Genomic DNA, 57671 nt, shown 5'->3' on the forward strand with positions numbered 1-57671 from the left:
CGCAACCGGTACCTCTTCGTCGCACAGGCACAGGGGAAAGACTTCTGGATCGAGCGGTTGAGCGAAACATGCCCGACCGAGCAGCAGGGCGAAACGCTCGCATTCGGCTACCTCTCGCTTCATTTTGCGTTCGAGGCGGTGTACGACCTCCATACGACCGTGCTGCAGTTCCACCTGCTCGAGAGACAGATATGGGCCCCCATCTTCGAGGAAAGCGATGACCTCCCTTCGGCGGAGGACCGCGAGCAAGCGTCCGACCGAGCAGACGACATCCGGGCGCAGTACACCACATTGTATATCGCGTACCACGGGAATCGTCGCTTCGCCGAGGACTGGCTCGGTATCGAGTTCGAGACGTGGCTGGCCACCCACAAGCACGGGTCGATGGTGATCGAACTCGCGGAGGACACGCTCGACGATCCAACCCAACAGCAACTTGCCGAGGAGTGGGCGCTCGAGAAGCCGGAGCTGTTCACCGATGAACCGATAGACGACCCGCTCGGGGTGCTCGTCGACAGATGCTACGAGTCTCGGATAGCGGAGTTCGAGTATCTCTCAGGAAGGAGCTACAGCGGATAATCGCGGCGCAGTGGTCGGTTGACGATCGGAGGACGGTGCTGGGCACGGGTCGTTTGCTCGGTCGACTTGGGTCGGCGCGGTTGGAACTCAGCTCGTTGCCGTGGCTGAATTTTCCGCGACGTGTGCCACAGCTCCGTTCTCATCAGTGACGGTCTGCGGTCGCGCTCTCGCCCCGCCGAATCCGGAGCTCGAGGACGGCGGTCCAGGCAATGATGGCCGGCCGGTTTTGACGAGCGGCTCGCGTCCCGGCGATTCGAGCGTTGCCCGGCGATCGACGGACGGGAGGGGCTGGGCGGGCCGTCCTGGCGCATCGGCACCCAGTGTTGGGTGACGTGGGGGCCACGCGTGGCCGGCCCACGATACGGCGCTGGTGGGGACGCCGCCCGCGGACTGACGCGAGAAGCGATGCTAAGATGGGGCTGCGATCGAAATCGATTCTCGATCCGTCTTCAGCTGTTTCAATGATCTGCCTGAGTGTCAGCACTTGAAACTGACACGAGATTTTATTCAACACCTCATCTACTGGACACACATAGTGTTGAGTGAGTGTTAGATCATCTAGCCCCGTTTACCGAGATCATCTTTCCCGCGGTGTACGTGCTGTTTTTCCTCGGGACGCTGTGCTGTCTCGCGTTCGCCCACCGACACGTTGCACGGCAGGTCTGGCTCGCGGGGTTCTTTACGACGCTGCTGGCGGTTACACTGGTCGGGATGCCGCTGATGCCGGTCGTCGACATGCACAAGTTCGCCGAACCGAACGACGAGGAACGGACCTATTACGAGATCCGCATCGTCGATGCGGCGGGCAACGAACTCGAGTACGACGATCGCGCGACCCCGCCGACCAGCGGGTCGCGAACGTCGACGATCGCCGGCGACATGACCGCCGAGTACGACGACGCTGAACGGCTGGCGATGGGCGAGTTCTTTGTCTCGAACGCCATCGACCATCGGGCGGAGATCGAGTCGGGCGGGCCACCCGCCTACGAACGGTTACAGCCCCCGCGATACGTCGACGACGAGCCCTGGACCGCCGACGAGCTCGCGGCCTACGAGGCGTTCGAGGCGGTCCGCGTCTACGAACGAACGATAACGTTCACCGACGATACGACGGCGGTCGAATCGAACGAGGAACAGCGCCTGCTTACGGTCGACGTAGCCGAGCAAACCATCACCGAACACGACAACCCATGAGTGCGTTCGTCAATTACTTCGCCGACGACAGCCGTTCGTCTCCGTTCAACCTCGCCGTCGTTCGCGTTCTCCTCGGAACCTGGGTCCTCTGGCGGGTCGTCTCGCTCGACTGGGGGTTCTACGGGGAGTGGCCCGACCACCACGTCAACGACCCGATCGCGTTCCTCCATCAGGACCTCTTTTTCGCCCTGTTGCCCTACCAGCAGTGGGTGGTCGCCGCGTTGCTGGTCTCGTTCATCGTCGGCTACAAGATCCGCTGGAGCGGCGGTCTCGCCAGTCTCCTGGTGATGCATATGCTGGCGGTCAAGTCGACGATCTACCTGGCCGGCACCGTCGAATCGCTGTTCGTCTGTGCGTATTTCATCCTGCTGTTCGCGTTCTTTCACGAAGACGATCTGCTGTCGGTCGACGCGCTCCTTCGAACCCGAAACCGGTCGCTCGAGCAGCTGAACGCGTTCCTGAAGGAGGGGCCGAACCAGGAGTACCGGCTGCGTGCACTCAGATGGGGACTGCTCGTCGTCGGATTGATGTATCTCGGGGCCGCGTGGGGCAAGATCATGAGCGGGCCGCTCGAGATCTGGCTCTCCGGTGCCGAACTTCGACAGGACATCCTCGAGGCCCAGGTACTGATCGGCGTCGACCGACCGCTGGCGGCGCCGATCCTCGAGGTCGAGCTGCTGGGCTGGCTCGGCTTCGTCGGCACCGCGCTGGTCCAGCTGTCGCTGATCGTCGCGGTCCTGCTGGGGCTGCCGATCACGCTGTCCGCCCTCGGACTGCTGGGCTTTCACACGTCCGTGATCGCTACGCTCGGCCTCTACTTCATCGATATGTTCCTCGTTCTCGTGTTGTTCGTCGCCTGGGACGTCGGCTATCGAAAGCTTGCGGCCAACTCGAACGACGCCACGCTGGTGTACGACGAACGCTGTGCGTTCTGTGCCCGGTGTCTCTACCCGTTCAAGCACCTCGATATCAACCGTTCGGTGCAGTTTCACTCCCAGTCGGACGTACCCCCGGAGCTAGCCACTCGGGACGACGTCAACCTCGACGCGGAGATGTACCTGTTCCGGGACGGCGAGGCCTATGGCGGCTACGAGGCGTTCCGACAACTGTTCAAGCAGTTTCGGATTTTCGCACCGATTACGCTGGTGATGGCACTTCCGCCGGTCAGGACTGTCGGCAACCGAGCCTACGAGTATCTCGCCCGTAACCGAAGTCGTCGCTTCGTCTGTAATCTCGAGACGAGCCAGTCCTGAGTGGGCCGCGGGCCGTTCGGTACAAACGCCAGTGGTAGCAATAAGTTCTCTCGAAACACTTGACGGATGGAACGAGGGGCTACAAGCGGAGTAGGCCGAGTGCCTCGGGCTTGGCCTCGAGGGAGTTCACTATTTGCACAGTACAAATCACAGTCCGAAATCATTCACTCACATGTATCGGCACGAAACTCATTTGTCGGGCAGGCTCACGGCACCGTCGTAATACCGATCGACGGTACACCGACAGCGGCTACTGGTCAGTCGAACCACTCGACGTACTCCTCGCAGGCCGTACAGGCCGCCCGCGTCGCCCACCCCTCCCCACGATCGTGGTCGGTCGGCGAAACTTTCGCCACGTGGATCTCCACGGCACCACAGTCGGGACACTGGGAGGGAATCGGTTTCGCCATCTGACTCAATCTTGGTCGTGAGCGTTATAACTGTACCTCCTGTCGTGTTTGAGACCTGAGCTGTCGCAGCGACTGGCAAGCGGACAGCTGCGACGCCGACCGTACAGTTTGGCCGTTAGTCTCGAACTCGAGCGAATCGGGCTTTGAGGACCCCGCTTCGACGAAACGGCACCCGACGCGAGCCGCTTTGCCGACAAGGCCCCACTCGACCCACGCTCAGACTTCGCCGAGATTCACGCCCGCGAGACCCAGGAGCGCGAGCTAGCGCGGCTGCTCAACGGCAGCCACGACGGCCCGCCGGAGACCGGGAAACCGCTGCCGACGCGACGCGTCTGTCAGGCGTTCGCCGCCCGCCACGACCGGATCGCCGTCGGGGGTGTGACTCCGAAGGAGTGTCACCACCCTCGTTCGCGCCGCCACCAGGACCGCGCCGAGCTGACCGGTGAACCGAAGGGGCTTACGGGTCCGGGAGGCCGAAGAGCCCGCGAGAGCCGGCCGACGATGACGTCTTCCGAGTCGGTGTGCGAGCCGAAGGTGCCCTCGAACGCGTCTCACGAAGTGGTTTCAGACCAGGCGTCGGTGACTCAGCCGACATGGCGGTCTGGGAACCTAACGCCGTCCCTTCTATCAACTAATAGAGGTGGGGGAGAGCGCGGCGATGAATACAGCGCACGAATGCACCACGAGCGTCGACTGGATCGGCGACAGCGGTGCTCGTTCACTACAGCCGGAGCAGTTACCAGGGCGGTTATCATTTTCGGTGGCTGTTGACAAAAGCTGCGTGAGAACCCCTGTCCTGAGGCTGGAGGGGCTACTCCCTCCGGTTGGGAGTAATACCTAGCTCGGAGAAGGATGGAGTCGGTTCAACCGACTCACCACATTTTGGGCAGACGTTCATGTCGTTCATGATGTATGTTTCCCGACAATCGGAACACGTGTAAAGATCGACCGAGCGCTTCTTATCGGAGTCTGACACCTGAGCTTTGGGCTCCGGCTCTGGCTTAGTAACAGCACCCATGATCTGTTCGATAATCTGTGACATCATCTTTGGTTGATTCGGTAAACAACAAGACAGGTGATAAATATGCTGTGCAGTCACACTCGATCAAACGCAACGACACTGTCTGGTGTAGCACCTCCGCAACTGACGTCTTTCCATCGAGCGATCGATGCGGTCTCTGGCGGTTATATGCGGTGCAGGCGCACTCCCACGGCCTACCGACCGTGGATACGCACCGGGCCAACAGCGTACCACTCCGCAAGCTTATCTCCCCGAAACTCGGCGAGGAGTGAGTTGCGCCCGGCGTCTCGCTGATCATGTGGACCGCCAGCGCTACTGCTGGCGATCCAGTGTGTTTCGGCCCGCTGGTCCACAGCGTCGAGGACCGCCGAGTACACGTCCAACGGGTGGCGTGAGCGGAGCGACAGCTCCTCACCCTCTGCTCAGGAACGGGAGCTAGCGACCATCCACAACGGCGTCCACGACCGCTCCCTGCCGCCGACAGTCTCGGTGTCCGGCCTGCCGAAGACCGAGAAGACGCTCACCACACGAGATCTATCGGGAGTTCCCCACGCGCCACGATCGGGCCGACGTCGAGGACGTCACCACACCGAGTGCCGGACGCGGTCTAGCGCGCCACCGAGATCTATTACAAGCTCTCGGGCGAGAACCGGAAGGCCGACGAGGGGCTCGACGGCGTCTGCGAGGGGATCTGGGCGGCGCCCGAGGCCTGCCCGAGTGGGCAACACACCGACGGTACAGGACTGCAGTGACCCAGTCTACAGCACCGACCGTGGAGCGACAGTCCGCACAGCGGGCGATCTCGACGACCGCTATCCATTCCCTCCACTAAACTTCATTTTCCAGCCTCTGAAACTGATACTCTAATCACATATGCAATCACAATGGGAAATATTCCCAAAACTAATGGATAATCTTATATGATCTATATTCGTTCACTATAATGTATTATGAGACGACGCAGTGCACTCAAGTTACTCGGCAGCGCCGCGGGGGCAGGAATGTTCGCAACGACAGTCAGCGCGGACGATTCGTTGCCTCGCGAGGAGACACGTCGGTTCTACACCCACCAGGAGGTCCAAGAGTTGCTCGGGGACTTCGAGCAGCGGGCACGCCGCCCGTTCGAACTCGAGAAGATCGGCGAGAGCCTCGAAGGCCGCGACCTGACCGTCGCCCGCGTCGGCAGCGGCGAGACGGACGTGTTCTTCGTCTCCGAACAGCACGGCGACGAGCCCACCGGCACCAACGCCCTCCTCGCGGAGCTGCGGGAGCTCGCGACCTCGGGGAGCCCGTTCGCGAGAACGGTCACCGAGGCGCTGACCGTCCACGTCCTGCCGATGCAGAACCCGGACGGGGCGATGCGCAACCAGCGCGCGAACGCCCGGCCCGAGGACTACACGTGGGAGGACCCGTTCGAGGGCACACAGAGCGGTCCCGCCGACCCGAACCGCCAGCACTACTACGAACTCCCCGAGGCGGAGTTGCCCGGCCCAAAACCCGACGAGAACCCCTCGCCCGAGACGCAGGCGATGCTCGAGTACGCTCTCGACCTGGAACCTCTGTGGGTCTCGGACCTCCACACCCAGAGCGGGATGTACTACGACGAGGACGAGAACCCCGGCGACATGTTCCACTCGTCGAACTTCTGGCCGATCGCGGACGCCGTCGGCACCGACGAGATCGAGCTCTCCCAGCGCCTCAACGTCGCGATGTACGATCACGCCGAGGGGAAGGCCAACGCCCAGCTCTCGGTCTATCCGGGCGGCGACACGGTCAACATCGCCCGCAACGCCTACGGCGCCTACGGCTTCGGCAGCATCCTCAACGAGATGACCGGCCAGACCGGCGACCGCGGCGAGCGCATGGAGGGCCAGATGGTCCGCATCATGCGCAACGAGAACCGCGCCATCCTCGAGGAGACCGCTGACGGGACGCTCTTCGAGCGCGACCCCGACCGCGCCGAGGAGATCCCGGATCGCCCGGGTTTCGGTGAGGACGGCGACTGGCCCTGGGAAGCGACCACGGAGTAAGCAGCCCGGCTGTCCAGCAGGTCGATCGTTTTTATTGTGTCAGCCGCCGTGTCACACCGTCGCCGTGTCGACGGCCGCGATCGCAGAGCGTTCTTTCGACACCGACTCGATCACGCCCGCTCTGGCTGTCACCTGTCCCTCGCTCGCAGCCACCTCCCGTTCGAAGCCGACACCGACCCACGACGGAGAGAGTTCGGTGCCCGTCGAGTAGGAGTGGTGACCGAGTTACACCACAGCAGGTACACCGTGGAGGCGGGCTGGGCGATACGTTCCTCGCTGTCACGCCACTCCCACCGGCAATCGCGATCGTCCGCCCAAGTACGACGACCTCGTCGACGAGACAGCGCCGGGCGAGAGCCTCTTTACCGACAAGGGCGCGCTCGACCCGCTGGTCGATCCCACCGAGGTGGTCCCTCGAGCCGACCAGGCACCTGTCATCGCGAAGGGCTTCGTTCGGGCCACCGATCTTGGGTTTGGTGTCCTCGGCCGGACGACTCGTTCGCGTCGTTCGGCAAACGATGGCCGGCGGTATTCAGTACCGAAAACTCGAGCGGTCACGACGCTCGTGGCAACTGGTCGAAGAGATTATCGGATGACGAACTTCGATCGCAGATCGGTGACCGGCCCGTCCTTCTCAGGGGAGTACACCAAACCCTGAACTCACTCATCGATCTCGGCGAGGCTCTCGATCTTCATCCCCTCGATCCGCTCAACAATGCCGTCGAGTTCGCCATCAAGCCCGGTGGCGAACTCCTCGGTACGATCAGTCGTGACGGCGCCCTGGCTCGACGGCTCGATCAGGTTCTCTTCTTCGAGGACACGCAACGAGTAGCGGATTTTGTGATGGGGATACCCCGACTCGGTGGACATCGTCTCGATTCCGATCGGCTCGTCCTCGAGGACCATTTGCAGCACCTGTACGTGGCGCTCCAGCAGTTCTACGTCCCTCTCGAGTCGATCGAGCAGGGTGGGTGGTACCATTCCGGTAGTACTGGTAACTCTTGCTTTCGTTCTCAGCCCAGCTCAACGAGTCCTCACTCCTGGAGTGGCCATCGGTCGACACCGAGTCCACAACTCCCAGGAGCGGAAGGGCGTCTCGTCGGGACTCGGAGCCCAGCCCGTGCGTGTATCCTCTCCCCCGAGGCTCGAGACGACGTGGGCCAGTTCACGACGACCCGTCGGTCTCGAGGTCGAGGATTTAGTACCCGCTTCCCGTACCAGCGGCTATGGCCGATCCGATCCAGACCGGCGTGACACCCACCTGCCCCGCCTGCGAGGCGCCACTCACGTCCCGGGCCGACGCGCTTCACTGTCCGGCCTGTAGTGAAACGGTGCCGGTCGTCGACGGGATCCCCCGCTTTCCGGTCGCCGTCGAGCAGTCGGCCGGCCCACCGGTGTTCGACGCGCTGGCGTCGATCTATGAGACGCCGCTGTGGTTTCCCGTGGTGTACCGCGTGCTCGGCGGCCCACGCGCCCCCATCGATGACCGGTCGACGATCGTCGAGGCGTTGGACGTCGCCGGGGGCGACGTCCTCGACGTGGCCTGTGGCACCGGGCGAGTGACGCGCGTGCTCGCCGCCGACGCGGCCGCCGTCTGGGGGATCGACCTCTCGCTGGAGATGTTACGACGCGCCCGGCGGGACGCCATGCGAGACGGGCATGACAACGTGGTCGTTGCGCGAATGAACGCCGAGGATCTTTGCTTCGAGGACGAGGCGTTCGAGGGCGTCGCCTGTGGCTGGGCGCTGCACCTGTTCGCCGATATTCCGACGACCGTCGCGGAGATCCAGCGCGTGCTGGCCCCCGGCGGGCGGTTCGCCGGCACGACGCTCAGCGCGGAGTCGCCGCTGGCCCTGCCCGCTGCGCAGTACGGACTCGCACAGACGATCGGCGCACACGTCTTCGACCACGAGGAGCTTCGCGACCTCCTGCTGGAGACGGGGTTTCGGACGGTCCAGCTCGAGCGCTACGGCGCGGCACTGTTTTTCAGCGCGCGGAAGTGAGCGCAGGAAGTGGTAGACGGCTTCGGATCGCTTGGAACGGCTCGCTCCGATCACCGACTGTGAAACGTCGCTCGGAGATCGGTCGCTGGGCCGTCGGCGGGCGAGTACAACAACAGCTACCGAGACACACTCCCGCATGATCGAGATGGGGGTGCCCTGTCGAAACACAGTGACTCGACGCTTGGCAAGGGGGCCAAACGACGATAGAGGAGTGCCCTCGATGTCGGTCCCCAATAGGTCTCCCGGCTCGTGAGCGCGACGCGCAGGGACCTGAGACTCCGGCTCCCGTCCGGTGCTCGAGCGCCTACCTGACAGGCGATCACTTTGACGTGGGACGCAGCGTCCCGGCGTTCAGTCGAACCACTCGACGTACTCCTCGCAGGCCTCACAGGCCGCCCGCGTCACCCACCCCTCGCCCCGGTCGTGGTCGGTCGGCGAGACGTTCGCCACGTGGATATCCATGGCACCACAGTCGGGACACTGGGAGGGAATCGGTTGCGCCATCTGACTTAATCTTGGTCGCAAGCGTCATAACTGTACCTCCTGTCGGTTTTGGATCGAAGCTGTCGTCTCGACTGGCAAGTGGATGGCTATGATACCAGTCGGTACAGCTCGACCGTCGGTCTCGAACTCGAGCGAATCGGGCCTAACGACCCCGTCGTCGCGACGGGCGTTGCTCAGGCTACCAACCCTGGAGGGGGTGCCCTCGGTCGGGCGACGTGTCCGCGTCAGTCCGAGTACTGTGGCCGGCGGTGCTTAGTGGTGAACGCTCGAGCGGTCACGACGCTCGTGGCAACTGGCTCAAAAAAGAGATTATCGGATGACGAACTTCGATCGCAGATCGGTGACCGGGCCGTCCCTCTCGGGGGAGTACAACAGCAGGCCGAGACACAGCCCGAGCATGATCGAGGAGGGGCTGAGCCCGCCCAAAAAGAGCGACTCGAAGCCCATATACAGGAAGATCGCCACGGCGAGCCCGACGACGAACCCGGTCCACGGCGTCCACCGGGTACGGATCCCCTGGCCCAGCGCGTAGACGAGCGCGCCCAGATAGAGACTGCCGGCGATGATGCCTGTGTTGAGTAGCGGGTAGATGTAGGAGTTGTGGGGCCCTCTGGAGCCGTCGATCTCCTCGGCGGTGTTCGCAAAGCCGATCCCGAGCATCGGGTCCTCGGCGAGGCGCTCGATCGAGGCGACCCACCGGTCGACGCGGGTCAGGAGTGTACTTTCCATCACGTCGCCGACGTGGCCGAGCCGGATCGCCACGTAAACCCCGAGGGCGGCGACTCCGATACCGAGAAAGCCGACTCGACGGTCGAACCCCGAGAGGACGAGCACCGAGCCGGCGGTGAAGCCGACGAGCGCGGCGTCGCCCTCGCTCAAGAGGAAGCCCAGCAGACAGACCAAAAGCGCCCCGAGCCACACCGCCCCGCGGCGGGCCAAGAACGTGTACAGTGCCGCGAGGCTGCCGACCATCATGACGAAACCGTAGCCGTTGGGATTGTGGAAGATCGAGGCCGTCCGGATGCCGTCGATCCCGAACACCGAGCCGCCGACGGACTCGTAGAGGGTCTCGCTCGTCTGGAACTCCTGCCAGACCATCCCGATGCCGACCAGCGCGAGCAGCGTGGCCACGAGTGTCAGCCCCATCGTGAACGTCTGGCGGCGGCCGTCGATCAACGCCGGTAATACGACCACGGCCGCAACCACCGCCAGCGGCGTGGCCGCAATGTACTGCAGGAGTTCGGTGTGGGGCGCATAGTAGTAGTGGACGAGCAGCCCCAGCCAGTAGCCACCAATAAGCACGAGAAACGCGGCGTCGAACTGCAGCCGAATGTCGGGCATCAGAATTCCATACGCTGCGATCGAAACCAACAGCGTGCCCGTCATGATGTAGCCGGCTCGCTGTGACACCAGCCAGCTCGTCACCGCGAGACTGCTGATGATCGGCAACAGCGCGAGGATCGGATCGTAGACCGGCACCGTCGGCTCCTCCGTCGACGTGCCCAAAACATAGTGACGTATATTCATCCTGAACTCCCGTGGTAGCTGAACATCCATCGTATCGAGAGATAAATACCGGGGAACTACTGGCACATCGATCGATCGAGAGGAACGGGAATCTCGACCTCGCGCTCGAGCAACTGTGGCGTGGGTCCCGAACGAGTACGACTTCCACACAGACACACGTAGTTCCGCCGAGTATGAGCACGCCCGACGACCGCGTCGCCGAAACCGCGCCTGACGCGAACCTCGTTGCTGAGAAGGGTGTGACACCCGCCGAGATCGTCGCCCGCCATGACGCAGTCGTCGTCGGGTACGTGCCCCTCACGGGGTGTCGCACGCTGCGTAGCACCGCCACTGAGATTCACGACGCACTCGCGGCACGGAGAAAGGTGTCCGAAGCGGTCGATGAACGTGACCAGCGTCCCGTGCACCGTGATCGATCAGGCCAGTTGGGCGCGGCTGGCGTCACCGGCTCTCGATCCCTATGCGCTGGCTGAGGTCCCGTCGAGATCCCGGTCACTCACGAGCGGGTAGTCGATCTGCATCTCGATGCGATCGAACGACACAACAGGCTGGATTGCACCACCGGGACCGCCCGCCTCGAGGTCGAGCATCCCGAGCACTTCCAGCTGTTTGAGATCCGAATGGACATCGGAGACGTCACGATCGACGAGCCGGGCAGCCTCCCGCATGCTCTGGGGTTCGTGTTCGGCGATCGCTTCAAGGAGCGTCAGGCGCAGCGGCGTAAGGTTGGCAACGAGATCGTCATACGTTCCGAACTGCAGGATCGCCTGCTCGTCGTCCGTCTCGAGTGAGTCGGTCTCACCAGCCTGGACGAACTGGAGGGCGTCCGTGCGAAGCTGTTCTCGGTCGCCGACAGTGATATGGAGTGTTGTCATGGTTGTGATGGGGTCGATTCGGGTGTGATCAGTAGGGTCGCGGCGGAGCGCCATCGACGGCCTCCCAGTACTCGTCGGCACTCGCCCAGAACTCGACGAGTACCTCCTCCATCCCCGGGAAGTCGGCGTCGACGTCGCCAGCGGCAGTGTGGTGTTCGTGGCCTTTCGTGTCCTCGTGGGCGTTATCGTACCGGACAAGCGTCAGATCCTCGAGGGTGCCCAGATGAAGCGTGTACTTCCAGCCCGACGGGTACGTCTCCGTATCGGTCGTTCGCCGAATCACGACGTTCTCGACGAGGCCGGCTTCGACGTGGGTGTACCGGAAGGTTAGCTCCTGGCCCATTCCGTGTGTCTACAGACACCGCACAGCGGGATAAGGGTGTTGGGAAGATGACCAACAGCTGACCGGGTCGAAAGAGTCGAACGCCACGGATCTCGAGCGTGTGTTCGGATACCGCTACGCGGAGTTCCACGCGTGCACCCTCTCGAGCGCCCTCACCACGCCACGGGGCTTCAGGTATTCCCCACACGCTACACCCGGGTCGCCGTCGAGTACGTCAACTTAGAGGAGTGTCGCACGCTGTGTAGCGTCACAACCGAAATCTGCGACGAGTTCACCGATGCAAAGACGGACTTTCGCTCTGGAGACCGATGATTCCGTTCCCCTGGCATACGATCCGAACAGCACAGCATAGCGAACGTTGAACTCGTCGAGCAACGATCGGAGGCCCTCGAGATCCAGGACAGCAGCGAGAGTCCGGCCCGAGTTTGTGGGACTCTCCTGTATGCTTCCCCATACGGAGAGATCCGTCTTATACCCCACGGCGCCGCCGGATCGGCAGCGTGGCTCGCCGTGAGGACAGCCCGCCGGTACCCGATAACTCGGTCCCACCGGGAGCGACCGCGTCGGGTCCGGTCCCCGAACCGTTACATTCCGTGGGCGGCTACCACACGGACATACGTAGTTCCGCCGCACATGAGCAAGTACGACGACCTCTTCGACGAGACGGCGCCCGACGCGAGCCTGTTTGCCGACAAGGGTGCCCTCGACCCGCTCGCTACACCCGCCGAGATCCACGCCCGTGACGCCCAGGAACGCGAGCTGGCGACGATTCTCAACGGCGTTCACGACGGCTATCTCCCGCCGACGGTGTCGCTCTACGGCCCGCCGGGCACCGGCAAGACGCTGACGACGCGACGCGTCTGTCGGGAGTTCGCCGCCCGCCACGACCGGGTCGCCGTCGAGTACGTCAACTTAAAGGAGTGTCGCACGCTGTTCAGCGCGGCCAACGAGATCCTGGTCGAGCTCACCGGCACGAAGCGGAAGGCCTACGAGGGATTGGACGGCGTGTTCGAGGCGATCTGGGCCGCCCTCGAGGGCTACCCCGAGTGGACCGTGCTCGTCTTGGACGAGATCGACCACGTCCGCCAGGACACCAACTACGACCCAAGCGAGTTTTTCTACCGACTGCTGCGCGGCGAGGGCAAACTCGCTCGCGAGATTTCGCTGTCGGTCTGGCTCGTCAGTAACGAACTGCTCGAGGTCGATCTGCGACTGGACAGCCGCGTCGAGAGCGCGATGAGCGACGAGGCCGTCTTCTTTCCGCCGTATGGCGAAGCGGAGTTGGAAGCGATCCTCGAGCCCCGCCTCGAGCGCGCGTTCCGTGCGGGAGCGGTACCCGATGACGTGTTCGAACACGGCGTGCGTAAGGCCGCCCAACGCTGGGGCGACGCCCGGAAGGCGCTCACGCTGTTTCGCCAGGCCGGCGAACGCGCGGGCGAGCAGGACCTCGAGCAACTGACGACCGACTGTCTCGACGCGACCCTCGAGACGACCGACAAGGCGGCGTTTCTCGCGAAGGCCCGCCGGCTGCCCGACTCCCATATCGGCGTGCTCGTCGCGATCACCGCCCGGCGCAATCGCCACACCGGCGCCGTCGACCAGCCGGTGACCACCGCCCGAATCGCCGAGGTCCTCGATGACGACGCGATCGACGAACGCTACCGGCTCGGCCGCCGGGCGATCCGCGAGGTGGTGCGCAACCTCGAGACGATGGGCCTCGTCGAGACCTGGATCGACGCGACGGGCGGGGCCAGCCGGGTCACCCAGATCGAGACGACGTTCGAGCCGACCTGGATGGACGACGTTCAGACCGATGGTTGACTCTCTGCGATCCTGTGGTCGCTTTCCAGCGTATCGTCGGACGAATTCGAACGGCCGTGTTGAGCAGGGCGGTTATCGAGCGATACTCCCCGAATGGCATCCCATCTCCGGTCGAACACGCGTTAAGCAGTCTCCTTGCAGGGTTAGTGATCTTAGCTGACCTTCTCGACGAGCAGAGTAACCGAACGTCATGCCTCACCCACCTCCAGAAGAAATCCAAAGAGCGGCTTCTGGGCACATATGCGCTCAGATCGATAAATTACTGAAAGAGACAATTTCGTGTTGTGCTTCGAATCCTGACACTTATGGCAATCCGCCCTAAAGAGTTAGGTGAAAGTCGCCCGGAGACACTCTCCACCGACTACGAGTCGTCGACTGCGCTGACGGAGTCGGATGGTGTATCGGTGGCGGCTTCGCCCTCCACACATGTCGAGACGAAATTCAACCCCGCGTACAGACCGCGAGGCCGTCCTCGAGCGCCTCGCCGACACGATAGAACTGACCCACGACCGCGTCGAGAGTCTCGAGATCGACTCCCACGAGGACCAGGAGCTGCAGATCAAGTGGATCCGCGCGCTGGGCTACCTCAGTGGCCAGTACCGCAAACTCCTCAAAGACGAGGACCTCGACGAGATGGCCGAGGAGCTCGAACTCCTGCAAGCCGAGGACGGTGATCGCCGATGACGGATCCGACCAAACGCGAGATTGAACGCGAGCTCGAGGCGCTCAAGCGCCTCTTCGGTGAATCCGACACCGACTCTGACGCCGACACCGACGCCGAAGTCACCGTCGAGTGGCGAGTTCCCGCCAGTCCGGATCCCGCCGACGAGGGGATGACGTACGAGCCCGAAACCGAGACGATCACCTACGCCCTGTGGCGCAAACAGCAGGCGTGTCTCGACGCCCTCGAGAGCGGCGACTACGACATCGTTGCCTTCCTCGGCGGCTACGGCACCGGCAAAACCGTCTTCGGTGCCCGCTGGCTGCTCGCAAAGGCGCTCGCCCACCCCGAGAGCTGTTTTCTGGCGCTGGGCAAGACGTTCGAGGAGGCGCGTGAATCGACCTTCAAGAAGCTGTTCGCCCAACTTCCCGGCGACAACACGGTGGTCGATCCCGAACGGAGTCCGGTGGTTACCGAGTACACCAAATCCGAACGCCGGCTCACACTGACGAACGGAACGGTGATCGTCCTCGGTTCGGCCGACAAGCCCGATCGGTACGACGGGGCGGAGTTCGGCGGGATCTGGCTGGACGAGCCCAGCTACTACAACGCGGATCTCCACGATCTGCTGGCGACGTTGGATGGGCGGCTGCGCGGCGTCGATGGGCCGAAAGTTATGTGTTGGACCCTGACCGGCAACGGCTTCAACGATGCCTGGAAGATCCTCGAACAGCGCCAGAAGGCAAACGATGAGCCCCTCAAGCACAGCATCAGGGTGATTCGGGCCTCAACGCTCGAGAACCCGTATCTCGAGCCCGAGGTTCGAGCCAGCCAAAAGCGCAAGTACGGCGACACCGACCGGGCCGCACAGGCGTTACACGGTGGGTTCGCCGCCGCTACGGGATTGGTCTATTCGGCGTTCAACCGCGAGACCCACGTCATCCCCCACGCCGAGGCCGCCGAACGTGTCGTCGACGACTGGCGGGTCTACGGCTACGACTCCGGCTGGAACGATCCGAGGGTCGTCCTCGAGCTCGGCAAGACCTCGTTCGACCAGCTCGTCGTCGTGGACGCGTTCCACGAGACCGGCGTTCACACCGAGGACGCCATCGACTGGCTCGCGGACCGACCCTTCGGGGTGATCTACTCCGAGCACAAACCCGCCCACATCGACAAGTTCGAGCGCGCGGGCTTCGATGCTACGACCGCCGTCAAGGACATCGACGAGGGGATCGCCGAGGTGCGCAAACGACTCGAGGCCGACGGCAACCTAGAGATCTCGACCGAGCTGCGACCCAAAAAGCGAACGGTCCGGGTGCCGATCATGGGGCTCCCTGACTCCCCTCGGTCGCGCTCGAGGCGGTTCCGGTCGGACTCGACAGAGACCGACACCGAGGAGTCCGACTCCGACTCGTCCGAGACCGATACCGGCGAGCCTGCCGTTGGACTGTTAGTCTCGGAGCGATGCCAGGAACTCATCCGGGAGTTCTACAGCTACAAGGCGGACCACGTCGGCGCGCCGAACGCTGCCGACCACTGCCTCGACGCGCTGCGCTACGCCGTGATGGGGGTGGCCACGCCCGAGCAGTAGGTCGAACAGAGGTAGCTAACCCCCGCTCCCTATTCCACCATTATCTGGGCTGCTCTAATCGTTCTGTCCTAGAATTAATTGCTATCGTTGTCACGTGGGTCGCTAACAAGTTCGTACAGTCCGGTATCATATAGATTTCGTACGTGATCGTGCTCCTCGAGACGTTGAAGGCGCTGTCCGAGATACGTGCTCGTCACGTCTCTACGTTCCTCGTCGTTCATCCGCTCACGCGCATAGACGGGCGTTACACGTCCCTCGAGTAGATACTCCAGGAGCTCCCGATCAACGTCGCGGAGATCGTTATCAGAGAGTGCCATGCTGTTTGATTCGCATACTTGCATTACATACTTAGTGCTATCCCATCCCTGGCAGGTCCTCTCCAGTACCACTTGCCAGCTTCTAACTCGAGTTTGAGAAGCAAACTATATAGTGGTGGACGCGGTAGTAGAGACTGGAGAAGCGCAGGGTTCCTGAGTAGAATCAGGCGGTGGTGATGACACCGCCTGCGCTTCTCGAGGTCCGAGAAGCATGTTAGCTACGAATTCCGCCGTTGAAAAACGTGACGAGGTTGAATCGTGCGATCACGACTGGTGTCCGGGACCCAACGGAGACGGGCTCCCCTGCTTTGCGTGTTTCCAGGTCGCGCACAGAACGGAGGGGAAGTCGGATGCCCGTTGATGAAACTTCGGGGTGCCTGACCGAGCGGCCGGCGTCGCTCGAAGACGGATCGGCTGTCGTCGCAACCCCGACGCAAATTCTGGCGGGTCATCCAGTTGGTCGGCAACCCCACGCCGCCGTCTGTATCGGGTGCGGCGCGACACTCCGCGAGACCGATATCGTGTTCGCGTACGCCTATCGCTGTGCCGACGCCGTGCAGTGGGCGGTTCCGCGGCTGTTCTGTCACGGCTGTGCGCCCGACACGATTCGTTCGCCGACGCTCGGCACGACCGAAATACTGGTCGGCGGTCGTCTCGGCTCGATCGCGCTGCCGACGTCGCGTCGCACTCGGCTGTGTCTGGCAGAGCTCTCCCTTCGGGCGTTCAGCGGGCCGACGGAGGGCTGTTCACCATGACCGCCGTCGACACGCACTCACTCGAACCCCCGATCAGGAGGGCCGACCGACGATTGCGAGGGCGGAACCGTCCAAGTGATAGGCTTCGCTTCGAAGGCGAGGGTCCGAGCCGGGTCGCCGATACAACGAGCGATGGGATGTGAGATGAGCGTCGACTGTCCCCACTGTGATCGGACGTTCGACTCGCACAGAGCAAAGTCGGTTCATGCGTCGCAGATTCATTTCGCTCGAGTGCCGGCAATCCACTGTAACCCGTACGGTCACAGAGGGATCGATACGAAGCACAACGGCGCTCGTCACCGCGTCCAGGTTCACCGACTTCACGCGACGCTGCTCGTCGACGATATCGGCGAACTCGCCGAGAAGGAGGTCCACCATGTGAACGGCTGTCCGTTCGATAACAGGCTGGACAACTACGAACTACTCGATGCGTCGAGTCACCGAGCAAAGTCACAGGAGACGTATCGCAACCTCTCCGGGTACAAGATTCTCTGTCGAGCGTGTGGCACTCCGAATCAGTTAACCAAACGTGAGAACACCAACTTCTGCCCGACGTGCGGTTCAGGAGTCGAAGGCGAAGAGATCGTCCGGTCGGAACCGATCGACTGGCGGATTCCACACTGAACGATGAGAGTACACACGAGCGTTCGAGGAGCGAAGTCACTAGTGACGGGGGCAGCTCGATGAGTCATAAGGAGGACTCCGTTGGGCCGAACGTCGACGGCCCGGCGTTCGACGTTCCCAAAGCGCGTGGAAGCGACTGGACGAAACGTGCGACGGAGGTTCGAACGCGGGACAACAACGTCTGTCAGCGCTGCGGGGACCACAACGGGAACTACGAGTACTATCCGCTGTCGATGGCGGTCCACCACATCGTTCCGGGAAAGTACCTCCCGAAGGCCGACGCGCGTCTCGACCTGAATCTCGTTACGGGCTATGGGACCTGTCACACTCGCCTGGAGGGCGCACACGTCGAGCGACAGTTCGCCGAAACCGATCGCCACGAGGCGCTTCGCGTGCTTCGGGTGTTGAAAGAGCGCGGGCAGACGGTGTACGCCCTCGAGCGCGAGCTTGAGATCCCCGAGGAACGGCTTCGGTCGCTGGTGTCACAGCTCGAGCGTATGAACTGTTTGCAGACTCGCGAGAACGTTTGGTATCGGGCCGTCTGTCCCGGTGCAGCGTGGTCGGCTCTCGAGAAGCTGCAGAGTGAGCTGGAGCGGGAGCGAGCTCGGCGTCGGTGGGTGGAGGATGTGCTCGAGGAGGTGAATTTGGAATCGATGAACGCCGAGAGGTGAACTCGCGTTAGCGAATATCGAATTTCGATCGAATGTCGGTGACGGGGCCGTCCGCCTCCGGCGAATAGAGGAGGAGTGCGAGTGCGAGTCCGAGCATAATCGAGGAGACACTGAGACCACCGAGGAAGAGCGACTCGAAGCCCATATATAGGAAGATTGCGGTCGCGAGACCGACGGCGTAGGCGTTCCAGGGCGTCCACCGTTTTCTGATACCCTGCCCGAGGGCGTAGACGAGTGCGCCGATGTAGAGGCTACCTGCGATGACGCCCGTATTTAGCAGTGGATAGATGTAGGAGTTGTGGGGTCCTCTGACTTCGTCGATCTCTTCGGCAGTATCCGCAAAGCCGATCCCGAGCATGAGGTCCTGGGCGAGTCGCTCGAGGGAGGCGACCCGCCAGTCGACGCGACTACAGGGAAAACCCGGTAATGTGGTCTATATTGTTAGTTCTCTCGCGGATCACGCACAAATCGATAGAGTCCACGGTTTACTTTTTCCACCCAACCTGCGTCAACGAGTCCGCGGAGGGCTCGATTGATATATTGGCGTCGTGTATCAAGTGCTTCTTCAAGCCGTTTGGGATTCGCGTATCCCCATGGTTTGCCCTCTTTCCGGCCTTCCTTTAGCACCTCAAGGATCGCATCTTGCCGGTCATTAGGCTCGAAATCCTCGTTCACCATCTTACTATTGGCTACATCGATATTACACTAAACATTTCGGTGCTAGTTCTATTTTGAATTGCAAGTGTTGTTACGAAATATGTTACAATGTAACTATTAAGTGGACGGAGATGCTATATGCAGATGAGGAGGCGGGTATCCAGTAAAACTGGACGGTGCTAGGACACCGCCCGCACTTCTCGGGAGGCGAGAAGCAATGCCAACTACAACCGCGACCATTCAAAAACGCACCGGCAGAAAGATATGTGACCACGACTGGTGTGCCGGCCCAGCCGGCGATCAGTTACCCTGCTTTGCGTGTTTCAGCGCCCGCAACACGGCGGAGGAAGATGACTGCTGACGACTGCCGTCGGCCCCGTGCCGGACATCGCGAGGAGCCGACCGTCACCGCGACGCCGGCACAGGTCCTCCACGGTCATCCAGTCGGCCCGAAACCCGACGCGGCCGTCTGCATCGGCTGTGGATCGCCGCTCCGGGAGACCGACATCGTGTTCGCGTACGCGTACCGTTGTGCCGACGCCGCGCAGTGGGACATCCCACGACTGTTCTGTCACGGCTGTGCACCCGGCCGGATTCGGTCGCCGACGCTCGGGGCGACCGAACTGCTGGTCGGCGGTCGCCTCGGCTCGATCGCACTGCCTACGCCGCGCAGTCCGCGGCTATGCCTGACCGAACTCGCGCTGCGGGCGTTCAGCCCACCGACGGAAGGGTGTGCGCCATGACCCGTGAGCCACCGCTCGAGGCGTTGACGGACGTCTACGTTCGCCTCGAGTGCGACCTCTTGGTCGTTCGAGACTCGATCCTCACCGATCGCCACCATGCCTCGAACACGAACTACGAGGCCGACGACCCACAGAATCAGATCGGCGGCATCATCCCCGCATTTTCGCTGTCGGGGTGGCTCCGCCACGGGATGGAACGCGTCGTCCAGGATCGGGGTGGAACCGCCTGCCATCCAGGCGAGGCGAACGCGAACTTTCGGAAGGACGATGTCTATGATCGCGATCTCGACAATGGGTATCATCCGAAGGGAAGCTGTCTCGAAGAGACCGACAACGGCTGTGTGATCTTCGATCTCTTCGGTGGCTTCGAAGGTGTTCCAGGGAAGCTGATGCGCCGGCCGATCCAGTTCAGCCCGGTTCGAGCGAGCGTCGACTACACGCGCGGCCAGGCCGAGGGCCACTACCGACGACTGAACCGAAACGTCGTTTCGCGGAACGCCGACGATAACCGCGAACCCCTACGCAACGTCGAACTGGATGCGGTCGCCAACCTGGACGGCTGCTGGCATCTCTCCTTCCGGGAGGTGAAACCGGCGTTTCTCGGGTTGCTGTGTGAAGCCGTCGAATTCCTCGATGATAATCGGACGGAGTTCATGCACCAGCTCGGCGGGGCCCGGAACTTCGGAGCCGGGATCGTCGACTGCGGGCTTCTCAATCCACTCTATGACGAAACAGAACTGAATCGCATCTTCGACCGCTCAAAGGGCAAAACAGAGGAAATAGGCCGGAAGGACGACCGATGGGCCGACGACTACCAGCCGACCGTCGTTGATGCGTTTCACGAGCGGGTCGACGCTCGATCGAGTAAAGAAATATGATAATACAAGCATATCGCCACGATGCGCATAAGCTGACTGGACAGTCCCATGCACATGCCGACGAGACGTTTGCGGGGGTGCCGGTCAATCAGTCGGTCCCGCACGGTGCAGACGCTGATGCGGCGCGGATGAGTCGGCCGTCCGGGGCGCCGGAGCTGACCGTTCCTAACCATCCGTCGCCAGAACGACTGTCGCTGCTCACTGGCGAGTCGGCGAGCGATCTCTCGGAGCGGGATCTCGGCCGGGCCGTGCGGGAACTCTTGACTGAGACGGACCCGGAGGCGATGCACGCCGCCTGGCTGACGAGCGACGTCGCGGCGCTGTTCAACGAGTCGCTGTACTACCCCTACACCTCGCTAAAGTACCACACGCTGCTAGTGGCCGCGCTCGCGGACAATTACGCCAGCGGGCACGAGTTCGATGAGCTGCGGCTCGTCGTCGATCCACCCGATGAGATCGTTCCGCATCGGACGATCTACGCTGGTGATCGCTTCGCGCTCCGAATCGATCGAGAAGCCAAGCAGTGTCCGTCGGCCCGGCTGGGAGACCGTCCGTGGCGGTCGTGGGCGGCGGTCTGGTCGCAGTTGTCCGATCATCCGGTAGCCATGGACGGGAATCGGGACGCGATGGTGCTGGATGCGAACCTGCGCCGGATCCGTGCGTGGTCGACAGCACTCCAGTATCTCGAGGACTTCCAGACGGAACTGATGTGATTGAGATGGGATACCCAGGTACTGAGAACGACATCACCAGGCACCAGAGCAGAGAATGAAGTTCCATGAATAAAATACAACAAATAAATTGGAAACTGGAAATGGACTACATCGGCCATCCCTACTACGTCTCGGGGAACGCCATCAGGCACGCACTCGGACAGCAGCTCCCGTACGAGGTCCATTGCCATCTCCACGCGAGCCACGGTATCTTCGCACCAGGACAGTTCGGAAAGTTCCCCGACGCACACTCGCAGAACGGAGTTCGGCCGTACCTTGGGAGCGGGCTTCCGCCCGTCGAATCCTACGAGGATCTCTTCCTGCTGCGACAGCCATCCCAGCCGTGGCTGCTCGATTCGCGCCCACGAGATGCGCTGAACACCCACGACGTTCGTCGCCAGAGTGGTCATCCGGCGTTGGCTCACGAGATGATCCAAGGGCAGCCCGCCGCCGAGCGGAACCAATACCAGACCACGAAATGGTACGTTCACGCCTATCTCCACGCTGATCGGGCGGATATCCTCCCAGTCGACGAGAGCGCTCTGGACGGCCTCCAGTTCGGGGGGAAACGCAACTACGGCTACGGGGTTACTCGATTAAAGGACACGCAGATCGTCGATCTCGAGGCACTGGATTACTCTCGGCTGGAAGACAACAACGCGTTCCGCCTCGAACTGGTGACGCCGTTCGTGGTGGCGTCGGAGTACCCGAACGCTGCGGATCAGGAGATTCCGTGGTGGTGGGCAGAAGAATGCGACGAACTCCGCGAGCGTGAGGAACAACTGCTGGAGCAGTGCGAAGCACACACGCTCCAGACGGTGGATCACGGGCAGGTGGTCACGTACGAAGGGGATCGTCCAGTGACGACCGCGAAGAACGGAATCCGCCGAATCGGCACCCACTCGAAGTGTGGGTTCGGCGAGTTACGAGTGACACCGATCAGGCCCTGTAACAACCACTGCCAGAACGCGAAGGGGAAAGCGAAATTCGTCGAGAAACCCGTCCCAGGTGATCCATAGCCTAAAAGCCACCCTACACACGATCAATAAAGAAATATCATAAACAGCGAAAAGTCAGTTTGGGGATTGAAGGCGAGTCCGAGAATCGCGACTCGAGCTCCCTCAACCCACCGTAATTTTTCAAGGTTGGTTCTACCGAAGACCGTCTATACTACCACGTCAGCCCCTCGTAGACGATCCCCTCACGCCGAGTGATACATCGTCGTCCGTCGACGACGACCGGCGTTGCCATCTCATCGAACTCGGCATCCAGGTCGCTAAACTCGTCCCAGTCGGTCACGACGAGCGCGCCGTCTGCGCCACGGAGCGCGTCCGCGGCTGTTTCCGTGTAGTTGACGTCAGGGAACTTTGTGGCCATCTCGTCGGTAGCGACCGGATCGTAGGCAGAGACGGTGGCTCCCTGACTCTGGAGTGCCTCGATTACGGGGATCGCTCGAGAGTTTCGGATATCATCCGTATTCGGCTTAAATGACAGTCCTAAAACAGTAATATGTGCGTCTTCCAGGTCGACGTGATTCGTGAGCAGATCGAGCATTCGGTCGGGCTGTCGATCGTTGATTTCGACGGTCGCCTCGAGCAGTGCAGGGTCGTATCCCGTCTCGCGTGCGGCCGCGATGATCGCGTTGACGTCCTTCGGGAAACAGGAGCCACCCCAGCCGACGCCGCTGCGGAGGAACTGCTCGGAGATCCGATCGTCTAATCCGACCGCTTCCATCACCTCGTAGGCGTCCAACCCGAACTCCTTGCAGATGTTTCCGAGATCGTTGACCAAGCTAATCTTCGAGGCGAGGAAGGCGTTGTTAGCGTACTTGGTCATCGAAGCCGTCGCGGGATCGGTCTCGACGATGTCGGCCTCGTGTTGCTCGAGCAGCGGTTCGAACACCTCGTGTAGCCGTTCGGTCGCCCATTCAGAGCGCGTCCCGTAGACGACCTTGTCGGGGTGCATGAAGTCCGAGACCGCGCTTCCCTCGCGGAGGAACTCGGGATTCATGCCGACCTCGATGTTCTCGTTGTCGTTCGCGCCGCGTTTGACGGCCGGCTCGAGGACGTTCTCGATGCTCATCGGCGTCACCGTACTCTTGATAACAACGAGATGGCGCTCGGATTTCTCGGCGAGTGCCTCGCCCGTGGCTTCGGCGGCCGCCTCGAGTGCAGTGAGGTCGATACTCCCGTCCTCGTTCGACGGCGTCCCGATCGCGAGGAAGGTGACGTCCGATTCGGGCACCGCATCGTAGGACGTCGTGGCTTCGAGTCGGTCACCGACGCGTTTCTCGAGGAGGTCCTCGAGCCCAGGTTCGTCGATCGGGGCCTTCCCTTCGTTGAGCGTATTGACGACGTCCTCGTCGATATCGATCGCCGTGACCTCGTGACCGAGCTCTGCGAAACAGGCGGCGACCGTCGTTCCGACATAGCCGCTGCCGATAACGGAGATATGCATTAGTTTGATTGCTCACACGGATCTGCAAGAGCGTTCTGGTACTGGCCAAGAGCCCCTCAGTAGAGATAACTGCCATAAATGGCAAGAGTACAACCAATCATAACACTAATCTCAGTTAATATCGCCAACCGAAATAACTAAGCAATAATATTATCGTCAGTATATGTATGTGGATAGGGAAAGCTCGCTGTGGTGCCGTCCACCCCGGAGAAAGGAGCTCGACTCTCGAGCGGGTGAGCGGGTAATGTGTGGAATCATCGGTTACACCGGGACCGACGATAGCGCACTTGACATACTCCTGACCGGACTCAACGGGCTGGAGTATCGTGGGTACGACTCTGCGGGCGTCGCCCTCGCGAACGACTCGCTGGACATCTACAAGCGCGAAGGCGAAGTATCGGCACTCGAGGCTGCAGTTCCCGAGGCCCCAGGCAGTGTTTCCGCCGGTATCGGACACACGCGCTGGAGCACGCACGGCCCGCCCTCCGACGAGAACGCCCACCCCCACACCGACGAGGACGGTCGCGTCGCGGTCGTCCACAACGGGATCATCGAGAACTATCAAGCACTGCGCGACGAGCTCGTCGCACGCGGCCACGAGTTCACCAGCGATACCGACACCGAGGTCATTCCACATCTGATCGAGGAACAGCTCGAGGCGGGCGAAAATCGTCAGACGGCGTTCCGACAGGTCGTCGATCGACTCGAGGGGAGCTACGCCGTCGCGGCAGTGTTCGAAGGCTCCGACGTGATCTACGCGGCACGCCACGAGTCGCCACTCGTCATCGGCCTCGGCGACGAGGGCAACTACCTGGCGAGCGACGTTCCCGCGTTCATCGAGTACACAGATCAGGTTATCTACCTCGAGGACGGCGAGTTCGCGACGCTCACGCCGGACGAGGTGGTCGTTCGCGACGAGGCGGGCGAGATCGTCGAACCGTCGATCGAGGAGATCGCGTGGGATCCCGAGGACGCGGGCAAGAGCGGGTACGACCACTACATGAAAAAGGAGATCCACGAACAGCCCCGCGCGATTCGAAACTGCCTGCGCAACCGGCTCGCCGAGTTCGAGGACCGGGTCGTCCTCGAGGAGCTTGACGATATCGAGCGCCCGGCACGGATCCATCTCGTCGCCTGCGGTACCTCCTATCACGCGGCCCTGTATGGCGCACAGCTGCTCCGAGAGCATGGCATCCCGACCCAATCCTTCCTCGCCAGCGAGTACCGCGCCGAGTCGGTCGCCGTCGACGCGGAGACGCTGGTCATCGGCGTCACCCAGAGCGGCGAGACCGCGGACACGATGCGCGCACTCCGGGAGGCCAACGGCGCCGAGGCGACGACGCTTGCCGTGACCAACACCGTCGGGAGTTCGGCCGCCCGCGAGTGTGACCACGTTTGCTACGTTCGTGCTGGCCCGGAGATCGGCGTCGCAGCGACCAAGACGTTTGCGAGCCAGCAGGTCGCACTGGCGATGGTCGCGACCGCGCTCGTCGACGACCCCGACCCGGCGCTCGTCGACGCGCTGAGCGAGCTGCCCGACCAGATCCAGCAGGTTTTGGACGAGTCTCATGCGCGTGCGCTCGCCGACGCCTACGTCGACGCCGACGCCTACTTTTTTGTCGGCCGGGAGTACACCGCCCCGGTCGCGCTCGAGGGCGCGCTGAAGATGAAGGAGATCACGTACAAACACGCCGAGGGGTTCGCTGCCGGCGAGCTCAAGCACGGTCCGCTCGCACTCGTCACAGCGGACACGCCCGTGTTCGCGTTACTGACCGAGGGGTCGCGACTGGAGAAGACCCTGGGCAACGTCAAGGAGATTCAGGCTCGCGACGCTCCCGTGATCGCGGTTACTGACGTTCCCGCAGAGGTCGAGCGGTACGTCGATCACGTGCTGGAGGTTCCCTCGAGTCATCCCAAGCTGACGCCGATTCTGGCAAACATCCAGCTACAGCTCGCCTCATATTGGGTAGCAAACCAGCTGAACCGCTCAATCGACAAGCCCCGGAACCTTGCGAAAAGCGTTACCGTAGAGTAAGTCGTCCTCGAAGAACTATAAAAAGAGTGGGCTTGGCGCTATCGGATTCCGAACTTCGATCGAATACTGTTGTCAGGCCGTCCGGCCTTAACGAGTATAGCAGGGTTGCACTCGAAGAATTATTTGTATATCGACGTGCAGTCAGTGCTGTCGGTACCAATCGACGGTCTGCTCGAGACCGTCAGACAGTGAAACGGTCGGCTCGTATCCCAGATCGGCTTGAATCGCGGAGATGTCGGCCCCGCTGTGGCGGATGTCTCCATCTCGTCCCTCGGTATGTGTGATTTCGGAATCAGAATCCGTGACGTCGACGATCGTTTCGGCCAACTTCTGAACGCTCACGGTTTGGCCGGTACCGACGTTGTAGGCCGTTCCGACTTGATCCGTCGTGGCAGCTTTGAGGTTTGCCTGGACAATATCGTCGATGAACACGAAGTCTCTCGTCTGCCCGCCATCGCCATGGACAGTGATGGGCTCGTCATTGATCGCCTGATCACAGAAGATGCTAATGACGCCGCTGTAGTCGCCGGCGGTCTGTCCTGGACCGTAGGCATTGAAGTATCGCAGCGCAACGGCCTCGAGGTCGTAGAGGTCGTGGTATCGCCTCGCGTAGTGGTCGATCGCAAGCTTGTCGATCCCGTAGGGCGAGGCTGGGGTCTTCGAGTCGGATTCCTCGATCGGAACCTTATCGGGATGACCGTAGATCGCCGCACTTGAGGCGAGCACAACCCTGGCGTCTTCTTGTCGTGCGGACTCAAGCAGTTCGAGGGTCGCCGTTGCGTTGATATCGTGGCTCGTCAGCGGCGCTTCAACCGACCCTTGGACGCTAACGAGGGCCGCCTCGTGGAAAATCAGGTCGACGTTTTCGGTGGCTTGCTCGAGGGTATCCTCATCTCGGAGGTCGCCTCCGATGAACGTCGCGTTTTCGGGAACCTTTGATCGCTCGCCTGAAGTCAGGTTGTCGAACACTCGAACGTCGTTATCCTCGCCGAGTTCGGTCGCAAGGTGACTACCAATAAATCCCGCTCCACCCGTGATGAGAATTGTCTGATTCCTTGGTCGGTCCGTAGTCATACAGGATCGTAGCCGAAGCTAACACATGTGTTTACTGATCTACTCGTCTGGATACACAACGAGACATACTCTGTCTATTATCTGATCAAGAGCCGAGTTTGCACTCGAAAACGGGAAAGTGAGTATTCTCTTTCTTGATCTGAGGCTACTAGACTAACCGTTCGTAGGTGGGACCTATCGCGCTACTGGACAATCTGTCAGCCCCACGAAGGGGGAAACTACCTAGCGAGCGATGATCCCCCGTTCATCAAGTGTAAACCAAGTCATCTATCTCAAGGATGCAAGTTCACGACCTGCACACCTGACGACGTAATCGTTCAAGAGGAAATGGGGTGAGATCGCCGAACCGTTGATCGAAGAGGTCGAGTGGAACGCCGAGGATGCGGGCAAGAACGAGTACGATCTCTGCAAAAAGGAGATCCACGAGCAGCATGCACGATCTGGACACTGTTTGCGGAACCGAATCACGGAGTTTGAGAGCCGGATCATCCTCGAGGAATCCGCCGATCTCGAGTGTCCGAAACGAATATTCCTCGTCGCCTACCGCACCTCGTACCAGCTGCCCGCTACGGGGCGCAACTGCTCCGAGAGCACGGCCATCCTAACTCAATCGCTCCTTAGCAGCGAGTACCGCACCGAGGTGTTCGCCGCCGACGCGGAAACGCCCGTCACCGGCGTCACTCAGAGCGGCGAGAGCGCTGATACAGTGCGTGTAGTCCTGAAGGCCAACAGCGTCGATCCACGCCACTAGGTGCGAAAATTACGTACAAGCTGGCCCCGAGATCGGCATTGACCTGACGAAGACGTTCGTGAGTATTCTTTCATGTTAAAGGAAATCGACTATGTTTGGATCTCTCGGCCCCATAACCGGGCCTTCAACAATAGCGGGCAGCTGATTAGCATCGTGCAGATGGGCAAGTTATATATGGACATAAGCTATCCCAAGGACCAGGACGAGAAGGAGATGTGACTGGAGGGTACAAATGGAGAAGGTTATCGAAGTGATAGATGGATGACTGTTACTGCATTCTCTTTGCTTTCAAAAGAACTATTCCGAACCATTTTAATTAACTCTCTATGGAGATCACCACACGTGCTAGGGCTATTTCTAGAGATCCTGAACGAGCGTTCGCCGAAGTCGGCCGCCGACTTCACCGACTGAACCCTATAAACGTGAACGACGGTGTCAATTTCCTGGAGAAAGAGTGGGACATATTAATAATTCTTGATGCCTGTAGATATGATTTCTTTGATAATGTCTCATCATTACCAGGAAAGACGGATTCAATTCAGTCTCTCGGGAGTACCAGTGCGGAGTTCATCGAAAACAACTTTGCTGGACAAACACTGTACGATACGGTCTACGTATCTTCAAATGGTTGGTATGAAAATCTCCGAGATGAGATTGACTCAGACATCTACCGATTCATCTACACCGGCCGGGATGCAGTCAACGACATGACATGCCGGCCAGAAACTGTGACGGATCGGGCCTTAGAGGCCAATTCAGAACATCCAAACAAACGACTCATCGTCCATTATATGCAACCCCATCACCCCTATCTCGGTCCAACTGGTGAGTCTATCGAACATCATCGGCCAACAGCAGTCACAGTATATCGAAATAACCTCTCTGTTGAAACACTACAGAAAGCGTACAAGGAGAATCTGGAGATTGTTTTAGAAGAGGTGGAACGACTGTTCGAGAGATTAGAGGGACGGATGGTTGTAACTGCAGACCACGGGGACTTCCTCGGGGAGAAACCATATCTCATTCCGGTCCGGGATTACGGGCATCCACGTGGTATCCGTCGGGAAGAAGTGACCACTGTACCGTGGCATGTCTACGAATCAGGTTCTCGGAAGATCTTGGAAGCGGATAAACCCTTTGACAAAAAAGAGACTAACCATGAAATTGAACAGCATCTAAAGAATCTTGGATACAAAGTCTAATACTACGTCTGTTCTCACCCATCTTTCGGCGACACTATTAGGATTCTAAGTTATTATAATTATGCTCTGAATCATCAATCGAGTAAACTTTGGCTACCTTAGTCAAGAGTGAGTAAAGGGTGAAGATGTAGAGTTTCTCGTCAAGTATAATCACCGTAATAAAAGAAAGTCGAAAGAGACGTATGGTTCCAGTACTCTTAGTAAGACACATAATTGATAAGGGATTTGGTGAGAAAAACTTCATGAAGCAAAAACTATCTTCAATATACGGCATACTCGTCTCAGACGGGTTTTTTACTGCGGTCCGTGTCGCAAATCGGTACGTCCGTAAACGAATTGTTCAGCTGTGCCTGCAAAAACATCCCATAGCAACTATTCAAACGATAAAAATCCAAACTAGATTTCATCCTAATAGAACGGATGCTGATCCGTTTAAATCGATTCAAGTTGACCCTCAGTCAATAACCCATGCCATAACAGACGGATCGGCATCCAGTTGGGGAATTGTTGAGTCAGGCTCTTGGGACAAGGAAGTAGAGCAATTTAAAGAAAGGTCCTACTGTAAAGCTATCGAGACCCTCATTGAGCAAGGAGATTCTGATAAACTGGAACGAGAGCTCGCTCAAATTCCAGACTATTCGTCCTCACCACGTTATAGTTCAGGAGGGATTGAAGAGCGAGTCAAGGAAATACGATCTCTTGAAGAAACGATGAGAAGACATGGGTATAGATCACAGGAAGAACTCCTTTCACAGGACGAAGATTATCATCAAAAGGCCGCAAATGACCCGGTTCCGGCCGAACTAAACGAGATTCTTGTAGATATCGGCCGAGATGGCGAGGTGCTGTATCGATGGTGTGGCCAAAACCGTCTGCGGTTAGCACAACTCCTAGGTCTCGATACCGTAGTAGTGATTGTAGCCAGACGACACTCCGAATGGCAGGCTACTAGAGATGAAATCCGGAGCACCAACTGGTTAGATGGATTAGACGGCGAGACGAGTGATAAATTATCTCACCCTGACCTTCAAGATTTAAATGGTAATGAATAGGCCATACACTCGTTAAAGTTCTTCTTCTGATATGATTCCTTCTGTGGGACTATTGTCCTAAAACCATCAGTATTCTATCAAATGACAACTTTGCTTGATGGGATGGTACTGTATAGTTACTTGACTTCGCACGTTTATCTTCGTTCGACGCCTATCTCTCGTAGATGGCAAGATGCTTCCAATCACGTCGTTTCTCTCCTGCACAGCCCCGACCGACGAATTAGATTCGTTCTCGTATCATCAGAAACACCACGCGAAGACATACGTCACCGGTCTTGTTGCGCCCAGCAACAAAACCGTAGACGGCATCACTACACACGTCTTACCAGCGAAAAGCGAACGAGCGCTCAACAAGTTCCTCACTGAATACGACTGGGATGAGGACCGCCTCAACAGGGAACGACTGGAACAGCTCCAGACTGACAACGAAACGCGCTGGAGCAGTGAAGGTGTCGTCGATGATGACGACACCTTCACGCACAAAACCGCTGAGAACATCCCTAACGCCGGGAAATTCTATGATCGTTCTACACGCGGTCATATCTGTGGACAAAACCTCATCTACGCGATTTACGCCGACAAGAAGACGACTTACCCACTGTGCTTCAGACTCTACGGAAAACACAGCAAAACTCGCTCCAGCTAGCGAAAGAACTCGCCGATGAGTGCATCGAGATAGGTGTCCGCCGGGACACCTATCTCTTCGACTTTCCCTACTGTTCGGGTGAGTTCATCGCGCATCTCGAAGGATGCGGCAAAGAGTGGGTCTCTGCGATCAAGAGCGACCGGAACGTCGTCTACGCAGGCGAACGCATGCGCGTCGATGCGCTGGCCGAGCGCATCGACACGCAGCCACGTACTGCCGATGGCGAGACGTACCACATCTGGACGAAGAAGCTCCAGGTATCGAGACTGGGGAAGGTGAAGGTGCTGATCACGGAGAAAGAATCGAGCGACGAAGACGGTGAGAAGAGCGTCAAGTACATTGCGAGCAATAAGATCGACGCGCCAGCGAGCCATCTCATCGCGTTGTACGCGATGAGATGGCGGATCGAGACGTTCTTCAGAGACACGAAGCAGGACCTCGGTTTAGGAGACTGCGATCTGCGAAGCCTCGCAGGTGCCAGTTGCCACTGGCACCTGCTGAAGCTCGGTGTTGCACAAAGCGCTCTGGGAACCGTACTCTTACGAGCCACGTCTCTTCGAACTGATCTCAAACTCTCGTTCCGGGAAGCCGTTCAAAACCTTCTTTCGTGGGCTCTTTCCAGCCCAATTCGAAGCATTGACGATCTCATGCACGAAGTCGAAGACCTCTTCATATAGGTGCGAAGTCAAGTAGTTAAGCACCGGCCGACTCTCCTTCGAATGTGTGAAACCACTTTTTGATGAGGCTTCGATTGAGTTAGTTTACTCGACCAGAATAGAGCAGGCCGTCTAATAATTGAATTGACCGACGAGAAACTCAGCATTCGATAGGTCCTTTTTCGCGATTTGGTTGTGGGTTTTAGGAGAGTTTCCTTTCAGCAATAACTTCAGATAATGGAAAACAATCCGGGTCGGGAACGCCCTTTATGAAAGATATGGCTGATGACGTTATGTATAAGATTGTTATTATAACATATGACGAAAATCTAACGGGGCCGAAAATCAAACCTCCAATAGTAAATAGAGCAAACATAGCTAAAGCCCATATACGGAAGGCACGCCGGTAAATCAGGGTTGGAAACCCAGAAATGATGAAAGAAAATATTAGGAGACGCTTTTTAATCCTCCAAAAATGAAATAGGATATAATCCTTAGATTTATAGTGCAACCGAAGAGTCTGGCCTAACCCGCTCACATAGTTATTTGAAAATCTGCGAACGGGTTCTTTAATCTTATCTTTCTTTGGGTGCTGAGCAACGATTACTGGAAGTTTCATCAGCTGGTAGTTTAATTTCTTTATTCTAAAGCTTAGTTCATAATCTTCTGCACCAGTAAGGAAAGGATGGAAAGTTCCAGCTTCTTTTAACGCCTCCCTTTTGAATAACATAACTGCCTTTATATATCTCACTTCAGAGTCTGAGTTATCGCCGCTAATTGAATTAAGATGGCCTGAAATCCCACCTAATTCGCTGTTCTCATTAAATTGCTGAAATGCTAACGGTAACCATTCACTAGATAGAGTTAGGTCTCCATCTACAAACAGAATGTAATCTTCTTGAGCGTATTGAGTTCCAACGTACCTACCGGCCGACGGTGAGGCATACTGTTCCTCAGTGATCTGCAATAGTGTGATAGGGTAATTAGATGCGATATTTGTAGTTGAGTCAGTTGAATTAGAGTCAACCACAATCACTTCTGAGAGGTACGGCTCACAGTAACGAAATATTGAATCCAAACAATCAGCAATATGCTCTTCCTCGTTATATGTTACTACAACTACGGACAATCCAATGTCATCATGTATATCATCCATAGGTTCTATATTTACTGTTAGAAGTGGATTGACCTCCAAGGATAAATTCCTTACTAAAGTCGCTATATCTGGTGTTTTAGATATCGGTTAGGTTAGAATAATGTAATAACTGAAACAAGACACGGACAACCGCAACTACCGGTGATCGTTCGTTCGCGGGAAAAAGTTCGATGTCCACTTCCTCGAATTGCTCATGCATGGCTGTCTTCTTGACACGTTTATTAGAGAGTTACATGAATTGGTTTCGCAAAGACATCAGTCTTTGTTCTCAAATTCATATTTGTTTGTGTAGACTCAACTGCTTATTAAGTCAATCGACTATTTTACAAATAATCTCTATGATACACTACAATTCGAACTGGTATCTTTTTCAAATTTAGTGCCTTGGCCATTGCCAACCTGTGATGTCCATCTATAAGAATTGGTTCTCCATTTCGAGAAATAGCTACAGCAATGTCTGTTTGTGATGGGAGAAAGGAAATACTGCGAAGCATTTGATCCACACTTTTATTATGAATATCTTTTTGAGATTTCACCCCATTCTTCTTTATTTCGTTATAAATTTGATCTAGCTTCTCAGTTCTTTTTTGTAAATCCGAGACCGTTCTGCATTGCCAGTATGTTTCCCCATTACTAACTGCAGATAATGTTGATTTATAAACTTCTGTTTCCTCCCAAGGCATTCCGTTATCATATCTCATGTATGTGCTTGTTAACCCCTCTGAATCCCATATGGAACCACACTTCTTGTCCCAATCACCGGACTTTATTTCACCCATATTTCTCCATTTATGAATTCTCTTATTTTCTCTCTTCTCTATATTAGATGGATTAATTGAAATCACTCGGTAGGGATTTATAACTCTATTCGGCCATAGAATAGATTTTATTTTATATAATAACAAATAATAGTAGCCTAGTGGAAGAATAGTATGTAAATTCCAGCTAATCACGAAGGCCTTAAGCCGGCTTACAATGTCACCCATTTCTCTCAAATAATTTCATTGCAAATATAACTCTATGGTTTTTAGTCCGATGTAGTCTACTCTATTAAATGTGAGACCATTTCTGAGGGGGTTCGGTTGGTGTAGTTCTTTCGACCACTAATCAAACAAAAGCAGTCCAATAGCCGAATTGATCAACGAGAAACTCGGCCTCGGAGAGACTGTGTTTCTCTCGAAGTCCTGTAACTGCCGGATCCCAACTTCTCAAGTTCGTTTAAAGAGTGTTGCTTCAAGTATGAGCTATAGTAGTCGTTAGAACTTTCCGCTCGGAAGATGTTGCCGTATGTAATGGACCATCTCGACGAGATCTCCGTCGAAGAGCTTCAAGACGCCCTCAACAATGTTGAGGGAAACAAGCCGACACAACGGTTGTTAGCCGCGATTGCGTACAAGAACGGCGTAACGCAGACCGAACTTGCCGAGTGGCACGATACCGGGCGAAGAACGATCTATAGCTGGCTGATGCGACTTGATACGGACGAACCACTTGAGCAAGCCATCTCTGATGCTCATCGATCCGGAAGAAAACGAAAGCTCTCAGAATCGCAGCAAGAAGAATTCGAGCAAACCGTTCACGAACCGCCCGAGGAAGCCGGGATCGACGCGCCGGCGTGGACGCCGGCGCTCGTCCAGGAACTTCTCGAAGAAACCTACGGCGTCGAGTACTCTTATCCGAGTTGTCGGCGGTTGTTGAAAGAAGCTGGGCTCAGCTATCAAAAACCGCGCCGTACAGCCGCCGAAGCTGACGAAGACGATCAAGAAGCGTTCCGCGACGAGATCAAAAAAAGCGAGCGGAGATGGACGCCACAATAGTCTGCATCGACCAAACCAAGAAATCCGTGCAGGTCGAGCCGCGTGCCGCGTGGTTCCCGCGCGGCACGCGGCCCTCCGTCGAACTCTCCGGGCAACGCGATTGGACGTGTTTGCTCGGCGCGATCACCGAAGACGGTGATCGCTTTTTTTCTCGATTCACCGAGTACGTCACGGCCGAGCACACAAAACATTTCATTTTAGCATTATGCAAAGAATTTGAGGAAGACTTGATCATCGTCCTCGATGGAGCACCGTATTTTCAGGCGTCGGCCGTCACGGACCTTGCGGACCGTGACGACCTCGCCTTCGTGACGTTGCCGTCGTATTCGCCGGAGTTGAATCCTGTCGAGGAATGCTGGAGACAGCTTCAAGGGTCTCTTAGCAACCGCTTCTTTGATTCGCTTGACGAGCTGACGACAGCGATTGATACAGCTCTCGATCAACTCTCTACGCCAAAAGTGAGAAACTATTTCTAACTACTACTATAGCATGTAGAACAACAGCGTTGGAACCAATATCAGTAGATCCATTCCCCGTTGAAGCAGCACTAAACAGTGCCGGCGGGCTTTGATGATCATAGTCAGGAAAGGACTGACCAAACTTTCTTAATTTCGAGTAATCCTGTACCAACAGCTAGAACAGCCCAAATGCCGGCGCCAACGGCAACGACGGTGAATAGCGTAATGAAGCCTGTGATGAAATTAGTCAATAAATAGACGACGACGACCATCACACTAGTTATAGCCGAAATTAACGTGATGTGCCTGAAAAGGACCTTAATACGCAGACCAAGTTCAGAGTGCATAATATATACGTTGGCGAAGGTATAAAGTGAATATGTGATTACAGTGGCAATCGCAGCTCCAACGACTCCAATTGTCGGGATCAGAAGAATATTGAGAGCTACGTTTAGAACTGCTGTAGCTCCTTTCACAACTGCACGAGTCTTGGCTCGACCAAGAAAATCTAATCCATTACTGGTGAGTTTTGTGACAGACATTAACACAGCGTATAGTGATAAAACTTGGATGACAGGAACTGCACCCTGATAATCTGCTCCGAATACTAATTCCACTGTGGGCTCTGCAACGAGAGCTAGTCCAGCTGCTGCGGGAATGTAGAGTAGAAGTCCGTGTCTCAACGCTTCTTCGTATATCCGAGCCGCCTTTGCACGATCACCTCTGGCACTTAACGACTCGTACGTCGGTGAGAGTGTGAACCCCAGGGCAGTAATAGGCGACTCAATAAACGTAATTATCTGCTTGCCTAAAGTGTAGTACGCAACTGCAACGGGTCCTATAAAGAAACCGACTAACACGATATCTATTCGCTTATCAAGGATGCCTGCAGTATCTGTTGCTGTTATCGGAATGCTGTATTCGGCAATTCTACGTCGGAGACCGGGTTCGATAGGTCCGGATGATGAATGCCTATAATACTGATAAAAGACATATCCTAAACCGGTTACTGCTGCTACCGCGTAGCCGGCGATATACCCCATGAGCGCCCCAATTACTCCATATCCAATAACCACAAGTCCAATTGCGAATATAAGTCTCGTGATGTGGTGAAAAATACTGATGACTCCTGTTGCCTGAATAGCCTCAAATCCTTGGAGAATGAGAGTAGAAAAGGTGTGCATGGTACTGAACCCAATGAACAAAATCCCGAAGAGAAGAAGGGGTCTGAGGTCTGGTTCTCCAACTAAAAAGGCAATATGCTCACGTCCGATGAACAGCACTAGACTGACAATCGTAATCATGATAAGGTTGAGGAATAGCGAAAATCTAATTATATGTTTTATTTGCTCCTGGTTCGTTTCCTTATATTCAGAAATATAGCGAGCTGCAGACTTAGCAATACCTAGTTTACTGAACAATTTTAAAGTACCAAAGACTGAAATTGCTAGATATAACAGACCGTATTCGCTCGGATCAAGGAGGCGAGCTAATATAACAAGTAATATCGCACCAGAAGCGGCACTAATGGCGCTCGCGATGAACTTAGTCCTGAAACGCGTTCCAAGACGTGAAGCCAGGCTCACATTGACCGGGTAGACTTGGGACTATTACTAGCTTCCGAAATAGACTCTGTTTGATCCCCCTCCTTTTTAAGGATAATTTGATTAAACGTCATCATATTTAAGGTTAAACCCCCTCAGTGGGTGTTTAATTATCTATAATTAATCTTTCTGTATTAATCCTACTGGCAGCTGGGACAGTTGTGACTGACAGGTAGGCGTCCCTATCATAATGGATAAAAGCAATACCAAATCAATAAATATTTTTGAGAAGACGACTGACTAGGCTCGATGAAACTTATTAAGAGACTGGTGGTGAAGTTCCAGTCTGACGGTATAAAAAAGGTCATAGAAGATACCGCTAAACTCATTAGAAAAATTTATATTAAACCAGCAAAAAATAATATCATCCACCACCTATTGTATGGGAAAGCAAAACCAGATCCACTGGCGCTCATTCATATTAAACCTACCGATGTGAATTACATACTAGCTAATCATTTTTGGCATGACCTTTCTAAATACACGACCCATGTGGTTTCAGGAGAGTGGGATCAGCCTCTTCGGGATATTAATTTAACAGTTTCATTGAGAACCACCGGGACCAGTCAGCGCGGCATTGTTAAAATCGACCAACTGACTCTCTGCCAGTCGATAGAAGAGAGAGTGCAGAATAATACTCCCTGGGAAGAGACAGAACTTTATGCAGAGGTAGCATCCGACCCTGAGCAATTTGGTGGATGGAAACGCTATAATTCAATAGATAATTTAGAAAAAACACTGGCAGATATAGATAATCTCATTAGCCACATGGATAGCTATGGGTACAAAAGGCAAGATGAAATTAAAGAAAACAGTACTGGACTCCGATATAGCGACCTGAGATTACACGAAGTAGCTATTAATATTGGCCGTAACGGCAAGATAATCTTTGAAGATGGCCGTCACCGATTCTGTGTTGCAAGAGCTTTGGGAGTGGAGCAAATACCTGTCCGCGTTTTCGTTAGACATAAAGATTGGCAACAGAAGCGTCAGCAAATGTTGACATTTGGTTCGATTAAAGAGGTAGACAATGAGTTAAAAAAATATCTTGTGCACCCAGATATGCAAGATGTACGCCCCAACAACCCATAATAGCATCAATTAAATCCTTTATGGATGTATTATTATAACTTTTAATTCACCTTCATGGAAAGTGAATTAATCTTCGCAGTGGCACCGTCTAGTTAGCGCAGTTTGAGGAACGAGCAGGTCGTGGAGTTAGTTTGGAATGATGCTCGCAGACCTGCTCAGCGAGTGCTACGCGGCGGAATTTGATCAATCTTGGGAGCGTGAGCGGACGGTTGTTCCCTTCGAGACACAAGCAATTTTTCGCTTGGTCGGCGTAGAACGCACTCATCAAGCAATCTGGCACTGGGTACATCGGCTGGCTGACAGCGCACCAGACCCGCCGACGGCTTCGCCGTCTCGGGTCGCGGTTAATGAAACTGCTGTCAAAATTAACGGTGACTGGTCTTGGGTATACACTGCAATAGATCTAGACTCACGACTAATCCTTGATGTCGCAGTGTTCGGACGGCGAGGCACCGATCCAGCCGCTGCGTTCCTGCACCAATTGACCGAGAACCACGAGCTTGATGGAACGGTGTTTCTGGTCGATGGCTATGGATATCTGACTGCCCTCTCTCAATTAGGGTTGAGCGGTCAACTCGACTATGTCGACCGAAACCGTATCGAAAAGTGGTTTCACACCCTCAAAATGAGTGTCGACCATTTTTATAACTCCCGGATGGACAGTCGTGCGAGCGCACGCGAGTGGGTTGAACAGTTCGTACATTACTGCAATCAGTACAGACCGTGTCAATTTCTCGATAGACGAGCGCCAGCCGACGAGGTGATCAACTAAACAGTGCTCATGCTTAGAGGGTAATATTTATCAATTGACGAGATTGGCAATACAAATACCCTATCACATCTTTCGACTTACAATAGTGATGGCTAGCTTGGACTCATCAGGTATAGATCCAATCCATCTCCTGAATGAACTTTGTTGATTTCTGGTTCAGAATCAAGATAGTCAAAATCTTTGTAACGGTACCTAAATCCATTATAGACATCTGCATCACGTGTGCGGTCGGCCTCTGTTACGGTTATATACGTTGGCTGTTGCCATATTCCCTGTAATGACTGGTCCGCAAAGTGATCTGGGATCTCTTGTTGGTCTCCAACATCTCCGGAATAAGACCGCTCACCGTTGATTGCAGCATCATATCGGGACAGCGTCGATCGAAGGTCGGCATAATCTGTTCCATCACTCCAGTATTCAAACGAGTGTTCATATCCACTAACTTGACTTTCAGTCACATGCCCTGATGTTTGGTAAATATATGGCGATGGATGAACGACAGGTACCGTTAATACCAAAAATACCAGCATAATGGTAACTGTGAGTGCTGAAACCTGTTTACTGCTGAATCTCATTTCAAGGTTCTGAAGCAGTCGTCCGATGAAAATAGCACCAAAGATCGTTACGATAACCATCATAAAACCGTAGTGCCGGAAGTATCGAGAACCCCGATCCCCAATCAGATAGAAGATCATCATTCCAGAAATTATAACAAACCCAGCGGTGAGATAAAGTAATACTCGTTGCTTATCTTGGTTTGAGGCGGTGAAAGTGCCACAGAGTTCCTTGCTATACCGCCTACTCAACGTTTTTCCGAAGACAGCAAGCATCACCAACCCACCGAAGAGACAGAATAGGAACCCAGCGAAAAATATTTTGAGGAATACCTCTTCCATGCTCCCACCGAGTACGTCAAGTGACATCCCACGGCTAGAAACTTGTGTTCCGGTATCTGTGTCGGTAACAAACAGTGATGTGACCAGCGCACCTATCTGCCGCCCAACTGCTGACTGTAACCCTCCTGTCCAAATCCAGAACAGCAAAAAAGCTAATATACTTATATAATATATTGACCCTCTTTTAGAATGTGTTGGGTTTTGGGTGTTAGAATTCAAAAATAGCTGTACGGCAGCGATCCCACCAAACATCAGTACGTAGTTCGCTGCTTGCTGTGGATGAATCATAATGAACATTGAAAAGGTGATAAAAAGTAAGACAAAATGCCGTGCATCTTGCCGGATGTAAGAGGCAGAGAAGAGATACAAAATGACTGGGGAGAACATTATTGCTTGACTGGTCGGGTGAATTTGCATATGAACACCCAAAAAATTCAGAGGAAGGAGGAAAAAACCAGAAAATACACCTATATAAACCATCAGCGAGCTGGAAGTGAGTTCTCGCAGAATGCATGGAATATACAACAAATACACTGCCACAAAGACAACTATAATCAAAAGTAGCGAATGAGAAACATTGATTCCAGTAATGTTACTGATAGTTGATCCAAGAGTATGGATGGCAGGATAAATAAGGTCATTCAGGGAGATTGCTCCTTGTTGAAGGTCCCTCGTGTGACCCAAATGACCAAGTGCATCACTTTCACCGACCCAGTAATATCCTCTAATAATAGGGAGGGCCACAATGGTAACCATTGTACTGCCTCCAAGGACCAACCCTAGGAACTTTTGCTGCCTTTGATAGCCAGTGAAAACGATCAGTGTTGATATGAATAAAGAGATAGAAACACAAATCCAAAATAAGAATGGTGTTGCCGAATAAATTGAAGGTTCGTACCCTGTTGCTGGATTCAAGTACGCTAGAATTGTCCCGACACCGAGGGCTAAGAACCCCCAGATCAACAACAAGCGCGGATCAATAATAGTCCGGGATGTCACGTTCTCAATCTATATCATTGGAACCGATATAATAGCTCTTCTTTACCAGACTGGTTTGTTAACGGTTGGACACCGGATACAGAATTCATTTGGTTTTTGTAGCTTTATAGATTATTTCTACCCATTGTTCGCATCCTGCATCATATGAAACTAAGGTTTGTACCTGTGGTGCTTCTGAACTAATCTCCTGATAAGTTTCCTCATCCTGAAGTACACTTTCGATTTCGTCCGCAAACTCCGTGGGAGACCGTTCCTCAACAATTAAACCATTTTCCCCGTCTTCAATTAGGTCTGGAACAGCTCCCACGGGAGAAACGATGGGTGGCATGCCAGTCGTCATTGCTTCAAGCAATGTCAGCGGTAGCATGTCCCGAGATGATGTAAGAACGTACACTTCGGATTTCCTATAATAATCAAGAGGCTCGTCGGCCCATCCTGGCGTATCTACGTGATTCTCTAATTGGTGGGCAGAAATCTGACGTTCTACTTTTTCATCGAGAAAGCCATTTCCGACAAGTGCCGCATTAAAATCAACCTCACGATCTCTCAGTTCAGCTAGCGTGTCCACAAATAGGATTGGGTCTTTCTCTGAGCTAACTCGTCCTAACCAAAGGAGGTCGTATTTGGGATCATTTTCCCGCTCAATAGGACCGTACTGGCTTTGGATAGAGTGCATCAGAGTAAAAGATTTTTCCGGATCGACCCCAAGCTCCTCGAGTCGGTCTTTATATACGGAACCAGTAACGGTGATCGCGTCGAAGCGCTTGAAGAGCCACACGATCACTGGCCCATACCAGGCGACTGCGTGAACGTCAATATTCTTCCCGATGATACCGAGGTGAGCAGGGGTCCCGCTGAGATACTTTGTAATCAGTGCAATCATTCCATACGGAATGAGCGAGTACGAGACGATGATATCGTAGTCGGAAAATAGTGTCTCGCGAAGTGCGAGAAACAGCATTACGATCTGTGAGAGCGGTTTGAACCCAAAGTCAGGTGCCTCTCGGTACTCAATGCCCTCGACATCTGGGTACGGATCCATGCAGACGACTGTTGTCCTTTCAGTCGCATTTGCTAATGGTTGGACGTGGCTCTCGATTTTACTTGGAAACTCCGTAAAACCGCAGACGACGAGAGCGGACTTCTTGCTTGACATTCAGTTAGTATTTATTGAAGAACTGTGTTTGGACTTGTACTCTTTGGTTCCGATTTGGTCTGATACAGATCTGACTTTCACACCGGACCAAGAAAAAAGGCTGAGAGAACCACAATAGGTAGTCATCTCAGTTCCATCTCATGAAGATAAGTTTAAGGAAATCTAGCAAACAGTACAACGAAATGACCGAGCTATACACTCTTCTCAAACAATCTGCAGGCCAAGCCTGCGACACTCAACGTGGCAACGGATCACTTCCTGCTGGCCAAAACGGTCCGTACAACGACAGTGAAACTCCAGTTCGAAACACCAGCCACTGGCTACTCACGTTCTCAAAATTGTATGACCAGACACAGGACGTCCAGTTCCGTGATGCCGCACAGGAGGCAATCTCCTATCTTCTAAGCGATGAGGCTCGTCCAGGCGGTGCGACGTTTCATCACCGCAGCGTCGAGAATAAAGATAGCTGCAACGGTGTTATGGGCCAAGCCTGGACGATCGAAGCGCTCACGGTCGCTGCAGAGACACTCGAGCGAGACGACTTGCTCGAGGTTGCTGAGGACGTATTCCTCTCTCACCCATTCAATGAGACGATCGGGCTTTGGAAACAGGTCGAGATCGATGGGACGGTTCTCGGCTTTGATGCAACCTTCAATCATCAGCTCTGGTTCGCGGCGGCTGGTGGCTTGCTTGCCCGCCATGAGACGGTATCTAAAGAAGTTGAGCAACAAGTTCTGACGTTCTTAGATCAGCTAGAAGAGACCGTTAGTATCGCTCCACCGGGCCTAATCTATCATCGATCACTCCCGAAATTTGGAGTCAGAACAGCTGTGGACTTAGCGAAAGAAGACACGAAGCTGTTTGTACTGTCGACCCTCGAGTGGACGAACCTCACTGGAAATCGTGCTCTCGACGCGGTTTTCAACAGCCGAGTCGCACCAGTTCGGCGAGCCCCACTCTCCGGTGAAGAGCATATTCACAAGTCAGCCGGTTATCACTCATTCAACCTGTATGCATTAGCACTGCTCTACGAGAGCTATCCCGACCATTCCTTTTGGTCTACAGATACCTTCGAAGCAATCCTCTCGTACGCTGAATCCCGGGCATACGTCCAGCGACTGCAGGATAACAAATTCGGATATGCGTACAATCCCCCCGGATTCGAGATTCCGTTCGCACTCGAGACGTTCTATGGAGACCAAAGTCGAGAGCAACAGAAAATCTGGCTCAAGAGGCAACTCGAGCGGACCTATGACCCAGCGACCAACCGCCTCAGCCGAAACAATCCGGATCCAGAGACGTTGACTGCGCGCTTGTACGAGGCGACACGGCTCCCAAACTTGGAAGTTGAACTCGACATCACCGAGCCATCTTCCGAACCATCCCGGTAATCACATCTGTTGTATCGGCCTTCTCGTTGAGCATCTCTTCCCGTCGGTGCTCCCATCGCTCCGGATCGTTTGATTCGAGGATATTCAGAGCCCGCTGCAGCCCGCGTTTGTGTCGATCCTGCCCCGAATAAGTAAATACCAGTCCGTACTCCTTCTCCAGTTCATCAGTATACCCGCGTCGACTCGAAGAAACGAACACTGCCGGCGTTCCAAGCACTGCACTCTCGGTTGCCATTGTCGCACTCTCTCCCACGTAGAGATCCGCAAACGCCATCAGGTCGTGAATCCGATTCGGGGGGATCGAGACCTGGCGATCCTCAATCTCGGTTGGGAGATCCGCTTCGGATGTGATTCGTACCGTTGTGCCGGTCTCCTCGAGCGCGTGGACGACGTCGACGATATCCTCGAAGCCACTGTCACCAACGTCGTGCAAGGCATCCCACGAGACTAACCGCAAAATGACGAACGGTTCGTCATGGTCGAGATCAGCCTCTGCTAGAACCGACGGATCCGGTTCGAATCGGTCAGGATGAAGGTATGCCAGTTCGTGGTAGCCGCGGTAGTACACCTGCTTCTTTCCGATCGTATCCTGATAGCACTCCGGGGTACAGATCTTCGTCGCGAACGGAAACGCAAGTGTGTTCTGTAAGGTAGCGTGCTCAGTATCGGTGAAGACGAGTCGTTTGGCTCTCGTTAGCAGTCCCGGTCGAGATATTGCGACGCCACCCATTGCGACCATGACGTCGGGATTGAACGCTCGAGCTCGTTTCGTCAGCCGATACTCGTATACCAATTCGACCTTCACCAGATCGAGGACGGACTCGGTCTGTGGAGCAAGAATCTCGTGGTCGATATCGTACTGTTCCAGAAGGTCGCTGACGATCTCTTTCTCCCGGGCGTACACTTCCACCTTCTCACCTTGCTCCCTGAGATCGGTGATCGCGTTTCGAAAGAGGTGAACGTGAGCCGGATGCTGAATACTGAAGATCACTCTCAACGGACGATTTTCCGGAGGGGTATCTGTTGTCCGATTAAACAATGTCATAGAAACTGACGTGGATATTTCCGCGCTGTAATGGTTTTCTGTCCGCTTGCTCCAATTCGTCCCAGACGAGGACCTGTTGATCGACTGCTGCCCATTGATTGTCAATTTCCTTTTCGGAGAGGATTAAAAGTAAATCGAATTCGCGCTTGAGTGCACGGCTCTCGATTTGGTTAATCAGGGCGTTGAACACCGCTCGGTCATCGTCTTTCGTTTGTATTTCGAGAACACGACCTTCTATGACGCCATCGTTCTCGTACGGAACCACGATGGCGTAGCCAACGAGTGCCCCGTTCCGACGGGCAAAAATAAGATCCGAGTTCGGATACTGAATGAGGTGATTGACATCTTCACGTGTTCGTCGAAACGAAGGAGCATCCCCAGAAAGTGTTGTTAACGGCTCGAGGTCGGCTTCGGAGACTGCCTCTCTCACCGTAACGTCGACCTCGCCAGGAGTATCCTCGTAGGTGAGTGTAGTTGAACTGGATGATCGGCCTATCGAAATATCGCCGTTAGCAGCAAGCCGAGCAGACGTAGTAAGAAGGTCTCGGATTGTGCTTCCGTCTGTACTCACGGCTTCGACATACTCCGTTACTGCTGTATCGGAAAGAGCAGGGCCTACAGACCGCTTGTCGGAACCGCTCCCGCTTGTTACGATCTGGTCAAGAGATAGAGGACCGTCGCTGGTCCCAACGTGGAATCGATGCCCGATTTGTTCTGCAACTGAATCGATTAGCGGGAGATCGTCAGTGATCAGCGAGGCGTACGTCTCGAGGACGGCTTTCGGAGAGAGAATCCGTAGCCGCAACGGAAGCGTCCGGTACGACCAGCCTCGCTCGAGGTTCGCATCGAACGTGAGATTTCCCCTGCGATTGAACGCACCAATGTATTGTGCGTCGCTTTGTTTGCTGTACGCTTTCGTGCGTTCATAGAGCTCCGAGTACAGTCCTTGACCCCGGTACTTCGGCGCGACCGCTGTATCGCCGTAGATGTGGATCGGGATCGTTTCCCCATCAACGACGAACTCTCGCCGAAAGATGCGACGAAATGCAGCCAATTCGTCGCCGACAGTAATCGAGAACGCGTGCTCGTCAGGGTCGTATCCGGGGTACTCGTCGTACTTCCACTGGAAGAGTTCCTCGTCGCCCCAATCCCCGAACGACTCGTTCAAAAGGGAAAGTACCTGAGATTGGTCGATCTCCCCAGTTCGAAACTGTCCGCGCATTACTAATCATCAATTGAATCAGTGGGATATACTTTTGACGAAATACGTTCGGTCTTTTGTACAGATGAAGGCCCAGCTATTTTGTGTCCAAGCCGAGTAACACGTTCGCCTCCAGTGTATCCGTCATTGTCTCGAACGAGTTGCCGTGACCCTGGATCAGTTCGACTGTCTCCGCAAATAGCACGAACGAGTTGTCGAGGTCTCGTTTCATCATCGATTGCTTAGGCTGGTCGAGACAATCGTAGGGCTCGGTCCGGTAGAAGTTCTACAGGTCGTGTTGAATATCAGCGGCTCCAGGGGCGGGGCGTACATAAGATACGCCGGGCAGAACTGTCCCAGTAGCTCGAGGGCTCTGACAGACCAGTCCGCGTTCGGGGCGTCGCCGTGATCGGGACCTCGGCAGGATCCTCGGTTTCACCGAGCAATGTGGCGCAGCGGTTGTCGAGACTGCTGTAGGTACCGGGCGAGACAATAGTGAGACGCTCGAGGCGCGTCCAGAGCAACAGGGCCTCCCCATACGCGGCAGATCGATCTGTTCGAAACAGTATATTTTTTAGGACAGCCTGTCGTTCACCAGTTAATGAATATCTTGGTAACCGGCGGTGCCGGGTTCATCGGCGGCAATCTCGCGGAAGCGTTCGCTCGAGCGGGCCACGACGTCACCGTTCTCGACAACCTGGACCCCTACTACGATACGGGGATTAAGGAACACACCATCGAGATCTGTGAGGACGCCACAACAGAGGGCGACGGTTCTTACGAGTTCGTCGACGGCGACGTGCGCGATGACGACCTTACCGCCGACCTCGTCGGCGACGCGGACGTGATCTACCACCAGGCCGCCCAGGCCGGGGTGCGCACGAGCGTCGACAACCCGCGCAAGCCCAACTCGATCAACGTCGACGGCACGCTGAACGTTCTGGATGCGGCCCGCGATTCAGAGACCGAACGCGTCGTCCTCGCTAGCTCATCTTCGGTCTATGGCAAGCCCGAGTACCTCCCCTACGACGAGGCGCATCCAACGACGCCGGTGAGCCCCTACGGCGTCTCCAAGCTGGCCGGCGAGCAGTACGCGCGCGTCTACAGCGAGGTGTACGGCCTCCCGACCGTCTCACTCCGATACTTCACCGTTTACGGCCCACGGATGCGGCCAAACATGGCGATCAGCAACTTCGTCTCGCGCTGTCTCAACGACGAACCACCAGTGATCTACGGCGACGGCCAGCAGACACGTGACTTCACGTACATCGACGACGTCGTCGACGTCAACCAGCAACTCCTCCAGGACGATTCGGCGGACGGGGAGATTCTGAACGTCGGCAGCACCGACAACATCGACATCGAAACGCTCGCTGAGGTCATCCGCGACGAGCTTGCCCCGGAGCTCGAGCTCGAGTACACCGAAGCCCGCGAGGCCGACGCCGAACACACCCACGCCGACATCTCGAAGGCCAACGAGCTGCTGGGGTACGAGCCCACGCGGGACATCCGCGAGGGCGTCCGCGAGTTCATCGACTGGTACCAGGCCAACCGCGAGTGGTACGAACCGTTGGTTCGACAGTCTTAGGCGGACCGCTCGGTATTCTTCAACTCTTGCAACAAAGCGCTCGACTACAGCGAGTTGTGAGTGATCTCAGTCGTCGTTCGTGGTCGATAGGTGGTCGTGCTGTTGGGAAACCGGGTCAGGGCTCTCTCGAGACCCGACCTCGGTGGAGTCGTACACCAGTTCGACACAGGACGGCGAATGCGCCTCGATGACGTCCGTCATCGTCCCGAACTCGTACCCACGACTTCGAAGCCGCTCGACCGCGTCCGCGAACAGCTCGAGCGAGCCGTCCAAGTTTCGCTTCATGATCGACTGCTTGGGCTGGCTCAACCGGTCGTGGGAGTCGGTCTCGTAGAAGTCCTGCAGATGCGTGTTGAAGACCAGCGGGTCCGGCAGCGGCGCGTATTTGAGATATGTCAAGTAGGGCCGGCCCAGCAGCTTGAGGTAGCTCTGACAGACCAGGATCCGCGTGCCGGGCGTCGCCGCGATCGGGACTTCGACGAGTTCGTCGGTCCCCTCCGGACAGTACGGTGCCAGCGGCTTGTCGAGGTTACTGTAGACGCCGGGTCGGAACGAGGGGAAGATACTCGAGTCGAAGTCGAACCCTTCGTCCTCGAGGATCGCGAACTCTGCGGGCGCGATGTTGCCCTGCGGGGCCCGGTACCCCGTGGGCTCGGAGCCGAAGTGAGATGCAAAGGCCTCCTTCCCCTTCCGGATCTCGGTCCGGAAGTCGTACGATTTCGACGTGTCGTGCTGGTAGGAGTGGAGGTGGAACTCGCTGTCCAGCTCGGTATCCAGTTTGTCGATGACCTCGGGGTAGCGCTCGATCGTCTTCCCGACGACGAAAAAGGTCACCGGAACATCGAGCCGTTGCATCTCCTCAATGTAATCATCAATATACTCGAACGTGAGGTGGTCGTACTCCGGGTCGTCGAAGTACCAGTCGTTCTCGAGGTCGAGCGTGAGACAGGCAAGGGGGTCGTCACTCATCTTTCGTTCCTCCGGAAACCGTTCTGTAGCCGCTGATTGAACAGCGAGCTATAGAGTATAGACACGTGACTCATTGGATGTCATGGCTGTTCTATATTCGGGCATATAATTCTGTCCCAGTTTCTCATTAATCAGTTGGAAGGTATGGTTGAATATACTGGACCAGCGCTTCGGTTGTGCCTCGGGGATCGCTCCGTTGTGACCCGTAGTACCCGGTCCGCGACCAGCAACAACGGCCCGGTTATCGGACCGACCAGGAAATTCATCGAAGGAAGGCCCGAGTGGTGCCCAATCACCCGTCCTCTGCGACGAGTTCGCACCCGACCTCGAGCCCGCATGTTCGCGCTCGACATCAGGCTCGTAATACGAACGCGCGCGAGGCCGAACACACTCACGCCGACATCGAGAAAGCGAACGCCCTGCTGGGCTACGAACCCATACGTGACATCCGCGAGGACGTCCGGGAGTTCATCGACTGGTCCCAGGCCAACCGCGAGTGGTACGAGCCATTGGTTCGACAGTCCTAGGTCGGAACTCTCGTTGTCATTTTAGTCCTCAACACAGCGCTCGAGCACCGTGATCTGCAAGCGCTCTCAGTCGTCGTTCGTCGTCTTCGGCCGGTCGTGCTGTTGGGAAACCGGGTTGGGACTCGGCGGAGACGCGAACTCGGTGGAATCGTACGTCAGTTCGGTACAAGACGGCGCGTGCGCCTCGATGACGTCAGTCATCGTTCCGAACTCGTACCCGCGACACCGAATTCGTCGGACTGCCTCTCCGAACAGCTCGAGCGAGCCGTCCAAGTTTCGCTTCATAATCGACTGCTTGGGCTGGTCGAGCCGATCGTGGGAGTCGGTCTCATAGAAGTCCTGCAGGTGCGTGTTGAACACCAGCGGATCCGGCAGCGGCGCGTATTTGAGATAGGAGAGGTACGGCCGCCCCAGCAGTTTGAGGTAGCTCTGACAGACCGGGATCCGCGTGCCGGGCGTCGCCGCGATCGGCACCTCGACGAGGTCGTCGGTCCCCTCCGGACAGTAGGGTGCCAGCGGCTTGTCGAGGTTGCTGTAGATCCCGGGTCGGAACGAGGGGAAGATACTCGAGTCGAAGTCGAAGCCCTCCGCTTCGAGGATCGCAAACTCCGCGGGATCGATGTTGCCCTGCGGGGCCCGATACCCGTCGGGCTCGTAGCCGAAGTGAGATTCAAAGGCCTCCTTCCCCTTTCGAATCTCGGTCCGGAAATCGTAGGACTTCGACGTGTCGTGTTGGTAGGAGTGGAGATGGAACTCGCTGTCTAATTTCGTATCGAGTTTGTCGATGACCTCGGGGTAGCGCTCGATCGTCTTCCCGACGACGAAAAAGGTCACCGGAACGTCGAGCCGGTTCATCTGGGCGATGTAGTCGTCGATGTACTCGAACGTCAGATGATCGTACTCCGGATCGTCGAAGTACCAGTCGTTCTCGAGGTCGAGCGTGAGACACGCCGTCCGACCGCCGCTCACGAACGATCGCCTCCGCGATCCCGCGTGGCGTCTCGCCACTCACCCGTCAGACTAAAGATTCTCAGCTGACAATTCATTAGTTGTCTCTGGTGTTCTTCGTTCTAATATATAGTAGTACTCCTCTATTTGTAGACTAGTTCGATTGAATATGAGAGACTGTCACAATCGGCTGAACACGGGTAGTGGTGACGAGTACTCTTGGACACAATCTGCCACCATTCTTGGGAACTTACAGATCGACGGTCCAGCGATGCCCGCTTCGCAGAGAGATGGCATGAGGCGTGAGTCGCCGCTGAACAGCCGGTCCCGAGGACCGATAGTCGACTCCGGTATTTCGAAGAGAGCATCACAGCGCCACCACCTGGAAGCTCGAGCACAAAGCCAGTAGGCCACTGCGGGGAGCCACCAGGGACTGCTGGCGATCCTCATCAAGCGGTGGCACCGAGTTCTCGACGACGCGGCCCGTCCGCTTCGAGCGAAGCGACTGTCTCGGGGCAAGCCGCTCTCTCGTCGGTCGTGAGCGAACTGTCACCAAGGAGGCACCTGATCGATGTGTTCACCCGAATCACCGATCAGATCCGGAGTGCAAACTCGTCCTCGTCGCCGACCGCGTCGAGCTCAGGGAGAAATCCCGAACGAACAGATCCCCGCGGTCGTCGGCGAGGCCGACCTGTTCGCGCTCCCTAGTCTCGCCGAGGGGATGCCTCGGACGGTGCTCGAGGCACTCGCCTGTGAGACGCCGGTCGTCACGATCCCAAACAGCTTCGGCCACTCGTCGCAGACGTCGGCGAACTCGTCCCCGCGGAATCGCCGGGGAAACTCGCCGACGCGCTCGAGGACCGCCTCGCGATGGACGCCGACCAGCGGGCCCGAATGGGTACGAGGGACCGCGAGAAGATCCTCGAGACGTACTCCTGGCGGGACACCGTCCGCCAGACGACGAACGTCTACCGGGAGCTCCTCGACGGAGCGGACCAGGCGACACCACAGCCCGTTGCCCACCAGTAGACAAAACTGAGCCAGCCGCGCGTAGACACACGACGAACTGCTGGGGCGCTACCGCCTCGATCGCGGCTCCAATGCTTTTTTTGTTGCCCCGCAGGATTCGTTCGTCGGGTCTCTTGTCGTTCGGTCTCGGTGGGACCTCCGTCGAGAACAGTCGCCCTCGTCGGTCAGTTGCTGATGTTGTCCCGTACGATGACGTTCCCGTCCTCGTGGTCCGGAAAGTCGAAGTCGGTTCCGGAGACACCCCGCGCCGTGTTGTTTTTGAGGATCAGCAGCGTCTCCTCGTCGGCGGAGATCCTCGCGCCGCTGTCGCCGCCGTCGACCCGGAGGTTGTTCCCGGTGAACTGGAAGTTTCGCAGGTAGCCGATGTCGTTGCTGATGTCGACGGCCCACCCGTCGCCGGACTCGTCTCGGATGTTGTTGTTCACAATCTGGCAGTCGAAGATGCGGACGTTCTCGATCAGAATCTTGCCCCCGGCGGAGTCCCCGAAGGAGTTGTTCGCGATCTGGAACCGCCCGATGAAGTTATCGCCGCCATCGACGTGGATGAAGTTTCCACCGCTTTTGACCGTATTGCCGACGATGGAGAGTGCGTCGTTTCGCTCGCCGATGATCACCGCCCACGAGTCAGCCGCGGAGTCATCAAACGTGTTGTTCGCGATCACCACATCATCAGTACCGTGGAGTTCGATGTCCCCGAGGGCCGCGTTTCCTAACTCGTTTCCAATGATGTGGACCTGCTTGAGGGTCATCTCGCTTCCGTCGAGTGTAATGTTTCCGCCCTGCTCGAGGTCCCTGTGGTCCTCGATGGTGTTGCCGACGAGCTGTAGCCCCTCGAGGTGGCCCGACCCCTCGGCGTGAATAATGTAGTCGACCGTCGGCGGCGTCGAGGACGACTCGATGTCGTTGCCGACGAGCTGGAGGTCGTGGATCGACGGATCGGGCATGTAGATCGCGATCCGGCAGTAAGAGATGTGGTTGTTGTTCATGTTCGTCTGGTGGATGTCGCCGCCGTCGAACCAGACGCCGTAGTCCAGACAGTGCCAGATGTTGTTCTCGCTGACGATCGGATTGCGGTTGTTGCCCGTAAAGACGAGTCCGTTGCGCAGGTTGAGCAGCTGACACTGGTTGACCCGGAGGCCGAAAGTCCCCTCGACCTCGATACCGGTCCCGACGAGCTCGGTCGCCTCGGTCATCTCCGAGCTGATGCGGATGTTTTCGATGAACGGGTGCATCTCGTGGACCTGAGTCTCGTCCGTGGTCCCTGTGGGGTTCGCCGTCCCCGTGTGACTGCCCTTGATCCGGAAGACGACGACGTCCGCGGAGGTGAACACCCGGGCGTTGTTTCCCTCGATTCCGCGGACATATCGGACATCCACCGTGATCGTGTCGGTAACGGAGTAGTGGTTGCCGGCGGTGAACGTCAGGATACCAGTCTTATCGTTGTCGGCGAGGTCGTCGACCGCGGCCTGGATCGCCTCAGTGTCGTCGGTCTCGCCGTCGCCCTCGGCGCCGTACTCGTCGACGTGAACGACATCGAGTTCCTCTCGAGAGTCGGTGGCGTCGGGAACCTCGGCGTTGAGCACGCCGTCATCGACCGCCAGATTCTCGCCTGCGAAGTCCCGGATCGCCGTCGGGTTGTCGCTGGTCGACAGCGATCCCAGATCCTCTATGGCGTGGCCGTGAGCGTCGACGTCCTCACGCCAATCGTAGAAAGGCTGATTCCCCTGGTCGCCGCTGTGTCCGGAATTCGCCCCTGCGGTGCCCGTTGCCAGCCCGAGACCGCCGACGCCGAACAGTGAAAGCGCCGTACGCCGAGAGAGACTGGCCACGTTCTGTCGGTCTTCGTTCGATCCCCCGTCGGTTCCGTAGTCCGAATTATGGTCTTCCATATCCATATAATATTTCGATCGGAGATATATTCTAATAGTAGTAATAACCCTATGCTGATTGTTCTCTAATGCTGCTTCCAAGAATGTCAAATACAGTTTGTGAAGAGGAATGGATTGAAAGCCTGTTACGGTCCTAGAGGAGAAGCAAAAACGGAGTAGAAACAGCCCATCACCAGCGGTCGAGCGACGGACTGACGCCGCCCTTGAGTACCTGTCGACTCCAAAAGCTGGGTTGCGGTTCGCTGCGCCTACTCCCGAACCTGCGTCTCCTGCCCCTCGTTGACCTGCATGTCGAACAGCATGGCGAACATCATGAACATACTGCCCATTGTGAACAGCATCAGGCTGGCCGAGCCACGCATGAACAGCGACCCCCCTGAAAGAGTCCAGCATAGAGCGCCCACAAGCCACCCAGTATACCGATCCCTGCGGTCCCGGCGCCGAAGAGGTAGAACAGCGCCAACGGATGAAAGTCCAGCACGAGATACTTCACCTTCAGCCGCCAGAGGAAGCCCTTCAGGAGCATGCCCGAGACGTTCCAGATGTAGCTCGGATAGCTAATCGAGGACTCCTCGTCGCCGTACAGCGCCGGCATGGCGACGTCGGCGACGCGCATCCCCTTGGCGTTGAGTTTGATCAGGAGGTCGTTGCAGTAGCCGTAGTACTCGTACAGGTCCTCGAGCCCGGCGTTTTCGAGTGCATAACTCGAGATCGCCGTATATCCGTTCTGGGGGTCCATCGTCTTCCAGTACCCCGAGGCGATCTTCGTCAGGAACGTCAAAATGGAGTTGCCGAAGAAGCGAAACGGCGGCATATCCTCGCGGAACTCCTTGTACAGCAGCCGGTTGGCTTTGGCGTAGTCGGCCTCATCCTCGACGATCGGATCCAGCAGCCGGGTCATCTGCTCGAGGTCCATCTGGCCGTCGCCGTCGACGGTCACAGTGATGTCGGTGCCCTCCTCGCGAGCGGCCAGATACCCCGTCTTGATCGCCCCGCCCGCACCGAGGTTCTCGCGGTGTTCGATCGGGACGACGCGCCCGACGGGGTCGTGGACGATCGCGCGCTCGGCGAGCATCCCGCCGCCGTCGGTGCGGGCCTCCTTGGCATAGCCGAGCTCCTGGCCGCTGGCCTCGACGAACGACTCGCTGACGCCGGCGTCCTCGCGGGCCGCTTGCAACATCTCGTCCCAGGTCCCATCGCTCGAGCAGTCGTCGATGACGAACATGCGGTCGACGTAGTCGGGCATCGCCCGGATCACGTCGCCGATGAAGCCTTCCTCGTTGTACGCGGGGATGACGACGCCGATCGTGTGGTCGCGGTACATGTTACAGCCTCCGGTAGGTGAACAGCTCCGCCTGTGCGTCGAACGTGCCGTCGATGTCGACTAACACGGGGTCGGCGGCCATCTCGTCGGCCAGCGTCGCCGGTGACAGCGACTGGAACTCGGTGTGGGGGGTCCCGATGACGAGCCCGTCGAAGTCGGTGACGTCGAAGGCGTCCTGGATCTCGATGTCGAACGCCTCACGGGTCGCCTCGGGGTCGGCGTGGGGGTCGAAGCCGACGACCTCGATGCCGTAGCTGCGCAGCTCCTGGATGACGTTGTCGATCTTCGAGGTGCGGATGTCGTCGACGTCGGGCTTGTACGCCAGCCCCGCGACGAGCACGCGGCTGTGCTTGAGGACCTTGCCGCTGTCGTTCAACGCCCGGATCGTCAGCTCGGCGATGTGATCGGGGACGGCCTCGTTGACTTCCCGGCCCGTGCGGATGAGCTCGGGGGCAAAGCCCTGGCGCTCGCTCTCGTAGAGCAGATAGAAGGGGTCGACGGGGATGCAGTGGCCCCCAACCAGCCCGGGCCGGTAGTCGTGGAAGTTCCACTTCGTGCCCGCGGCCTCGAGGACGGCCTCGGTGTCGAGCCCGAGCTCGTCACAAATCATTGCGAGCTCGTTCATCAGGGCGATGTTCAGATCGCGCTGGGTGTTTTCAACACATTTGGCGGCCTCGGCGGTCTCGATCGAGGGCGCCTCGTGGAGGCCGGCGTCGACGACGGTGCCGTACAGCTCGACGAGCTCGTCGCGGCCCTCGTCGGTGAGCGCGCTGACGATCTTGACGACGTTCGCCAGCCCGTGTTCGTCGTCGCCGGGCACCATCCGCTCGGGCGAGTACCCCACACCAAAGTCCTCGCCGGCGGTCAGCCCGGAGGCTTCCTCGAGGGCCGGGATGAACACCTCCCGCGTGGCGCCCGGATACACCGTCGACTCGAGGACGACGGTCGTCCCTTCGGTCATGTGCTCGCCGACGGTCCTGGCGGCGCCCTCGACGATCCCGAGATTGGGCTTCTCGGTGTCGTCGACGGGGGTCGGAACGGCGACGATGACGACGTCGGCGTTCGCGATGTCGGCGCTGTCGGTCGTAAAGTCGATCTCGCCGTCGGCGATCGCCGCATCACCGACGTCGCCGGTGGGGTCGGTCCCGGACTCGAGGGTGACGACCTTCTCGGGGTCGATGTCGAATCCCGTCACGCTGTTGCCCGCGGCGTCGAACGCGGCGGCCAGCGGAAGCCCGACATAGCCCAGGCCAACGACACAGACGCTCGCGGTCGCACTGGCCGGCTCTTCGTACTGATACGTCGCGACGTTGCCCTCCGCTGAGTTCTCGGGACTCGAGCCGCCGGCTGTCATCCGGTCCTCCGCAGTGTAGTTCGAGTAATCATTGTTTATAATGGCGAATAGTCTGATTCCGCGGTAGTTGAGTCGAATAGATGTATTTGAGGAATCAGTAAATAGCTGTCGGAGTATGAGGAATTACTCGGCCGTACGCATCATGTCCCCGAACTGGTTCCGTTAGAACGGGCGGACGGCGGCGAGACTGAAGCGCCCGCAGCGCGTGGGCGTGGCCGCCAGAGGCAATCAGCGATTACCGACTCCGATGGCGCTCGAGTACCGGCGTGTTGTCGGGTACGCTCTCGAATAGGGTCCCCAAAACTCACATCCGCTCCGACACCGCGAGTGACACGAGGGCCCCACCAGCGCTCGAGTGCACGCTCGATTCACCTGGGCTCGAGACCGGCCGCGCGGGGAGTGTTGACCACAACCACCGTCATTGAACGGCTCGCACACCGCTCATCACCTTCTGGAGAACCAGTTCGGACAGCGGGCCGGAAATCTGCACAGCCAGTCAGGGAGCGATATCGGGGGGAAGTGTGAGCGCCTGTGAGTGCTCGAGCCCGGGGGCGTCGACCGTCATGTCGACGGTAGCTTGCGCGGGAACGGTGATACGTTCGGTCTGGTCGCCGACAACGACTTCAACCGGACCGTGGTCAGCGGGTAGCGAGATTGCGCCGTCTGCGTCAGTGGTTGCCTCGCCGATTGTGTCCCCGGTTCGGGGGTCGACAAGCGTAACCTCCTCGCCTTCGACCGCGTTGCCTTCGTCGTCAGTAACGGTGACGTCCACCGAGCTTTTCGAGTCACAGGCGCCCACAACTCCCGTACCGAGAAGGAGGAGACAGACGAGTACAGCGAGCACGACCGGCCAGTAGCGGCGGTCCCGAGACCGAACGAGCCGAACGCGAACCACAACACGTCGAAGTACCCGATTCATTCCTCTTTTTCAAGTATTCATGGAGGCAAACATGAACCTCTAGAAGAAGGATGTTGCTGCCGGCTTTGGTAATTATCGGCAGTACAGTAGCGCTCGCCCGGGAGGAGGGTCGGTGTCGCTTCTGGCGGCGGCGCTCGCTCGCCTCGGTTTGTCATCTTTCCCGGCCTGACAATCGCGGTAGTGTACAGCGGCGACCGCCGGGGTGAAAAGCACCGGGCTCGGGAGTCGCCAACGGGGATAAGCCCCCGCCGGCGCTCCCCGGTCAGCGGGGACCGACCACCACCTGCCCTCGCGGTGAACCAGCCCTCGAGGGGTGAGCACCCTCCTGCCACGGGTGCCCATTTGGTTCAAATCCCCATTTATTGTTAAAACTTGCTAAATGGTTAGTTTTTACGAGAGTAGAGCGATCGGAACCGAGGGGCTCCCGGGGGAAGTCGGGTCGCGGTGGCTGGACGCGACGGCGACCGGGAGCGGGCAGAGTCGTCGGTGGGCCGGCCGAGTCGGCCCTCGGCGGTCTCGGCGGACGTGTGACAGGCGGGACAGCGCGGTCGGGGCGCCTCGGTAGGCCTCGCTACAGGGTGTCCTCCGGCTGGTGTGGCTCGCGTCGGTCGGCGTTCGTCTCCGACGATGGACAGACCGAGACGGTGCCCGTCTCGTCGACGGTGACCGTGTAGTCGCCGTAGGCAAACCGTACGACGCCGGTGAACTCGGTTCGGGCGTGCTCGGGGGTGTGGACCAGCCGCTCGAGTGCAGCGACGTCGATCACGGCCTGGACGGGCGGCTCGAGCGTGGCCGGCTCGACCCCCTCCCGGGCAGCGATCTCCCGCGCGATCGTGACGCCAAGCGCTGGTGACTCCATAGCACGATCACCACGACGACCCACTTGAAACTCAGTCAGACATCCCGCCGCTGAGAACGAGCCGGATGACACAAATATAGCGGAAGCCCACGACTTCAGTTGTGGGAGGAAGTCACAATGGACCAATCCGACACGGACCCGCCGCTCAGTGCGCTTGCCCACCGGCGCCGACGCGCCGTACTGGCCTGTGTCCGCGAGCACAACGTCGTGACGCTTGCCGACCTCGCGGACGAACTCGCCGTCGACGAACACGGCGCGACGATCGACGGGGTTCCGGCCGCCGCCGTCACGGAACTGTACCTCAGTCTGTACCACCACCACGTCCCCACACTCGAGGACGCGGGGCTCGTCGCGTACGACCAGGAGCAGGACCTGGTGACGATCACCGGGGCGGGAACCACAGCCCACGCCTACCTCGAAGAACAGGTCTACGAGTTCACCGAGTCCCGCTCCCAGCCGTCCCGGGAGTGTCCCGACGAGGGGTCGTGCTGAGACCGAACCTCCTATATGACCTCGCAGGCCGGTGAGATCGACCCGGTCCTCGACGTCGCTCGAGCCGATCGGTAGCCTCGCGAACGCACAGAAGCCACCAAAATTCAACCAGCCACTGGCTCACGGGGGCGACTACGCCTGTGTGTACTCGAGCAACAGCCCGACCAGTTCGAAATAGCCCAGCAATCCGAGCGAGACGGTCAGACAGACCAGCAACACCGGCGGCAGTGAGTGTCGAAGCCCGGTTGGACCTCCGTATCTCACTGTCGCCCCCCTGGAATCGGTCTCCTCGGTCGTGTCGCGGCATCGGTGCTGCTCGGCGGTGACGGTCCAAGACCTGTGTCGCCGGCGCGTGCCTCGTGCATGGATAGTTCCATAGTAGATACCACCATTCAAAAACACCGGTCAGACGGCTGTCAGACAGCGCCGTCTCGATCCTGTCGATCGGGATCCGCTGCACTCGCTGGCCGAGGGACCGAGCCCGCCCCAGCCATGGCGCCGAATCGGACACCCGTGTCCAGCCCACTTCGAGCGCGCCGTCAGTTGGAACGCTGGCACCAGTGCGTCCGGACCGGGCGTCATGCACAGATTGACCATAGCCAGTAGATATTTTCACTAGAAGATATAAACGAAATACAGCATATGCCACACACGGTCGTGATCGAGGGGACGAGCGTCACGATCGGTGCCCAGACGAGACTGCCGACCCTGCGGAAGGCGATGGGCATCCCCGACGAGACGACCGCCTTCTACCGAACGAACGACGTCATCCGGATCCTCCACGACGCCGACCCGGTCGCGACACAGGTCCCGGACGGGACCGTCATCGAGTTTCACGCGGGCCCGATCGGCCCGGCAACCGAGCTCGGGGTCGACGACACTCGGGATGCAGACGTCGACCGCGACGATGACGCGGGAGACGACGATGGGGACTGAGCTTCGGAGAGAGCAACGGTGTAGCCGTCCGCAGCTCGAGGGAACGCGACGTGACACCGATACCGATAACGCGAGAGGAACGTGTTCGCTCTTCAGCCGACAGCGGAGCTCTCACAGCAGCGAAGAAGAGTCGAGCAACGGCCTACAGCAGTTCGATTTCGGGGCGAGCCAGGATAATCAGTTCCTGTTCGGTCAGCTCGCCGTCCG

Annotated in this window: 49 protein-coding genes and 5 pseudogenes (1 of these 54 running past the window's edge); 30 read left to right on the forward strand and 24 right to left on the reverse strand. The window is 57.3% G+C overall.

Annotated features, from left to right (window positions below; genetic code table 11):
- From QA600_RS19490 to QA600_RS19500, 3 genes and pseudogenes are all read left to right on the forward strand, one after another.
- Positions 1-579 (forward strand): annotated as a pseudogene (locus QA600_RS19490) (hypothetical protein); the annotation flags it as partial.
- 546 nt (positions 580-1125) lie between these two features.
- The gene (locus QA600_RS19495) at positions 1126-1773 is read left to right on the forward strand and encodes a hypothetical protein (RefSeq protein WP_278293598.1); all 648 of its coding nucleotides are present in this window, start codon (positions 1126-1128) and stop codon (positions 1771-1773) included.
- Positions 1770-3026 carry a DUF393 domain-containing protein gene (locus QA600_RS19500; RefSeq protein ID WP_278293599.1) on the forward strand — a complete coding sequence of 419 codons (1257 nt, stop codon included), beginning with the start codon at positions 1770-1772 and terminating at the stop codon, positions 3024-3026. The genes QA600_RS19495 and QA600_RS19500 overlap by 4 nt, the downstream gene beginning before the upstream one ends.
- A gap of 257 nt (positions 3027-3283) precedes the next feature.
- On the opposite strand, the gene QA600_RS19505 is transcribed toward QA600_RS19500, so the two are convergent.
- The gene (locus QA600_RS19505) at positions 3284-3436 is read right to left on the reverse strand and encodes a hypothetical protein (protein WP_278293600.1); all 153 of its coding nucleotides are present in this window, start codon (positions 3434-3436) and stop codon (positions 3284-3286) included.
- Positions 3437-5407: 1971 nt separating this feature from the next.
- On the opposite strand from QA600_RS19505, the gene QA600_RS19510 reads away from it, so the two are divergent.
- Positions 5408-6487 (forward strand): M14 family zinc carboxypeptidase, encoded by a 1080-nt coding sequence (locus tag QA600_RS19510; RefSeq protein WP_278293601.1) that lies wholly within the window; start codon positions 5408-5410, stop codon positions 6485-6487.
- A 660-nt stretch (positions 6488-7147) separates the two neighbouring features.
- Here the strand turns inward: QA600_RS19510 and QA600_RS19515 are convergent.
- Positions 7148-7453, reverse strand: coding sequence for a hypothetical protein (locus QA600_RS19515; protein WP_278293656.1), 306 nt, complete (start codon positions 7451-7453; stop codon positions 7148-7150).
- A gap of 260 nt (positions 7454-7713) precedes the next feature.
- Here QA600_RS19515 and QA600_RS19520 point away from each other — a divergent pair, with 260 nt between their 5' ends.
- Positions 7714-8490: a methyltransferase domain-containing protein gene (locus QA600_RS19520; RefSeq protein ID WP_278293602.1), complete on the forward strand. Its 777-nt coding sequence runs from the start codon at positions 7714-7716 to the stop codon at positions 8488-8490.
- A 351-nt stretch (positions 8491-8841) separates the two neighbouring features.
- Here the strand turns inward: QA600_RS19520 and QA600_RS19525 are convergent, their stop codons facing one another.
- Both QA600_RS19525 and QA600_RS19530 read right to left on the reverse strand, forming a co-directional pair.
- On the reverse strand, positions 8842-8994 hold the full coding sequence (locus QA600_RS19525; RefSeq protein WP_278293603.1) for a hypothetical protein: 153 nt from the start codon (positions 8992-8994) through the stop codon (positions 8842-8844).
- A 309-nt stretch (positions 8995-9303) separates the two neighbouring features.
- Entirely contained in the window at positions 9304-10500 is a 1197-nt protein-coding gene (locus tag QA600_RS19530; RefSeq protein WP_278293604.1) for an O-antigen ligase domain-containing protein, read from the reverse strand.
- A 194-nt stretch (positions 10501-10694) separates the two neighbouring features.
- Between QA600_RS19530 and QA600_RS19535 the strand changes: the two genes are divergently transcribed.
- Positions 10695-10994 carry a hypothetical protein gene (locus tag QA600_RS19535; RefSeq protein ID WP_278293605.1) on the forward strand — a complete coding sequence of 100 codons (300 nt, stop codon included), beginning with the start codon at positions 10695-10697 and terminating at the stop codon, positions 10992-10994.
- On the opposite strand, the gene QA600_RS19540 is transcribed toward QA600_RS19535, so the two are convergent.
- Both QA600_RS19540 and QA600_RS19545 read right to left on the reverse strand, forming a co-directional pair.
- A complete protein-coding gene (locus tag QA600_RS19540; RefSeq protein ID WP_278293606.1) occupies positions 10980-11396 on the reverse strand; it encodes a transcriptional regulator in 417 nt (138 codons plus the stop codon). The two genes, QA600_RS19535 and QA600_RS19540, sit on opposite strands and share 15 nt — an antisense overlap.
- Positions 11397-11424: 28 nt before the next feature.
- Positions 11425-11739 (reverse strand): DUF6516 family protein, encoded by a 315-nt coding sequence (locus QA600_RS19545; RefSeq protein ID WP_278293607.1) that lies wholly within the window; start codon positions 11737-11739, stop codon positions 11425-11427.
- A 633-nt stretch (positions 11740-12372) separates the two neighbouring features.
- On the opposite strand from QA600_RS19545, the gene QA600_RS19550 reads away from it, so the two are divergent.
- From QA600_RS19550 to QA600_RS19570, 5 genes are all read left to right on the forward strand, one after another.
- Entirely contained in the window at positions 12373-13560 is a 1188-nt protein-coding gene (locus tag QA600_RS19550) for an AAA family ATPase (RefSeq protein WP_278293608.1), read from the forward strand.
- Between the two features lie 426 nt (positions 13561-13986).
- Positions 13987-14244, forward strand: a complete 258-nt coding sequence (locus tag QA600_RS19555) for a hypothetical protein (RefSeq protein ID WP_278293609.1) — start codon at positions 13987-13989, stop codon at positions 14242-14244.
- Positions 14241-15812 carry a phage terminase large subunit gene (locus QA600_RS19560; RefSeq protein ID WP_278293610.1) on the forward strand — a complete coding sequence of 524 codons (1572 nt, stop codon included), beginning with the start codon at positions 14241-14243 and terminating at the stop codon, positions 15810-15812. The genes QA600_RS19555 and QA600_RS19560 overlap by 4 nt, the downstream gene beginning before the upstream one ends.
- Before the next feature lie 667 nt (positions 15813-16479).
- Positions 16480-16884: a hypothetical protein gene (locus QA600_RS19565; protein WP_278293611.1), complete on the forward strand. Its 405-nt coding sequence runs from the start codon at positions 16480-16482 to the stop codon at positions 16882-16884.
- Between the two features lie 683 nt (positions 16885-17567).
- Positions 17568-18179 carry an HNH endonuclease gene (locus QA600_RS19570; RefSeq protein ID WP_278293612.1) on the forward strand — a complete coding sequence of 204 codons (612 nt, stop codon included), beginning with the start codon at positions 17568-17570 and terminating at the stop codon, positions 18177-18179.
- A gap of 7 nt (positions 18180-18186) precedes the next feature.
- Here QA600_RS19570 and QA600_RS19575 read toward each other — a convergent pair whose 3' ends face one another.
- Positions 18187-18537, reverse strand: a complete 351-nt coding sequence (locus QA600_RS19575; protein WP_278293613.1) for a hypothetical protein — start codon at positions 18535-18537, stop codon at positions 18187-18189.
- Between the two features lie 649 nt (positions 18538-19186).
- On the opposite strand from QA600_RS19575, the gene QA600_RS19580 reads away from it, so the two are divergent.
- The 4 genes from QA600_RS19580 to QA600_RS19595 all read left to right on the forward strand — a co-directional run bounded on the left by QA600_RS19580 (position 19187) and on the right by QA600_RS19595 (position 22189).
- Complete coding sequence (locus tag QA600_RS19580; RefSeq protein ID WP_278293614.1) at positions 19187-19579, forward strand: hypothetical protein; 393 nt, start codon at positions 19187-19189, stop codon at positions 19577-19579.
- Positions 19576-20457 (forward strand): hypothetical protein, encoded by an 882-nt coding sequence (locus tag QA600_RS19585; protein ID WP_278293615.1) that lies wholly within the window; start codon positions 19576-19578, stop codon positions 20455-20457. The genes QA600_RS19580 and QA600_RS19585 overlap by 4 nt, the downstream gene beginning before the upstream one ends.
- Positions 20454-21170: a hypothetical protein gene (locus QA600_RS19590; protein WP_278293616.1), complete on the forward strand. Its 717-nt coding sequence runs from the start codon at positions 20454-20456 to the stop codon at positions 21168-21170. The genes QA600_RS19585 and QA600_RS19590 overlap by 4 nt, the downstream gene beginning before the upstream one ends.
- Before the next feature lie 65 nt (positions 21171-21235).
- Positions 21236-22189 (forward strand): hypothetical protein, encoded by a 954-nt coding sequence (locus tag QA600_RS19595; RefSeq protein WP_278293618.1) that lies wholly within the window; start codon positions 21236-21238, stop codon positions 22187-22189.
- 151 nt (positions 22190-22340) lie between these two features.
- Here the strand turns inward: QA600_RS19595 and aglM are convergent, their stop codons facing one another.
- Positions 22341-23627 carry a UDP-glucose 6-dehydrogenase AglM gene (gene aglM / locus QA600_RS19600; RefSeq protein ID WP_278293619.1) on the reverse strand — a complete coding sequence of 429 codons (1287 nt, stop codon included), beginning with the start codon at positions 23625-23627 and terminating at the stop codon, positions 22341-22343.
- Between the two features lie 244 nt (positions 23628-23871).
- Here aglM and glmS point away from each other — a divergent pair, with 244 nt between their 5' ends.
- Positions 23872-25662 (forward strand): glutamine--fructose-6-phosphate transaminase (isomerizing), encoded by a 1791-nt coding sequence (glmS, locus tag QA600_RS19605; protein ID WP_278293620.1) that lies wholly within the window; start codon positions 23872-23874, stop codon positions 25660-25662.
- A 141-nt stretch (positions 25663-25803) separates the two neighbouring features.
- Here the strand turns inward: glmS and QA600_RS19610 are convergent, their stop codons facing one another.
- Positions 25804-26736 carry an NAD-dependent epimerase/dehydratase family protein gene (locus QA600_RS19610; RefSeq protein WP_278293621.1) on the reverse strand — a complete coding sequence of 311 codons (933 nt, stop codon included), beginning with the start codon at positions 26734-26736 and terminating at the stop codon, positions 25804-25806.
- 349 nt (positions 26737-27085) lie between these two features.
- Here QA600_RS19610 and QA600_RS19615 point away from each other — a divergent pair, with 349 nt between their 5' ends.
- The 4 genes and pseudogenes from QA600_RS19615 to QA600_RS19630 all read left to right on the forward strand — a co-directional run bounded on the left by QA600_RS19615 (position 27086) and on the right by QA600_RS19630 (position 31064).
- A complete protein-coding gene (locus QA600_RS19615) occupies positions 27086-27487 on the forward strand; it encodes a hypothetical protein (protein ID WP_278293622.1) in 402 nt (133 codons plus the stop codon).
- Positions 27488-27813: 326 nt separating this feature from the next.
- Positions 27814-28689 carry a hypothetical protein gene (locus tag QA600_RS19620; RefSeq protein WP_278293623.1) on the forward strand — a complete coding sequence of 292 codons (876 nt, stop codon included), beginning with the start codon at positions 27814-27816 and terminating at the stop codon, positions 28687-28689.
- Between the two features lie 182 nt (positions 28690-28871).
- Positions 28872-29741 (forward strand): hypothetical protein, encoded by an 870-nt coding sequence (locus QA600_RS19625; protein ID WP_278293624.1) that lies wholly within the window; start codon positions 28872-28874, stop codon positions 29739-29741.
- A gap of 172 nt (positions 29742-29913) precedes the next feature.
- A pseudogene (locus tag QA600_RS19630) lies at positions 29914-31064 on the forward strand (IS701 family transposase).
- 181 nt (positions 31065-31245) lie between these two features.
- Here QA600_RS19630 and QA600_RS19635 read toward each other — a convergent pair.
- Positions 31246-32238, reverse strand: a complete 993-nt coding sequence (locus tag QA600_RS19635) for a glycosyltransferase family 2 protein (protein WP_278293625.1) — start codon at positions 32236-32238, stop codon at positions 31246-31248.
- Between the two features lie 284 nt (positions 32239-32522).
- On the reverse strand, positions 32523-33185 hold the full coding sequence (locus tag QA600_RS19640) for a ParB N-terminal domain-containing protein (RefSeq protein WP_278293626.1): 663 nt from the start codon (positions 33183-33185) through the stop codon (positions 32523-32525).
- Positions 33186-33491: 306 nt separating this feature from the next.
- On the opposite strand from QA600_RS19640, the gene QA600_RS19645 reads away from it, so the two are divergent.
- Positions 33492-34492 (forward strand): IS630 family transposase gene (locus QA600_RS19645; RefSeq protein ID WP_278293627.1). Its coding sequence is split into 2 segments (ribosomal slippage): positions 33492-33984 and positions 33984-34492, totalling 1002 coding nucleotides; the frame shifts between segments, so codons are not numbered across the junction.
- 104 nt (positions 34493-34596) lie between these two features.
- On the opposite strand, the gene QA600_RS19650 is transcribed toward QA600_RS19645, so the two are convergent.
- The gene (locus QA600_RS19650; RefSeq protein ID WP_278293628.1) at positions 34597-36060 is read right to left on the reverse strand and encodes a flippase; all 1464 of its coding nucleotides are present in this window, start codon (positions 36058-36060) and stop codon (positions 34597-34599) included.
- A gap of 267 nt (positions 36061-36327) precedes the next feature.
- On the opposite strand from QA600_RS19650, the gene QA600_RS19655 reads away from it, so the two are divergent.
- Entirely contained in the window at positions 36328-37170 is an 843-nt protein-coding gene (locus QA600_RS19655) for a hypothetical protein (protein WP_278293629.1), read from the forward strand.
- A gap of 139 nt (positions 37171-37309) precedes the next feature.
- Positions 37310-37942, forward strand: a complete 633-nt coding sequence (locus tag QA600_RS19660) for an IS6 family transposase (RefSeq protein ID WP_278293657.1) — start codon at positions 37310-37312, stop codon at positions 37940-37942.
- A 92-nt stretch (positions 37943-38034) separates the two neighbouring features.
- Here QA600_RS19660 and QA600_RS19665 read toward each other — a convergent pair whose 3' ends face one another.
- Positions 38035-39837: a hypothetical protein gene (locus QA600_RS19665; RefSeq protein ID WP_278293630.1), complete on the reverse strand. Its 1803-nt coding sequence runs from the start codon at positions 39835-39837 to the stop codon at positions 38035-38037.
- Positions 39838-39922: 85 nt separating this feature from the next.
- Positions 39923-40993, reverse strand: a complete 1071-nt coding sequence (locus QA600_RS19670; RefSeq protein ID WP_278293631.1) for a glycosyltransferase family 4 protein — start codon at positions 40991-40993, stop codon at positions 39923-39925.
- A 182-nt stretch (positions 40994-41175) separates the two neighbouring features.
- Here QA600_RS19670 and QA600_RS19675 point away from each other — a divergent pair, with 182 nt between their 5' ends.
- Positions 41176-42384: an agl cluster protein AglQ gene (locus QA600_RS19675; protein WP_278293632.1), complete on the forward strand. Its 1209-nt coding sequence runs from the start codon at positions 41176-41178 to the stop codon at positions 42382-42384.
- On the opposite strand, the gene QA600_RS19680 is transcribed toward QA600_RS19675, so the two are convergent.
- Positions 42353-43534, reverse strand: a complete 1182-nt coding sequence (locus tag QA600_RS19680) for a DUF354 domain-containing protein (RefSeq protein WP_278293633.1) — start codon at positions 43532-43534, stop codon at positions 42353-42355. The two genes, QA600_RS19675 and QA600_RS19680, sit on opposite strands and share 32 nt — an antisense overlap.
- A complete protein-coding gene (locus tag QA600_RS19685; protein ID WP_278293634.1) occupies positions 43416-44651 on the reverse strand; it encodes a GNAT family N-acetyltransferase in 1236 nt (411 codons plus the stop codon). The genes QA600_RS19680 and QA600_RS19685 overlap by 119 nt, the downstream gene beginning before the upstream one ends.
- Positions 44652-45231: 580 nt before the next feature.
- Here QA600_RS19685 and QA600_RS19690 point away from each other — a divergent pair.
- A complete protein-coding gene (locus QA600_RS19690) occupies positions 45232-46218 on the forward strand; it encodes an SDR family oxidoreductase (RefSeq protein ID WP_278293635.1) in 987 nt (328 codons plus the stop codon).
- Between the two features lie 66 nt (positions 46219-46284).
- Here the strand turns inward: QA600_RS19690 and QA600_RS19695 are convergent, their stop codons facing one another.
- Positions 46285-47187, reverse strand: a complete 903-nt coding sequence (locus tag QA600_RS19695) for a polysaccharide deacetylase family protein (protein WP_278293636.1) — start codon at positions 47185-47187, stop codon at positions 46285-46287.
- A gap of 377 nt (positions 47188-47564) precedes the next feature.
- On the opposite strand from QA600_RS19695, the pseudogene QA600_RS19700 reads away from it, so the two are divergent.
- Positions 47565-47714 (forward strand): annotated as a pseudogene (locus tag QA600_RS19700) (UDP-glucose 4-epimerase); the annotation flags it as partial.
- 66 nt (positions 47715-47780) lie between these two features.
- Here the strand turns inward: QA600_RS19700 and QA600_RS19705 are convergent.
- Positions 47781-48683 carry a polysaccharide deacetylase family protein gene (locus tag QA600_RS19705; protein ID WP_278293637.1) on the reverse strand — a complete coding sequence of 301 codons (903 nt, stop codon included), beginning with the start codon at positions 48681-48683 and terminating at the stop codon, positions 47781-47783.
- Between the two features lie 550 nt (positions 48684-49233).
- Here QA600_RS19705 and QA600_RS19710 point away from each other — a divergent pair.
- Positions 49234-49398 (forward strand): annotated as a pseudogene (locus QA600_RS19710) (hypothetical protein); the annotation flags it as partial.
- 134 nt (positions 49399-49532) lie between these two features.
- The gene (locus QA600_RS19715; protein WP_278293658.1) at positions 49533-49691 is read left to right on the forward strand and encodes a hypothetical protein; all 159 of its coding nucleotides are present in this window, start codon (positions 49533-49535) and stop codon (positions 49689-49691) included.
- Positions 49692-49855: 164 nt separating this feature from the next.
- Here QA600_RS19715 and QA600_RS19720 read toward each other — a convergent pair whose 3' ends face one another.
- The 5 genes and pseudogenes from QA600_RS19720 to QA600_RS19740 all read right to left on the reverse strand — a co-directional run bounded on the left by QA600_RS19720 (position 49856) and on the right by QA600_RS19740 (position 56036).
- The gene (locus QA600_RS19720) at positions 49856-51580 is read right to left on the reverse strand and encodes a right-handed parallel beta-helix repeat-containing protein (RefSeq protein ID WP_278293638.1); all 1725 of its coding nucleotides are present in this window, start codon (positions 51578-51580) and stop codon (positions 49856-49858) included.
- 248 nt (positions 51581-51828) lie between these two features.
- Positions 51829-52904 (reverse strand): annotated as a pseudogene (locus tag QA600_RS19725) (glycosyltransferase family 2 protein).
- Between the two features lies 1 nt (position 52905).
- Positions 52906-54258, reverse strand: a complete 1353-nt coding sequence (locus QA600_RS19730) for a nucleotide sugar dehydrogenase (protein ID WP_278293639.1) — start codon at positions 54256-54258, stop codon at positions 52906-52908.
- A gap of 496 nt (positions 54259-54754) precedes the next feature.
- Entirely contained in the window at positions 54755-55030 is a 276-nt protein-coding gene (locus tag QA600_RS19735; protein ID WP_278293640.1) for a hypothetical protein, read from the reverse strand.
- 718 nt (positions 55031-55748) lie between these two features.
- The gene (locus QA600_RS19740) at positions 55749-56036 is read right to left on the reverse strand and encodes a HalOD1 output domain-containing protein (protein WP_278293642.1); all 288 of its coding nucleotides are present in this window, start codon (positions 56034-56036) and stop codon (positions 55749-55751) included.
- 117 nt (positions 56037-56153) lie between these two features.
- On the opposite strand from QA600_RS19740, the gene QA600_RS19745 reads away from it, so the two are divergent.
- Entirely contained in the window at positions 56154-56528 is a 375-nt protein-coding gene (locus QA600_RS19745) for a hypothetical protein (RefSeq protein WP_278293643.1), read from the forward strand.
- A gap of 642 nt (positions 56529-57170) precedes the next feature.
- Positions 57171-57464, forward strand: a complete 294-nt coding sequence (locus QA600_RS19750; RefSeq protein ID WP_278293644.1) for a hypothetical protein — start codon at positions 57171-57173, stop codon at positions 57462-57464.
- Between the two features lie 142 nt (positions 57465-57606).
- On the opposite strand, the gene QA600_RS19755 is transcribed toward QA600_RS19750, so the two are convergent.
- Positions 57607-57671: the 3' end of a hypothetical protein gene (locus QA600_RS19755; protein ID WP_278293645.1), read on the reverse strand. Its footprint extends 481 nt past the window's final position; the window shows 65 of its 546 coding nt (coding positions 482-546); its start codon lies off the right edge, out of view; it ends in the stop codon at positions 57607-57609.

Origin of the sequence: Natronococcus sp. A-GB1, from assembly GCF_029688845.1 — an archaeon.
GTDB lineage: Archaea > Halobacteriota > Halobacteria > Halobacteriales > Natrialbaceae > Natronococcus.

Bases quoted from the DNA above. Each gene is read 5' to 3' on its own strand.
- QA600_RS19500 (WP_278293599.1), top strand. From the start codon at position 1,770: ATGAGTGCGTTCGTCAATTACTTCGCCGACGACAGCCGTTCGTCTCCG.
- QA600_RS19505 (WP_278293600.1), bottom strand. From the start codon at position 3,436: ATGGCGAAACCGATTCCCTCCCAGTGTCCCGACTGTGGTGCCGTGGAG.
- QA600_RS19510 (WP_278293601.1), top strand. From the start codon at position 5,408: ATGAGACGACGCAGTGCACTCAAGTTACTCGGCAGCGCCGCGGGGGCA.
- QA600_RS19520 (WP_278293602.1), top strand. From the start codon at position 7,714: ATGGCCGATCCGATCCAGACCGGCGTGACACCCACCTGCCCCGCCTGC.
- QA600_RS19525 (WP_278293603.1), bottom strand. From the start codon at position 8,994: ATGGCGCAACCGATTCCCTCCCAGTGTCCCGACTGTGGTGCCATGGAT.
- QA600_RS19535 (WP_278293605.1), top strand. From the start codon at position 10,695: ATGAGCACGCCCGACGACCGCGTCGCCGAAACCGCGCCTGACGCGAAC.
- QA600_RS19540 (WP_278293606.1), bottom strand. From the start codon at position 11,396: ATGACAACACTCCATATCACTGTCGGCGACCGAGAACAGCTTCGCACG.
- QA600_RS19545 (WP_278293607.1), bottom strand. From the start codon at position 11,739: ATGGGCCAGGAGCTAACCTTCCGGTACACCCACGTCGAAGCCGGCCTC.
- QA600_RS19550 (WP_278293608.1), top strand. From the start codon at position 12,373: ATGAGCAAGTACGACGACCTCTTCGACGAGACGGCGCCCGACGCGAGC.
- QA600_RS19555 (WP_278293609.1), top strand. From the start codon at position 13,987: ATGTCGAGACGAAATTCAACCCCGCGTACAGACCGCGAGGCCGTCCTC.
- QA600_RS19560 (WP_278293610.1), top strand. From the start codon at position 14,241: ATGACGGATCCGACCAAACGCGAGATTGAACGCGAGCTCGAGGCGCTC.
- QA600_RS19565 (WP_278293611.1), top strand. From the start codon at position 16,480: ATGCCCGTTGATGAAACTTCGGGGTGCCTGACCGAGCGGCCGGCGTCG.
- QA600_RS19570 (WP_278293612.1), top strand. From the start codon at position 17,568: ATGAGTCATAAGGAGGACTCCGTTGGGCCGAACGTCGACGGCCCGGCG.
- QA600_RS19575 (WP_278293613.1), bottom strand. From the start codon at position 18,537: ATGCTCGGGATCGGCTTTGCGGATACTGCCGAAGAGATCGACGAAGTC.
- QA600_RS19580 (WP_278293614.1), top strand. From the start codon at position 19,187: ATGACTGCTGACGACTGCCGTCGGCCCCGTGCCGGACATCGCGAGGAG.
- QA600_RS19585 (WP_278293615.1), top strand. From the start codon at position 19,576: ATGACCCGTGAGCCACCGCTCGAGGCGTTGACGGACGTCTACGTTCGC.
- QA600_RS19590 (WP_278293616.1), top strand. From the start codon at position 20,454: ATGATAATACAAGCATATCGCCACGATGCGCATAAGCTGACTGGACAG.
- QA600_RS19595 (WP_278293618.1), top strand. From the start codon at position 21,236: ATGAATAAAATACAACAAATAAATTGGAAACTGGAAATGGACTACATC.
- aglM (WP_278293619.1), bottom strand. From the start codon at position 23,627: ATGCATATCTCCGTTATCGGCAGCGGCTATGTCGGAACGACGGTCGCC.
- glmS (WP_278293620.1), top strand. From the start codon at position 23,872: ATGTGTGGAATCATCGGTTACACCGGGACCGACGATAGCGCACTTGAC.
- QA600_RS19610 (WP_278293621.1), bottom strand. From the start codon at position 26,736: ATGACTACGGACCGACCAAGGAATCAGACAATTCTCATCACGGGTGGA.
- QA600_RS19620 (WP_278293623.1), top strand. From the start codon at position 27,814: ATGGAGATCACCACACGTGCTAGGGCTATTTCTAGAGATCCTGAACGA.
- QA600_RS19625 (WP_278293624.1), top strand. From the start codon at position 28,872: ATGGTTCCAGTACTCTTAGTAAGACACATAATTGATAAGGGATTTGGT.
- QA600_RS19640 (WP_278293626.1), bottom strand. From the start codon at position 33,185: ATGGGTGACATTGTAAGCCGGCTTAAGGCCTTCGTGATTAGCTGGAAT.
- QA600_RS19655 (WP_278293629.1), top strand. From the start codon at position 36,328: ATGAAACTTATTAAGAGACTGGTGGTGAAGTTCCAGTCTGACGGTATA.
- QA600_RS19660 (WP_278293657.1), top strand. From the start codon at position 37,310: ATGCTCGCAGACCTGCTCAGCGAGTGCTACGCGGCGGAATTTGATCAA.
- QA600_RS19670 (WP_278293631.1), bottom strand. From the start codon at position 40,993: ATGTCAAGCAAGAAGTCCGCTCTCGTCGTCTGCGGTTTTACGGAGTTT.
- QA600_RS19675 (WP_278293632.1), top strand. From the start codon at position 41,176: ATGACCGAGCTATACACTCTTCTCAAACAATCTGCAGGCCAAGCCTGC.
- QA600_RS19685 (WP_278293634.1), bottom strand. From the start codon at position 44,651: ATGCGCGGACAGTTTCGAACTGGGGAGATCGACCAATCTCAGGTACTT.
- QA600_RS19690 (WP_278293635.1), top strand. From the start codon at position 45,232: ATGAATATCTTGGTAACCGGCGGTGCCGGGTTCATCGGCGGCAATCTC.
- QA600_RS19695 (WP_278293636.1), bottom strand. From the start codon at position 47,187: ATGAGTGACGACCCCCTTGCCTGTCTCACGCTCGACCTCGAGAACGAC.
- QA600_RS19715 (WP_278293658.1), top strand. From the start codon at position 49,533: ATGGACGCCGACCAGCGGGCCCGAATGGGTACGAGGGACCGCGAGAAG.
- QA600_RS19720 (WP_278293638.1), bottom strand. From the start codon at position 51,580: ATGGAAGACCATAATTCGGACTACGGAACCGACGGGGGATCGAACGAA.
- QA600_RS19730 (WP_278293639.1), bottom strand. From the start codon at position 54,258: ATGACAGCCGGCGGCTCGAGTCCCGAGAACTCAGCGGAGGGCAACGTC.
- QA600_RS19740 (WP_278293642.1), bottom strand. From the start codon at position 56,036: ATGGAGTCACCAGCGCTTGGCGTCACGATCGCGCGGGAGATCGCTGCC.
- QA600_RS19745 (WP_278293643.1), top strand. From the start codon at position 56,154: ATGGACCAATCCGACACGGACCCGCCGCTCAGTGCGCTTGCCCACCGG.
- QA600_RS19750 (WP_278293644.1), top strand. From the start codon at position 57,171: ATGCCACACACGGTCGTGATCGAGGGGACGAGCGTCACGATCGGTGCC.